Annotated in this window: 49 protein-coding genes and 5 tRNA genes; 34 read left to right on the top strand and 20 right to left on the bottom strand. The window is 63.2% G+C overall.

The annotated features are described in order from the left end of the window. Positions 1–257: 257 nt before the first annotated feature. The 7 genes from CSQ93_RS27080 to CSQ93_RS27050 form a co-directional block, all read right to left on the bottom strand. Positions 258–333, bottom strand: a tRNA-Ala gene (locus tag CSQ93_RS27080). 47 nt (positions 334–380) lie between these two features. Next, positions 381–456, bottom strand: a tRNA-Glu gene (locus CSQ93_RS27075). A gap of 51 nt (positions 457–507) precedes the next feature. Next, positions 508–583: transfer RNA gene (locus CSQ93_RS27070), tRNA-Ala, on the bottom strand. Positions 584–717: 134 nt separating this feature from the next. Beyond that, a tRNA-Glu gene (locus CSQ93_RS27065) sits at positions 718–793 on the bottom strand. 67 nt (positions 794–860) lie between these two features. Then, a tRNA-Ala gene (locus tag CSQ93_RS27060) sits at positions 861–936 on the bottom strand. 124 nt (positions 937–1060) lie between these two features. Then, positions 1061–2467, bottom strand: coding sequence for a glutamate--tRNA ligase (gltX, locus tag CSQ93_RS27055; protein ID WP_099380693.1), 1407 nt, complete (start codon positions 2465–2467; stop codon positions 1061–1063). 70 nt (positions 2468–2537) lie between these two features. Further along, the gene (locus CSQ93_RS27050; protein WP_099380697.1) at positions 2538–3449 is read right to left on the bottom strand and encodes a LysR family transcriptional regulator; all 912 of its coding nucleotides are present in this window, start codon (positions 3447–3449) and stop codon (positions 2538–2540) included. A gap of 101 nt (positions 3450–3550) precedes the next feature. On the opposite strand from CSQ93_RS27050, the gene lysA reads away from it, so the two are divergent. Further along, positions 3551–4789, top strand: coding sequence for a diaminopimelate decarboxylase (gene lysA / locus CSQ93_RS27045; protein ID WP_099380692.1), 1239 nt, complete (start codon positions 3551–3553; stop codon positions 4787–4789). 63 nt (positions 4790–4852) lie between these two features. Next, positions 4853–6424: a phospholipase D family protein gene (locus CSQ93_RS27040; RefSeq protein WP_099380691.1), complete on the top strand. Its 1572-nt coding sequence runs from the start codon at positions 4853–4855 to the stop codon at positions 6422–6424. A gap of 5 nt (positions 6425–6429) precedes the next feature. Here the strand turns inward: CSQ93_RS27040 and CSQ93_RS27035 are convergent, their stop codons facing one another. From CSQ93_RS27035 to apbC, 3 genes are all read right to left on the bottom strand, one after another. Further along, positions 6430–8106 (bottom strand): alkaline phosphatase family protein, encoded by a 1677-nt coding sequence (locus CSQ93_RS27035; RefSeq protein ID WP_233516366.1) that lies wholly within the window; start codon positions 8104–8106, stop codon positions 6430–6432. Positions 8107–8244: 138 nt separating this feature from the next. Next, the gene (locus tag CSQ93_RS27030) at positions 8245–8667 is read right to left on the bottom strand and encodes a DUF4399 domain-containing protein (RefSeq protein WP_099380690.1); all 423 of its coding nucleotides are present in this window, start codon (positions 8665–8667) and stop codon (positions 8245–8247) included. Between the two features lie 231 nt (positions 8668–8898). Next, entirely contained in the window at positions 8899–9987 is a 1089-nt protein-coding gene (gene apbC / locus CSQ93_RS27025; RefSeq protein ID WP_034758315.1) for an iron-sulfur cluster carrier protein ApbC, read from the bottom strand. A 160-nt stretch (positions 9988–10147) separates the two neighbouring features. Between apbC and metG the strand changes: the two genes are divergently transcribed. The 5 genes from metG to panC all read left to right on the top strand — a co-directional run bounded on the left by metG (position 10148) and on the right by panC (position 14964). After that, positions 10148–12304: a methionine--tRNA ligase gene (metG, locus tag CSQ93_RS27020; RefSeq protein WP_099380689.1), complete on the top strand. Its 2157-nt coding sequence runs from the start codon at positions 10148–10150 to the stop codon at positions 12302–12304. A gap of 19 nt (positions 12305–12323) precedes the next feature. Next, the gene (locus CSQ93_RS27015; RefSeq protein WP_034778216.1) at positions 12324–12803 is read left to right on the top strand and encodes a GNAT family N-acetyltransferase; all 480 of its coding nucleotides are present in this window, start codon (positions 12324–12326) and stop codon (positions 12801–12803) included. A gap of 107 nt (positions 12804–12910) precedes the next feature. Beyond that, on the top strand, positions 12911–13120 hold the full coding sequence (locus CSQ93_RS27010; RefSeq protein WP_034778041.1) for a DUF3460 family protein: 210 nt from the start codon (positions 12911–12913) through the stop codon (positions 13118–13120). 17 nt (positions 13121–13137) lie between these two features. Then, positions 13138–14070, top strand: coding sequence for a segregation and condensation protein A (locus CSQ93_RS27005; RefSeq protein WP_099380688.1), 933 nt, complete (start codon positions 13138–13140; stop codon positions 14068–14070). 54 nt (positions 14071–14124) lie between these two features. Then, positions 14125–14964, top strand: a complete 840-nt coding sequence (gene panC / locus CSQ93_RS27000) for a pantoate--beta-alanine ligase (protein WP_099380687.1) — start codon at positions 14125–14127, stop codon at positions 14962–14964. A gap of 41 nt (positions 14965–15005) precedes the next feature. Here the strand turns inward: panC and CSQ93_RS26995 are convergent, their stop codons facing one another. Continuing rightward, positions 15006–15974, bottom strand: coding sequence for an IS1595 family transposase (locus CSQ93_RS26995; RefSeq protein WP_099380686.1), 969 nt, complete (start codon positions 15972–15974; stop codon positions 15006–15008). A 167-nt stretch (positions 15975–16141) separates the two neighbouring features. Between CSQ93_RS26995 and CSQ93_RS26990 the strand changes: the two genes are divergently transcribed. The 4 genes from CSQ93_RS26990 to CSQ93_RS26975 all read left to right on the top strand — a co-directional run bounded on the left by CSQ93_RS26990 (position 16142) and on the right by CSQ93_RS26975 (position 20117). Next, entirely contained in the window at positions 16142–16642 is a 501-nt protein-coding gene (locus tag CSQ93_RS26990) for a Fur family transcriptional regulator (RefSeq protein ID WP_099380685.1), read from the top strand. A gap of 95 nt (positions 16643–16737) precedes the next feature. Next, complete coding sequence (locus CSQ93_RS26985) at positions 16738–17838, top strand: branched-chain amino acid aminotransferase (RefSeq protein WP_099380684.1); 1101 nt, start codon at positions 16738–16740, stop codon at positions 17836–17838. Between the two features lie 69 nt (positions 17839–17907). Beyond that, positions 17908–18624, top strand: a complete 717-nt coding sequence (locus tag CSQ93_RS26980) for a ribonuclease T2 family protein (RefSeq protein ID WP_199534529.1) — start codon at positions 17908–17910, stop codon at positions 18622–18624. A gap of 77 nt (positions 18625–18701) precedes the next feature. Further along, complete coding sequence (locus tag CSQ93_RS26975) at positions 18702–20117, top strand: MFS transporter (protein ID WP_099380683.1); 1416 nt, start codon at positions 18702–18704, stop codon at positions 20115–20117. Positions 20118–20127: 10 nt separating this feature from the next. Here the strand turns inward: CSQ93_RS26975 and CSQ93_RS26970 are convergent, their stop codons facing one another. After that, complete coding sequence (locus CSQ93_RS26970) at positions 20128–21762, bottom strand: acyl-CoA synthetase (protein WP_099380682.1); 1635 nt, start codon at positions 21760–21762, stop codon at positions 20128–20130. Between the two features lie 156 nt (positions 21763–21918). Between CSQ93_RS26970 and CSQ93_RS26965 the strand changes: the two genes are divergently transcribed. From CSQ93_RS26965 to bla, 12 genes are all read left to right on the top strand, one after another. Beyond that, positions 21919–22590: a Crp/Fnr family transcriptional regulator gene (locus tag CSQ93_RS26965; RefSeq protein ID WP_099380681.1), complete on the top strand. Its 672-nt coding sequence runs from the start codon at positions 21919–21921 to the stop codon at positions 22588–22590. A gap of 62 nt (positions 22591–22652) precedes the next feature. Then, on the top strand, positions 22653–23246 hold the full coding sequence (locus CSQ93_RS29600) for an AraC family transcriptional regulator (RefSeq protein ID WP_233516365.1): 594 nt from the start codon (positions 22653–22655) through the stop codon (positions 23244–23246). A gap of 36 nt (positions 23247–23282) precedes the next feature. Next, on the top strand, positions 23283–23669 hold the full coding sequence (locus CSQ93_RS26955; protein WP_158301384.1) for a DUF2946 domain-containing protein: 387 nt from the start codon (positions 23283–23285) through the stop codon (positions 23667–23669). 61 nt (positions 23670–23730) lie between these two features. Then, positions 23731–24327: an SCO family protein gene (locus CSQ93_RS26950; protein WP_035817840.1), complete on the top strand. Its 597-nt coding sequence runs from the start codon at positions 23731–23733 to the stop codon at positions 24325–24327. A 19-nt stretch (positions 24328–24346) separates the two neighbouring features. After that, positions 24347–24817: a copper chaperone PCu(A)C gene (locus tag CSQ93_RS26945; protein ID WP_099380679.1), complete on the top strand. Its 471-nt coding sequence runs from the start codon at positions 24347–24349 to the stop codon at positions 24815–24817. 124 nt (positions 24818–24941) lie between these two features. Beyond that, entirely contained in the window at positions 24942–25616 is a 675-nt protein-coding gene (locus CSQ93_RS26940; RefSeq protein ID WP_099380678.1) for a CerR family C-terminal domain-containing protein, read from the top strand. Then, positions 25613–26821 (top strand): multidrug effflux MFS transporter, encoded by a 1209-nt coding sequence (locus CSQ93_RS26935; protein ID WP_099380677.1) that lies wholly within the window; start codon positions 25613–25615, stop codon positions 26819–26821. Before CSQ93_RS26940 ends, CSQ93_RS26935 begins: the two co-directional genes overlap by 4 nt. 121 nt (positions 26822–26942) lie before the next feature. Then, a complete protein-coding gene (locus CSQ93_RS26930; protein WP_099380676.1) occupies positions 26943–28289 on the top strand; it encodes a DUF3422 family protein in 1347 nt (448 codons plus the stop codon). Between the two features lie 73 nt (positions 28290–28362). Then, positions 28363–29883 carry a hypothetical protein gene (locus tag CSQ93_RS26925; RefSeq protein WP_099380675.1) on the top strand — a complete coding sequence of 507 codons (1521 nt, stop codon included), beginning with the start codon at positions 28363–28365 and terminating at the stop codon, positions 29881–29883. 64 nt (positions 29884–29947) lie between these two features. After that, positions 29948–30340 carry a BlaI/MecI/CopY family transcriptional regulator gene (locus CSQ93_RS26920; RefSeq protein WP_034757543.1) on the top strand — a complete coding sequence of 131 codons (393 nt, stop codon included), beginning with the start codon at positions 29948–29950 and terminating at the stop codon, positions 30338–30340. Continuing rightward, positions 30337–32100 carry a M56 family metallopeptidase gene (locus tag CSQ93_RS26915; RefSeq protein ID WP_099380674.1) on the top strand — a complete coding sequence of 588 codons (1764 nt, stop codon included), beginning with the start codon at positions 30337–30339 and terminating at the stop codon, positions 32098–32100. The genes CSQ93_RS26920 and CSQ93_RS26915 overlap by 4 nt, the downstream gene beginning before the upstream one ends. Before the next feature lie 58 nt (positions 32101–32158). After that, positions 32159–33109 (top strand): subclass B3 metallo-beta-lactamase, encoded by a 951-nt coding sequence (gene bla / locus CSQ93_RS26910; protein ID WP_233516364.1) that lies wholly within the window; start codon positions 32159–32161, stop codon positions 33107–33109. Between the two features lie 5 nt (positions 33110–33114). Here bla and CSQ93_RS26905 read toward each other — a convergent pair whose 3' ends face one another. Next, entirely contained in the window at positions 33115–33438 is a 324-nt protein-coding gene (locus tag CSQ93_RS26905) for a tetratricopeptide repeat protein (protein ID WP_099380673.1), read from the bottom strand. A gap of 70 nt (positions 33439–33508) precedes the next feature. Further along, positions 33509–34495: a zinc-dependent alcohol dehydrogenase family protein gene (locus CSQ93_RS26900; protein ID WP_099380672.1), complete on the bottom strand. Its 987-nt coding sequence runs from the start codon at positions 34493–34495 to the stop codon at positions 33509–33511. Positions 34496–34615: 120 nt separating this feature from the next. Between CSQ93_RS26900 and CSQ93_RS26895 the strand changes: the two genes are divergently transcribed. From CSQ93_RS26895 to CSQ93_RS26885, 3 genes are read left to right on the top strand one after another with little or no spacing between them, the layout of a single operon-like run. Further along, on the top strand, positions 34616–35536 hold the full coding sequence (locus tag CSQ93_RS26895) for a LysR family transcriptional regulator (RefSeq protein WP_099380671.1): 921 nt from the start codon (positions 34616–34618) through the stop codon (positions 35534–35536). Positions 35537–35590: 54 nt separating this feature from the next. Next, on the top strand, positions 35591–37693 hold the full coding sequence (locus CSQ93_RS26890) for a TonB-dependent siderophore receptor (RefSeq protein WP_199534528.1): 2103 nt from the start codon (positions 35591–35593) through the stop codon (positions 37691–37693). A gap of 3 nt (positions 37694–37696) precedes the next feature. Beyond that, positions 37697–38860 (top strand): DUF1624 domain-containing protein, encoded by a 1164-nt coding sequence (locus CSQ93_RS26885; RefSeq protein ID WP_099380670.1) that lies wholly within the window; start codon positions 37697–37699, stop codon positions 38858–38860. A gap of 8 nt (positions 38861–38868) precedes the next feature. Here the strand turns inward: CSQ93_RS26885 and CSQ93_RS26880 are convergent, their stop codons facing one another. From CSQ93_RS26880 to CSQ93_RS26870, 3 genes are all read right to left on the bottom strand, one after another. Next, positions 38869–40740: a hypothetical protein gene (locus tag CSQ93_RS26880; protein ID WP_099380669.1), complete on the bottom strand. Its 1872-nt coding sequence runs from the start codon at positions 40738–40740 to the stop codon at positions 38869–38871. A gap of 108 nt (positions 40741–40848) precedes the next feature. Continuing rightward, entirely contained in the window at positions 40849–41379 is a 531-nt protein-coding gene (locus CSQ93_RS26875) for an isochorismatase family protein (RefSeq protein WP_099380668.1), read from the bottom strand. 50 nt (positions 41380–41429) lie between these two features. Next, a complete protein-coding gene (locus CSQ93_RS26870; protein ID WP_099380667.1) occupies positions 41430–42347 on the bottom strand; it encodes a LysR family transcriptional regulator in 918 nt (305 codons plus the stop codon). A gap of 124 nt (positions 42348–42471) precedes the next feature. Here CSQ93_RS26870 and CSQ93_RS26865 point away from each other — a divergent pair, with 124 nt between their 5' ends. The 3 genes from CSQ93_RS26865 to mmsB are packed head-to-tail and all read left to right on the top strand — an operon-like array spanning position 42472 to position 46146. Further along, positions 42472–43689: an ABC transporter substrate-binding protein gene (locus CSQ93_RS26865; protein WP_099380666.1), complete on the top strand. Its 1218-nt coding sequence runs from the start codon at positions 42472–42474 to the stop codon at positions 43687–43689. A gap of 26 nt (positions 43690–43715) precedes the next feature. Then, positions 43716–45230, top strand: a complete 1515-nt coding sequence (locus tag CSQ93_RS26860; protein ID WP_099380665.1) for a CoA-acylating methylmalonate-semialdehyde dehydrogenase — start codon at positions 43716–43718, stop codon at positions 45228–45230. A 10-nt stretch (positions 45231–45240) separates the two neighbouring features. Next, positions 45241–46146, top strand: coding sequence for a 3-hydroxyisobutyrate dehydrogenase (gene mmsB / locus CSQ93_RS26855; RefSeq protein ID WP_099380664.1), 906 nt, complete (start codon positions 45241–45243; stop codon positions 46144–46146). On the opposite strand, the gene CSQ93_RS26850 is transcribed toward mmsB, so the two are convergent. Continuing rightward, positions 46143–46532 carry a DUF1090 family protein gene (locus tag CSQ93_RS26850; protein ID WP_158301383.1) on the bottom strand — a complete coding sequence of 130 codons (390 nt, stop codon included), beginning with the start codon at positions 46530–46532 and terminating at the stop codon, positions 46143–46145. The two genes, mmsB and CSQ93_RS26850, sit on opposite strands and share 4 nt — an antisense overlap. A 134-nt stretch (positions 46533–46666) precedes the next feature. On the opposite strand from CSQ93_RS26850, the gene CSQ93_RS26845 reads away from it, so the two are divergent. The 4 genes from CSQ93_RS26845 (at position 46667) to CSQ93_RS26830 (ending at position 50710) form a co-directional block, all read left to right on the top strand. Continuing rightward, on the top strand, positions 46667–47509 hold the full coding sequence (locus CSQ93_RS26845; RefSeq protein ID WP_099380662.1) for a tetratricopeptide repeat protein: 843 nt from the start codon (positions 46667–46669) through the stop codon (positions 47507–47509). Next, on the top strand, positions 47506–48507 hold the full coding sequence (locus CSQ93_RS26840; protein WP_099380661.1) for a tetratricopeptide repeat protein: 1002 nt from the start codon (positions 47506–47508) through the stop codon (positions 48505–48507). The genes CSQ93_RS26845 and CSQ93_RS26840 overlap by 4 nt, the downstream gene beginning before the upstream one ends. Positions 48508–48575: 68 nt before the next feature. Further along, positions 48576–49790: an AGE family epimerase/isomerase gene (locus CSQ93_RS26835; RefSeq protein ID WP_099380660.1), complete on the top strand. Its 1215-nt coding sequence runs from the start codon at positions 48576–48578 to the stop codon at positions 49788–49790. Beyond that, complete coding sequence (locus CSQ93_RS26830; RefSeq protein WP_099380659.1) at positions 49787–50710, top strand: carbohydrate kinase family protein; 924 nt, start codon at positions 49787–49789, stop codon at positions 50708–50710. The genes CSQ93_RS26835 and CSQ93_RS26830 overlap by 4 nt, the downstream gene beginning before the upstream one ends. A gap of 7 nt (positions 50711–50717) precedes the next feature. On the opposite strand, the gene CSQ93_RS26825 is transcribed toward CSQ93_RS26830, so the two are convergent. Beyond that, positions 50718–51782, bottom strand: a complete 1065-nt coding sequence (locus CSQ93_RS26825) for a LacI family DNA-binding transcriptional regulator (RefSeq protein WP_099380658.1) — start codon at positions 51780–51782, stop codon at positions 50718–50720. Continuing rightward, positions 51766–53679: a glucokinase gene (locus CSQ93_RS26820; RefSeq protein ID WP_099380657.1), complete on the bottom strand. Its 1914-nt coding sequence runs from the start codon at positions 53677–53679 to the stop codon at positions 51766–51768. Before CSQ93_RS26820 ends, CSQ93_RS26825 begins: the two co-directional genes overlap by 17 nt. A gap of 345 nt (positions 53680–54024) precedes the next feature. Between CSQ93_RS26820 and CSQ93_RS26815 the strand changes: the two genes are divergently transcribed. After that, positions 54025–54260 (top strand): carbohydrate porin (locus CSQ93_RS26815; RefSeq protein WP_199534527.1); only part of this gene is annotated, 236 nt, incomplete at its 3' end.

The raw sequence follows: 54260 nt of genomic DNA, 5'->3' as shown, positions 1-54260 counted from the left end.
TTTACCTTGGCGATCCTGTCCGTGGACATGAAAGCTGTGTTTGCCGAGATCGATGCCGATGAGCGTAACGTTTTCCATGATGGCCTCCTTCAGAAATGAAAACACCCTATAAGTTTAGTAACTTATATGGTGGAGGGTGACCATCTCATTAGCCGCCGAGGCGACTTTGAATATCTTGTGACTTATATGCTATTTCCGGAAATAAAAAAAGCCGCTCAAGGCGACTTTGATTTATTCACTACCTGTTTCTGCGCTGTTGGTGGAGGTAAGCGGGATCGAACCGCTGACCTCTTGCATGCCATGCAAGCGCTCTCCCAGCTGAGCTATACCCCCCGGGCGCAGAAACACTGCTACTTCTTCACTACAACACCAGACTGAACTGGCGTCCCCAAGGGGATTCGAACCCCTGTACTCACCGTGAAAGGGTGATGTCCTAGGCCTCTAGACGATGGGGACCTCGGTACTACATTTTTACCTCTACAGTTTGCCGCTTTATCTCTGCGCTGTTGGTGGAGGTAAGCGGGATCGAACCGCTGACCTCTTGCATGCCATGCAAGCGCTCTCCCAGCTGAGCTATACCCCCCGGGCGCAGAAATAATAAAAGCCGCACTTGGCGACTTTGTTCCACTACTTGCTTTCCATCCAGATTCCGCTTTTTACGGCTCTGAACTTACAACAATCAGTACAAACAACTGCCACTACTATATCACAACTACCTGGCGTCCCCAAGGGGATTCGAACCCCTGTACTCACCGTGAAAGGGTGATGTCCTAGGCCTCTAGACGATGGGGACCGCGGAACTTCCAAACATCATCTGCACCACTTCAACGACTAACAAAACCTGACTGCGATTTTGCTGCTGGTGGAGGTAAGCGGGATCGAACCGCTGACCTCTTGCATGCCATGCAAGCGCTCTCCCAGCTGAGCTATACCCCCGTTGGTGCAGAAACAAGAGTATAGCAAAGAAGTTTCACTCTGCAAATACCCTTTTTCGTCTATGAGCAACTTTTCATAGGGGCGGTTTCCGCACCGTATTTTTACGCGTATTTCATCGCGGCGATTACAGCCACTTTGCCAGGCGCGCCAGCACGGTGTCGCGGCCGAAGATCACCACCACCTGGTCAATGGCCGGGGTCTGCAACTGGCCCGTCAGAATCAAACGCAAAGGCATGGCCAGCAACGGCATCTTGATGGTATTGGCGGCCAGCACTTCCTTGATCATGGCGGCGACGGCTTCCTTGCTCCACTCCACCGTGGCGATACGCTCGGCAAACTGCGCCAGCACGGGCTTGATGGCATCCGTGATGTGCTGCGCTGCCAGTTCCGCTTCCGGCTGCGGCTCGCGGAAGAACAGCATCGAGGCGGCAGCCAGTTCATTGATGGTATTGGCGCGCTCCTTCATCATGCCCAGCACTTGCGCCAGATCCGGCGCGCCTTCGAAGACGGCGCCGGCGGCGACCATTTGCGGACGCGCCAGGTCGGCCAGGCGCGTGTTGTCTGCCTGCTTGATATAGTGGTTATTCAGCCAGGCCAATTTTTCATTGTTGAACTGGGCCGCCGATTTCGACAGGTGGTTCAGGTTGAACCATTCGCAGAATTGCTCGGTCGAGAACACTTCATCGTCGCCATGGCTCCAGCCCAGGCGCGCCAGGTAGTTCAGCATCGCTTCAGGCAGGAAGCCTTGCGCCGGGTAATCCATCACGCTGACGGCGCCATGGCGCTTCGACAGCTTCTCGCCATCCGCACCCAGGATCATCGGCAGGTGGCCGTACAGCGGCAGCGGAGCGCCGATGGCGCGCAGGATGTTGATCTGGCGCGGGGTGTTGTTGACATGGTCGTCGCCGCGGATCACGTGGGTGATCTGCATGTCCCAGTCATCGACTGCCACGCAGAAGTTGTACGTTGGCGTGCCATCCGGGCGCGCGATCACCAGGTCGTCCAGCTCGCGATTCGAGATCGTGATCGTGCCCTTGACCACATCGTCCCACGTCACGTCGCCATCGAGCGGGTTCTTGAAGCGCACGACGGGCTTGCGGTCGGCTGGCACTGCCGGCAGGGTCTTGCCCGGCTCCGGGCGCCAGGTGCCGTCGTAACGCGGCTTTTCGCCGGCGGCGCGCATGCGCTCGCGCATCGCCTCGACTTCTTCCGGCGACGAGTAGCAGTGGTATGCCGTACCTTCGGCCAGCATCTGCGCCACCACTTCGCGGTAGCGGTCCATGCGCTGCATCTGGTAGAACGGGCCTTCGTCGTGGTCCAGGCCCAGCCACTTCATGCCTTCGATGATGGCTTGCACGGCTTCCGGCGTGGAGCGCTCCACGTCCGTGTCTTCGATGCGCAGCACGAAGGTGCCACCAAAGTGACGGGCATACGCCCAGCTATATAAAGCGGTGCGGGCGCCGCCCAGGTGCAGATAGCCGGTCGGGCTGGGAGCGAATCGGGTACGGACGGGAGTAGCGGTTGTGGTCATCGAAGTAGTCAGGCTTGAATAAGTAAAGCGCCATTTTACTCTGTTGACCGCCGCCGCTCCACAAGCGTCGTCACAGCTGCAGCAAGCGCCTTTTCACCTCGTCCGCCTGCGCATGCAGCGCCCGCTCGAACAGGGCGACCAGTTGCGACAGGGGCCGGTGCAGGGGCTTGACCAGATTCACCGTGAACGGCAAGGACACGGCAAAACGGCGAATCTGCAAGCCCTGCCCCGCATAATCGAGGGCCGTGAGCGGATTGACGATGGCCAGCCCCACGCCTTCGCGCACCATGGCGCAGACGGAAGCGGCGCTGTGCGTGTCGAGCGCCATGCGCCGCTCCACGCCCGCCTGCGCGAAGATGGCGTCGATCTGCTGGCGGTAGGGGTCGACGGCGGCCAGGCTGATGAAAGGCTGGCCTGCGAAGTCCGCCGGCTGCAACACGGCCTTGCCGGCGAGCGCATGGCCATCGGGCAGCACGCACACTTCATCGACAGACATCAAGGTATCAAGCACTGTGCCCGGCGGCGCATTGCCCACTTCCGTCAGGCCGATATCGTGGCGCTGCGCCGACAGCCATTCTTCCAGCAGCGGCGACTCCTGCGGCGTGATGCTGATGCTCACCTTGGGGAAATCGGCGACGAAGCGCTTGCACGCCTGCGGCAGCAGGGATTGGGAAAACACGGGCAGGCAGGCGATCGACAGCTGCCCCTGGTCAAACTGGCGCAGGGCCGCCGCCGTGCTGACGATGCGCTCCAGGCCGAAATACGCGCGCTGCACTTCCTCGAACAGCTGCAGCGCCTGGGCCGTCGGGCGCAGCCGCCCCCGCTCGCGCTCGAACAGGGTGAGGCCCGTCAAGTGCTCGAGGCGCGCCAGCTCGCGGCTGACGGTGGGCTGCGATGTGTGCAGCATGGCGGCGGCGGCCGTCACGCTGCCCGTCGTCATGATGGCTCGGAAGACCTCGATATGGCGCAAGGAGATAGTCATGGCCATATCATAAATGAATAAGGTAGCCCTAAATAGATATTTTATAGTCGAAGCACAATCGGCCATCATGCGCTATCTCCTCATTCCACCGAAAGCACACGATGAAGCCCGTCACCGACCAGACCCTTGTCCAACTCGCCCAGCAACACGGCACGCCATTGTGGGTGTACGACGCAGCCACCATCCGCGCGCGCGTGGCGCAGCTGGCGCAGTTCGACACCGTGCGCTTCGCGCAAAAGGCCAATTCGAACATCCACCTGCTCACCCTGATGCGCGAAGCGGGCGTGCACGTGGACGCCGTCTCGCTGGGCGAGATCGAGCGCGCGCTGCAGGCAGGCTTTACGCCGGCGCAAACGAACGGCGCCGCCGGCGTGGTGTTCACCTGCGACCTGTTCGACCGCCCTACCCTGGCGCGCGTGGCGGCAGCAAAGATCGAAGTCAATTGCGGCTCCGTCGACATGCTGCGCCAGCTGGGCCCTGTGTCGCCCGGCCACCGCGTCTGGCTGCGCATCAATCCCGGCTATGGCCATGGCCATAGCAACAAGACCAATACGGGCGGCGAAAACAGCAAGCACGGTATCTGGCATGAAGAGCTGCCAGAGGCGCTGGCCGTCATCCGCGCGCATGGCCTGCACCTGGTCGGCCTGCACATGCACATCGGCTCGGGCGTCGACTACAGCCACCTGGAAACCGTCTGCGGCACCATGGTCGACCTGGTCAAGAACATGGGCCACGACATCGAAGCCATTTCCACCGGCGGCGGCCTGTCCGTGCCTTACCGCGAAGGCGAGCAGCCCGTCGATACGGACCACTACTTCCAGCTGTGGGATGCGGCGCGCAAGCAGATCGAGGCACACCTGGGCCATCGCGTGCACCTGGAAATCGAACCGGGCCGCTTCCTCGTGGCCGACGCGGGCTTGCTGGTGGCCGAAGTGCGCGCCACCAAGCAAATGGGCGGCAACCATTTCACCTTGCTCGATACGGGCTTCAATGAACTGATGCGCCCCGCCATGTACGGCAGCTACCATGAAATGTCGGTCATCGCGCATGACGGCCGGGCACTGGACACGCAGTACGCCACCGTGGTCGGCGGCCCCCTGTGCGAATCGGGCGACGTGTTTACCCAGCGCGATGGCGGCGTGGTGGAAACCCGTTTACTGCCAGCAGCGCAGGTGGGCGACTACGTCGTCTTCGAAGGCGCGGGCGCGTATGGCGCGTCGATGTCGTCGAACTACAACAGCCGTCCGCATGCGGCGGAATACCTGGTCGATGGGGAACAGTCCCGCTTGATCCGCCGCCGCCAGACGGTGGCCGAGCTGATCGCGCTGGAACAACTCTAAAACCGCGCCCGCGTGCGGGCATGCGCATCTGCTAACATCGGGGCAACTCGATGAAAGCCCGCCATGCCCGCCACCACCCTTGCCCGCCGCAGCGGCGTTTTTCTACTGCCTCTGCTGCCCCTGCTGCTGTCCGCCATCCTTGCCGGCTGCGCCTCGCTGCCCTCGCTGGACGGGCGCAGCCCCTCCAGCGTCATCACCGATACGGCCGACACCCGGCTGGCCACGGCCATTGCGCCCATGGTGGCGCAGCATCCCGGCGTGTCCGGCATTTATCCACTGGTCGACGGACGCGATGCGTTTGCCGCGCGCGCCCTGCTGGCCGCCGCCGCCCAACGCAGCCTCGATGTGCAGTACTACATCTGGCACAAGGACATCACCGGCACCCTGCTGTTTGACGCCCTGCGCCAGGCGGCCGAACGGGGCGTGCGCGTGCGCCTGCTGCTCGACGATAACAACACGGCGGGCCTGGACCAGACCCTGAGCATGCTGGGCAAGCAGGCGAATATCGAAATCCGCCTGTTCAATCCCTTCGTGCCCCGCTCTCCGCGCGCGCTGGCCTTTGCCACGGATTTTTCCCGCCTCAACCGGCGCATGCACAATAAATCGTTCACGGCCGATAACCAGGCCACCATCGTTGGCGGGCGCAACGTGGGCGATGAATATTTTGGCGCGGCCGGCGACGTGCTGTTCGCCGACCTGGACGTGCTGGCCGTCGGCCCCGTCGTCGACGACGTCTCGCAGGATTTCGACCGCTACTGGAACAGCGCCTCGGCCTACCCGGCCAGGCTGCTGCTGACCACCCCTGTCGAGGGTGACGCGGCCACCATCGCCTCCGAGGCGGATCGCATCGACGATACCAAGGCGGCCGAGGAATACGTGCAGGCGCTGCGCACCTCGCCCTTCGTCAGGCAAATGATGGAGCGCACCCTGCCCTTCGAATGGGCCCAGACGCGCATGGTCAGCGACGACCCGGCCAAGGTGCTGGACAAGGCCCGACCAGGCACGGGCGTGGCGGACAAGCTGCAAAACCTGCTGGGCGTGCCGGAAAAGGAAGTGGATCTGGTGTCGCCGTATTTCGTGCCCGGCAAATCGGGCACGCAAGCCTTTGCCGACCTGGCGAAAAAGGGCGTGGGCGTGCGCATCCTGACGAATGCGCTGGAAGCAACCGACGTGGCGGCCGTGCATGCCGGCTATGCGAAGTGGAGGAAACCGCTGCTGGAAGCGGGCGTGCTGCTGTACGAGTCGCGCCGCTCGTGGGAAGCCGGCGACGCGCGCGAACAGCCGGGCCACTTCGGCAGCTCCGCATCGAGCCTGCATGCCAAGACCTTTGCCGTCGACGACCGGCGCATCTTTGTCGGCTCGTTCAATTTCGATCCGCGCTCGATCGAGTTGAACACGGAAATGGGCCTCGTCATAGACAGCCCCGCGCTGGCCAGCCAGCTGGGTCTAGCCATGCGCACCACGATCCCGCAGCGCGCCTACCAGGTGCTGCTTGGCGACGACGGCGCCCTGTACTGGCTCGCCCGCGACGCCAGCGGCGCCACCACGCGCTACGACACGGAACCGGGCACCAGCGTGTGGAAGCGCATGGGAGTGGCGATTCTGTCCGTGCTGCCGATCGACTGGCTGCTGTAAGCGGCCTAGCGCACCGCTTCCGTCAACACCCGCCCTTCCGACGCCGACGGCTGGCGTATGCGCAGCAAATGGGCCAGCGTAGGTGCGATATCGACCACTTCCGCATACTGGCCATACGCGCCCGGCTTGATCCAGCGGGGGCCGAAGACCATCAGCGGCACGTTGGTGTCATACGTGTACGGCGTGCCGTGCGACGTGCCGCCGCTGCCCTTGCCGAAGTACCAGGCCGGTTTTGTCACCAGCATCAGGTCGCCCGACAGCTGGCGGTTCCAGGCGCGGCGCATCAGGGTGTCCATGCGTGTGGCGACGGCCCCCGTTTCCATCTGCGTGCGCGTATAGACTTGGGCCAGGCCGTCCTGCTGCATCAGAAAGCGGGCCGCCGCGTCTTCCAGGGCGGCGCGATGGATGCCGCTCTTTTCCGCCAGCGCGTAATCGAGATAGATATTCGGCAGCGATGACGTCGTCACCAGCTTGTCGATGCCCAGGCTTGTCGCCAGGTGCTGGTTCAAGGCATCGACCAGTTTGGCGCCATCGATGCGCTTGGCGGAGAAGCCGCGCGTCTCGGCAAATTCCGGCACGTTGGCAAAACCATGGTCGGCCGTCAGCACCACCAGCACGTTATCCATGCCGACTTTTTTATCGAGGTCGGCAAAGAAACCGGCCAGCATGCGGTCCAGGCGCTGCAGGTGGTCGTGCGACATCTTGCTTTCCGGGCCGTACGCATGGTTCACGTAGTCGTGCGCGGACAAGCTCACGCCGAGGATATCGGGCACGCCGGCCGGGTTGCGGCCCAAGTTTTCGCCATCGATGGCGGCACGGGCGAATTCCAGGGTCAGCTCGTCGAGGAAGGGGCCGGATTTCAGGCGGCTGTAGTACTCGCCATCGAGCTTGCCGCTGTCGCTGTAATAGGCAAACGGGAAGGTGTTGCGCGTGCCCGGCTTGGCCGCCACGATGTCATCGCGGGCATCATTGACATAGGCCGCATCGGACAGCAGCGGCGTCCAGCTCTTGCCGTAATAACGGTCCTGCGGCTTGGCCGCCTGGTAGCGCTGCACCCATTGCGGATGCTGCTGCATATAGTAGGTGCTGCTGGCGAAATTGCCCGTCTTTTCCATGTACATGTACGCCGTGCCCGTTTTCCCGGCCAGCAGGATGGCGCCGCGGTCCTTGCCCGACACCGTGACGACCTTGGACTTGTCGCCCGTGGAATAGCGCAGCTCGTCGCCCAGGGTGCTCACGCGCAGCTTGGTCGGCGCCGTGCCGTCGTCGGGTTGCGTTTCTTCGCCGATGTAATGGAAATTGCCATCCTCGGTGCAGTACACGGATTTTTTCGTGACGGGGTCGATCCAGTTATTGCCGATCACGCCATGCTGGTAAGGATAGGCGCCCGACAGCACGGCCGAATGGCCGATGGCCGTGACCGTGATGCCATGCGCCTGATGCGCATCGCTGAACCACGCGCCCTGCTCCAGCAGGCGGCGGAAACCGCCCTGGCCGAACTGGTCGCGGTAGCGCGTCACCTGTTCCTGCGGCAAGCCGTCCACCACCAGCACGACCACCAGCTTCGGCTGCGCCGCAGAGGCAGGAAGCGCCTTGGCCGCATGCGCCTGGCACGCCGCCACGCCAGCGACCAGCAGCAGCACCTGCGCCAGTTGCCGGGAAAGGGAGAAATGTTTCGTCATATCCGCTCATCAAAAGTTAGGCCACCGGCCAGCATACGCCGACTATATGACACAATAGTGACAAGAGGCAACAATATAAAAAAGTCCAGGCTCCATCGCTGGAACCCGGCCTTTGCCGCAACAGACAATATATCTGACTTACTTGACCGTCACCTTGATGCTTTTGCTTAACTCCGGCCCATACGACTGGTGCGCGCCATTGGCGAACTGCATCGTCAAGGTGTACTGACCAGGCGGCAAGGTGACGTCCGTTTCCGTTTGTCCTTTGCCGAAATGCAAATGCTTGTCATCCATGGGGATCATGTCGCCCACCTTCATCGGCCCCATATCAATGAGCAAATGATGGTGGCCCGTCTTGACCGTCATGTCGCCGGCCGGCTTGACGTCCATGCCGCTGACGGCAAACTTGACCTTGAACGGGCTCGTCACTGTCGCGCCATCGACGGGCTCGACGAACGAGACGGATTGCGCAAACGCGCTGGCGGCCATCAGGCTGCCGGCAATCAGGCTGCCGGCAATCAGGACTGCGGCCTGGCGCAGGAATACGGTGGTCAATTGCATGATGTCTCCTCTTGTTTAATAACAACACGGACTGCATGAAACCATATTCCTGGCGAGCATGGCGCCGGGGAAGAATTATCCTAATGGATAATCCAATGGCACCACGGCGGCCTTGAAAACCGTAGCGAGCAAGCTCAATGTCGGGTTGAGTAACGCAACCGTACTTTAGTACGGTGAGTAACGCCGACCCGAAAGTGAGCTGCGCAGTAGGTTTGCAAGGTCGCCCGACGTTTAATCGTTTTTAATGACGATGCTCGGGAACTTGCTGGTCATATCCTTCGCCTTTTCCGCCACCTTGATGGCGATGGTGCGGGCGATCTGCTTGTAGATCACGGCGACAGGGCCTTCCGGCTCGGCCACGACGGTCGGCGTGCCCGAATCCGTCTGCTGGCGAATCGCCATGGTCAGCGGCAAGGCGCCGAGGAATTCCACGCCAAAGTCCGCGCACATCTTCGCGCCGCCGCCGGCGCCGAAGATTTCTTCCGCATGGCCGCAGTTCGAGCAGATGTGCGTGCTCATGTTTTCCACCACGCCCAGAATCGGGATGCCGACTTTCTCGAACATTTTCAAACCCTTGCGCGCGTCCAGCAGGGCGATGTCCTGCGGCGTCGTGACGATGACGGCGCCCGTGACGGGCACTTTCTGCGACAGGGTCAGCTGGATGTCGCCCGTGCCTGGCGGCATGTCGACGATCAGGTAATCGAGGTCGCGCCAGTTGGTCTGGTCCAGCAATTGCTGCAAGGCTTGCGTAACCATCGGGCCGCGCCACACCATCGGCTCGTCCGGATCGATCATGAAGCCGATCGACGACACTTGCAGGCCGTGGTTTTCCATCGGCTCCATGCTCTTGCCATCCAGCGTTTTTGGCTGGCCGCTGATGCCCAGCATCATCGGTTGCGACGGGCCATAGATGTCGGCGTCGAGCATGCCGACGGTGGCGCCTTCGGCCGCCAGGGCCAGGGCCAGGTTGACAGCCGTGGTCGATTTACCAACACCACCCTTGCCGGAAGCAACGGCGATGATGTTTTTCACGTTGCTCATCGGCTTCAAGCCGCGCTGCACCGTGTGCGAAATGATTTTCGACGACACGCCCACGCTGACATTGCCCACGCCCGGCAGCACGCGCAGGGCGGCCAGCACGGATTTGCGGATCAGGTCGATCTGGCTCTTGGCGGGATAACCGAGTTCGATGTCGAGCGAAATGTCATCGCCATCGACTTTCAGATTCTTGACGGTTTTGCTGGAAACGAAATCTTTATGTGTATTTGGATCAATAACCTGGGCCAGCGCGGCCTTGACGTCTTCTACTGTGATGCTCATGTAAATCTCCGTGTGTACTACATATGTGCAATACGCGCAGTCTAGCGCAAATTTGCATGGCGCGATGGCGGCAAAAGCATCACTTGCCGGCGCTGCATCTGCTCATATTGCCTTTCCGCTGTTAAAATGTCCTATTATCCATCCCAAAAGTGCATCAATCATGACTCGCAAGCTGTTCGTCACCACTGCCCTGCCTTACGCAAACGCCGCTTTTCACATTGGCCACATCATGGAATACATCCAGGCTGATATCTGGGTCCGGTTCCAGCGAATGCAACGCGATGGCGCAGCCGGCCGTGAAGTGCACTTTGTGGGCGCCGACGATACGCATGGCACGCCCATCATGATTGCCGCCGAAAAGGAAGGCATCACGCCGCAGCAATTCGTCGCCAACATCGCTGCCGGCCGCGCCCAGTACCTCGATGGCTTCCATATCGCCTTCGACAACTGGTATTCGACGGATTCGCCGGAAAACGTCGACCTGTCGCAATCGATCTACCGCAAGCTGCGTGATACGGGCCTGATCGTCACGAAAACCGTCGACCGCTTCTTCGACCCGGTCAAGGGCATGTTCCTAGCCGACCGCAACATCAAGGGCGAATGCCCGAAATGCGGCGCCAAGAACCAGTACGGCGACAATTGCGAAGTGTGCGGCGCGGCCTACCAGCCGACCGACCTGGTCAATCCATTCTCCGTGTTTACCAACGCGACGCCCGTGATGAAGCCGTCGGAACAGTATTTCTTCAAGCTGTCCGACCCGCGCTGCTTCGAATTCCTGAAAAGCTGGCTGAACACGCCAGGCCGCTTGCAGCCAGAAATGGTCAACAAGGTCAGCGAATGGCTGGGCGAAGCCGGTGAAAAGCTGGCCGACTGGGATATCTCGCGCGATGCGCCCTACTTCGGCATCCCGATTCCCGATGCACCAGGTAAATTCTTCTACGTGTGGATGGATGCGCCCGTCGGTTACCTGGCCAGCCTGAAAAACTATTGCGACAAGAAAGGCCTCGATTTCGACGCCCTCTTGAACGATCCTGCCACGGAACAAATCCACTTCATCGGCAAGGACATCGTCTCCTTCCATTTGCTGTTCTGGCCCGCCATGCTGAAATTTGCCGGCCACCCGGTGATCGACAAACTGAAAGTCAACGTTCACGGCTTCCTGACGGTCAACAACGAAAAGATGTCGAAGTCGCGCGGCACGGGCATTTCGCCGCTGCGCTACCTGGACCTGGGCATGAACCCGGAATGGCTGCGCTACTACATCGCCTTCAAGCTGAACTCGAAGGTGGAAGACCTGGACTTCAACGGCGAAGATTTTGTCGCCCGCGTGAACAGCGACCTGATCGGCAAGTACGTGAACATCGCCAGCCGCTGCGCCGGCTTCATCGCCAAGCGTTTCGACGGCAAGCTGGCGTCGACGCTGTCGGAAGGCGCGCAAAGCTGGATCAACCGCGCACTGACGGTGGACGTGAACGGCGTCATCGTCGAGCGCCAGGCCAGCATCGCCGCGCACTTCGAGAACCGCGAATTCGGCAAGGCCTTGCGCGAAATCATGGAAATCGCCGACATCACCAACCAGTATGTCGATGAAAACAAGCCATGGATCCTGGCCAAGGATGCGGACAAGACGGCCGAGCTGCACGACGTGTGCACCACGGCCCTGATCCTGTTCCGCCAGTTGACGATTTTGCTGTCGCCGGTCCTGCCGGGCGTGGCCAAGAACGTTGCCTCGTTCCTCAACGACGCGGAATTTACCTGGGCCGACACGCAAGTGTTCGGCGACGCCGTCTCGAACAGCATGCTGGGCCGTACCATCGGCGCCTACAGCCACTTGATGACGCGCATGGATGCGAAGATGATCGAAGCGCTGTTTGACGCACCGCAAGCCGCCGCCATCGCGGCACCGGCTGCCGATGCCGCCAACGACGCCGCAGCGCCTGCAGCTGCCGCCGCTGCCGCCATCGAGGAACTGGCGCCCGAGATCAAGATCGACGATTTCCTCAAGGTCGACCTGCGCATCGCGAAAATCGTCAATTGCGAACTGGTCGAAGGCTCCGACAAGCTGCTGCGCCTGACGCTGGATGCGGGCGAAGGCCGTTTGCGCAACGTGTTCTCCGGAATCCGCTCGGCTTACCAGCCGGAAGAACTGGTCGGCAAGCTGACGGTGCTGGTGGCCAACCTGGCGCCGCGCAAGATGAAGTTCGGCATTTCGGAAGGCATGGTCATGGCGGCATCGAGCGCAGATGAAAAGGCCAATCCAGGCATCTACATCCTGAACCCGTGGCCGGGCGCCGAACCTGGCATGCGCATCCGTTAAGCCAGCACAAGGACCGATGATGAATATCGTGGTGCGCGAAGCAACGAATGCCGATGCACAGCTGATGGCCGAGCTGACCCGCGCCGCGTGGGCCGGCAAGGTGGCAGCCTCGTCCAGTGGACACCACGAGACGGCGCAGCAGGTGGAAGAGCAATTGCGCCATGGTGGCGGTTTTCTGTTGCTGATCGACGACATTCCAGCCGGTTCGCTGCGCTGGATGCCGCTCGACAGCGACCCCGCCATCTGGAAGATTTCACGCATGGGCGTGCTGCCCGCCTACCGGGGCAGCCACGTTTCGCAGCATTTGCTGGAAGCCATCATTCATCACGGTCTGTCGTGCCAGGCCGAGGAATTGCGCTTGGCCGTGCGGCGCGACCAGCGCAAGCTGATCGATTTTTATGCGGCCTTTGAATTCGACCTGGCCGAAGAACTGGAATATTCGCACGCCAACCCCGCCGAACCGGCGCCGATGGTGATGCGGCGTTTGCTGCGTTATTGATTTTTAGCAATTTCGCCCCGGACTTGCCGATACAACAACCCGCCAGGCCACACGGCGCGGTAAAATACGGCCGGCTGACCTTACCCATAAGACACTCAGAAGAGAATATGAAACTGCCTGCAAAACACAACAACTACGTATCCGACCATACCTTGTTCATCGCCGAACTGAAGGCCAAGAATCCTGGCATGGAAGCGGGCCAGCAAGCGGGCCGCGCCCTGCTGTGGGACAAGCCGGCCGTCAGCATCGATGAGCAGGAACGCCAGCTGGCGTCGGCCGTCAAGCAACAGGCTTACGTTTACCAGAACAAGAACTAATATCTGGAACCGGCACGATGTTGCCTGAAGAGTCTGCAGTCACGCCGGAAGCCGATGCTTCCGGTGCCGGCGCAGTCATCGAGTCGCCCGAACCTGTCGCTGAAGGCGACGGCAGCGGCGACCCTGCAGCATCTGCAAGCAAGGTAACGGACGCGGCGCCCGCCGCCGACCCGCTGGGCATCGCCCGCCTGTATGGCGAGCCGATGATGCGCATGCCGACGGATTTGTACATTCCGCCGGACGCGCTGGAAATCTTCCTCGAAGCCTTCGAAGGCCCGCTCGACTTGCTGCTCTACCTGATCCGCAAGCAAAACTTCAACATTCTCGATATTCCGATGGCGCAGGTGACCCTGCAATATCTGAAATATGTCGACCAGATCCGCGTGCGCAACCTGGAACTGGCCGCAGAGTATCTGCTGATGGCGGCCATGTTGATCGAGATCAAGTCGCGCATGCTCTTGCCTTCGCGCAAGAGCGACGTCGAGGAAGATGGCGGCGACCCCCGTGCCGAACTGGTGCGCCGCCTGCTCGAGTACGAGCAGATCAAGCTGGCCGCCTACGACCTGAACGCCATCCCGCAGTTCGAGCGCGATTTCGTGCGCACGCAGATTTTCATCGAGCAAAGCCTGACACCCACCTGGCCCGACGTGGAACCGGTGGACTTGCAGCAGGCGTGGCTCGACGTGCTGAAACGCGCCAAACTGACCCAGCACCATCGCATCAGCCGCCAGGAACTGTCCGTGCGCGAGCACATGTCGAGCATCCTGCGCCATTTGCAATCGTCGCGCTTCGTCGAGTTCAGCGAACTGTTCGACATTGCCGGCGGCGTGCCCGTAGTGGTGGTCAACTTCGTGGCCCTGCTGGAACTGGCCAAGGAAACCCTGATCGAAATCACGCAGGCAGAACCGTTTGCACCCATCTACGTCCGGCTGGCCTATTCGCCCGCCTGACCCCTTCCCTTTGTCACTGACCACCGTACAACGGGGTTTTAGCGAAAGCAATCCATGAAAATTATTTCCGACATCGAAGAATTGCGCGACCAGCTCAGCGGACAGCTGCGCACGGCGTTCGTCCCCACCATGGGCAACCTGCACGAAGGCCATCTGTCGCTGATGCGCCTGGCGCGCAAGCATGGCGACCCCGTCGTCGCCTCGATCTTCGTGAACCGCCTGCAATTCGGCCCGAACGAAGACTTCGAAAAATATCCGCGCACCATGGCGGCCGACATCGCCAAGCTGGAAAAGGAAGGCGTGTACGTGCTGTTCGCGCCGACGGAAAAAGAACTGTATCCGGAACCGCAGGAATACCGCGTGCGCCCGCCCGATGACCTGGGCAATACCCTGGAAGGCGAGTTCCGTCCCGGCTTCTTCGAAGGCGTGTGCACCGTCGTCACCAAACTGTTCTCGTGCGTGGGTCCGCGCGTGGCCGTGTTCGGCAAGAAGGATTACCAGCAACTGATGATCATCCGCAACATGGCGCGCCAGTTCGCGCTGCCGACGGAAATCATTGCCGCGGAAACCTACCGCGCAGACGATGGCCTGGCCTTATCGTCGCGCAATATGTACCTGTCGGAAAGCGAACGGGCGGAAGCGCCGGAACTGTACAAGGGCCTCAACTTCGTCGCCGAGGAAGTGCGCAAGGGCAACCTGGCCGTCGGCGAACTGGAACAGGCGGCCATGCAATTGCTGGACAACCGCGGCTGGAAATCGGACTACATCGCCGTGCGCAAGCGCGCCAACCTGCAAGCGCCAAACGCTGCGGAACTGGCCGCCGGTGAACCGCTGGTGGTGCTGGCCGCCGCCAAGCTGGGGCAAACCAGACTCATCGACAACCTCGAAATATAAGCATTGTCACAACGGGGCCATTCGGCCCCGTTTCTTTTTGGCTATGTCACCGCCAGATGTGGGAATACTCCCAGCGTTGCTTTCAATAACGTTTCTGGTGAACGGATGCGTCCGGCGTCGAGTATCCAGCGCCAGCCCAGGTAATTTGGCAGGTAGCGCGTGGCCACGCCATGAAACGGACCGAGCCATTGTCTCAGGCGGCTGTGATACGCATTGACGTTCTGCACATGCGCGGCGCCCTGCACGCGGATGCCGGCGCGCAAGTTGACGGCCTCGTGGCTGATGCCCGCTTCCCTCGCAAACGCCCGGTAGGCCGCATGACCATCCGTTACCAGCAGAACATCCTTGTCGATAACGGGCAACAAACATCGGTGCAGCTGCGCCTTCGTCAACGCGCCTTTGCCCGTGACGAAATCGAGAGTCTGGCCCGTGCGGTCGCGTGCCACCAGGATGCAGACTTGCTCATTCGATATACCGCGTTTAAAGGCATGGCCGCCACGACGGCGGGCCGGACGCGTCATCTGCCTCGACCCCTTTTCCGATTCCAGCACGTAGAGTTCATCGGCCTCGGCGATGCCATGCAGGCCATGCGGCCGGTCCGTCTTCGCCACGCTGAGAAAGCGGTGGCGCCAGCGAAACGTGGTGTTGCGGTGTAATCCCAGCTGCTGAGCGGCCTGGCGCACCGACCTGGAATCAAGCAGGCAATCGGCATACGCGATCCATAGCGCCTTGTGACGCAAGCGGGCCAGCGGTGTGCCCGTCAAGGCATTGAAAGTGCGCCCGCAAGGCACGCAGCGGTAGCGCTGCAAGCCGTGCGCATGGCCATGCCGGTGCAGGTGAGGCGAGCGGCAGGCGGGACAGACCAATCGCGGCTGCGCCACGCTTTCCAGCAACGCGATGGTCGCGTCGTGCGGTGCGTTGCCACGCAGCAGGGCGATGCCTGTCTGCCGCTGGCGTCGGTTCAGGTGAGCAAACTGGGCGATAAAACGGATCCATTCGGCTGGCTGCATGATCTGCTCCCTGTCTGGTAAGTATGCAGAGTCAGACAGCAATGCCAAGGGAAGATTCCGGCAGTTCCCCTATTTATCGATGACAGAGCCTTTTTCATTTCCCGGTTCCCTTTTGACGTTTTCGCTTGGCAAGGTAGGGAGAGCAGAACGCACAAGCGGAGAATCCCATGCAAGACATTCAAACCCAGGGCGATGGCCGCGTGTTCGAGCGCTTGCGCGCCGTACGCCTGCGCCCGACCAGCGCGCGCATCTGCATCCTGCAAGTGCTGGCCGGCACGCAGCGGCAAGCGATGAATGCGGAAAGCATTTATCAGCAACTGCTGCATATCGGCAATACCGTCAGCCTGGGCACGATTTACCGCGTGCTCAAGGAGATGGAAGGGGCCGGCTTGCTGCTGCGCGAGCGTGAGGCGAGTGCCAGCGGCAACAAGGCGCGCTACCTGATCAAGCCGGATCAGGTGGAGACGGATAGTTGCTACCTCGTGTGCCGCGTCTGCGAACGCAGCGTGCTGGTGCAGGATATGCCGCTGGTGGAGCAATTGCGCCAGACGGCGGCGGCGCACGGCATGGAAATCGGCGCGAACGTGATTTCCGTGCAGATGCGCTGCAGCCAGTGCGCCGACGAAGCGCAGGCAGGGCAGGGCCGGCCGGCGCGGGCAGCCGTTTGATTGATGCGGCGCAACAAGAACGGCTGGCCCATCTGCCTCCTCGCCGCGCGCATTAGGCGCTACAATAGGGAACCTCTTATTTGTTTCCTGCTGCCATGACCACTTCCACACAGAATCTCGTCGTCACCCCATCCGCCCACCCCCTGTCCGACGCCGAGCGCGCCGCGCGCATGGTCAACCCGGCGTTTGGCCGCATCTTTACCGACCACATGGTGGTGATTCCTTACCGCGACGGCAAGTGGCAGCAGGGTGAACTGAAGGCTTACGGCCCGTTGATGCTGGACCCGTCCGCGTCGTCGCTGCATTACGGCCAGGCCATCTTCGAAGGCTACAAGGCCTTCGCCCAGCCGGATGGCAGCATCAAGACTTTCCGTCCGGAACAGAATGCGGAGCGCTTCAACCGCAGCGCCGCGCGCCTGGCCATGCCGGCCATTCCTGTCGAGCTGTTCCTGGAAGCGGGCGATGCGCTCATTTCGCAAGACCGCAACTGGGTGCCGAAGAACACGGGCGAGAGCCTGTACATGCGTCCGCTGATGATCGCCACCGACCCGTACCTGGGCGTGCGTCCATCGGAAGAATACCTGTTCGTGCTGTTCGCTTCGCCTGCCGGCGCCTATTTCCCGAAAGGCGTGAAACCCGTCACCGTGTGGATCAGCGAAGACTTCGTGCGCGCCGCGCCGGGCGGCACCGGTGAAGCCAAGTGCGCGGGCAACTACGCGGCCAGCCTGATGGCCCAGTCGCAAGCGCAAGAGAAGGGCTGCGACCAGGTCGTGTGGCTGGACGCCGTGCACCGGGAATTCATCGAGGAAATGGGCGGCATGAATTTGTTCTTCGTGTATAAAGATGGCGAGAAAGTCACCGTTGTGACGCCGGAACTGACGGGCACCTTGTTGCCAGGCATCACCCGCCGCAGCCTGCTGGAAATGGCAAAAGACCTCGGCTATGCGACGGAAGAGCGTAAATTGTCCGTCCAGCAATGGCGCGACGACATCGCCTCGGGCCGCATGACCGAAGTGTTCGCCTGCGGCACGGCCGCCGTCATCACGCCCGTGGGCGTGGCCAAGGCCAACGGCTTTGAAATGACCATCAACAACAATGAAAACGGCGCCGTTACCCTGGCCCTGCGCGAAGCGTTGCTGGGTCTGCAGCATGGCACGGCACCGGATACGCATGGCTGGATGCACAAGGTTTGCTAATCAGCTTGCTTGATTGATACCGCGCCGGCACTGTGTTGCCGGCGTTTTATATTCTGAAAGGGAAACCTGATGCAATTTCGAACTGTACTGCCCGCGCTGGCGGCCGTTTTCCTCAGCCTGTCCTTTGGTGCCGTCCACGCGGCCGACGCCACGTGCGCCATTCCCCGCAACGTCAGTTACTACGATTACGACGTCAAGCCGTCGGACGAGAAAAACACGTGCTACAAGCAAAGCACCAACGTGCCCACCGATTACTTCATGCTGGCGCTGTCGTGGTCGCCAGGTTTTTGCGACAGCCAGCGCCGTCGTGGCGCAGTGTCGAAAAAGGCCGCCTTCCAGTGCGCCGAGAGCAACCAGTTCGGCTGGATCGTGCATGGCCTGTGGGCGCAGTCGGCCAATCCGGCCACCTGCGAAGACATTTCCGTGACGCCGCCGCGCAAGACGGACATGCACCCGCGCTATTGCAAGGGCAATCTGCCGAAGCTGGCGCCGTCCGACATCCTGCCCTATATGTGCATGCAGCCGGGCGAAGCCTTGTTGCAGGGCGAGTGGGAAAAGCATGGCGCCTGCGATTTCGATACGGCCAAGCAGTATTTCGAGAAGGAACGTGAACTGTTCCAGGCCTTGAAGTTGCCAGACTCCACCATGCCGAAGAACGAGCTGTTCCAGTGGATGAAGCAGCACAACCCGCAATTGAAAGGCCGCTGGCTCGGCTATGAAAAGCACTCGGGCGAGTTGCGTATCTGTTATTCGAAAGATTTTAAAGTGATCGATTGCCAGAAGTAAGCTTGCCTGTCCTGCAGGTTTTTTGCATACATGCTAGTGTATTGCCCGGATCAGCAAGATGAACAGGTAGTGTATTTATGCAGCAGTCTATGCAGCGGCAAACGCAAGCCGTGATGGTGGGCGAGGACGGCTTGCCGCCCGGCGCCCGTTTATGGGCCATGCTGGCGCTGGCCATCGGCGTGGGCATGGCCTCGCTCGATACGGCCATTGCCAACACGGCCTTGCCGGCCATCGCCAGCGAGCTGCACACGACGCCGGCCGCCTCCGTATGGATCGTGAACGTCTACCAACTGGCCATGGTGGCGACCCTGCTGCCGTTTTCCGCCCTCGGCGAAATCGCCGGCTACCGACGCGTGTTTATCTCCGGCATGCTCCTGTTTACTTTGGCCTCGCTCGCCTGCGCGCTGGCCTGGTCCCTGCCGTCGCTGGTGGTGGCACGGCTGTTCCAGGGCGTCGGCGCCAGCGCCATGATGAGCGTCAATACGGCGCTGCTGCGCGCCCTGTACCCTAAACATTTGCTGGGACGCGCGTTTGGCAATAACGCGCTGGTGGTGGCCGTCGCGTTCGCCATCGGCCCCACGGCTGCCTCGCTGATCCTGGCGACGGCCTCGTGGCCGTGGCTGTTCGCCATCAACGTGCCGCTGGGCGTGGCGGGCTTTTTCCTCGCCAGCCGCATGCTGCCGGCCACCAAATTGTCCGGCCACACCCTCGATGCGCGCACGGCGCTGTACAACGTGGGCGCCTTCGGCTTGCTCATTTTGCTGTTTGGCGACGCGGCCCATCACGCGGCCCTGTCGACCTTGCTGCCGGAACTGGCGGCGGTGGTGATTTTCTTTGTCTTGCTGTTGCGCCGCCAGGCGGGGCACGCGGCACCGATGCTGCCGATCGACCTGTTCCGCCGTCCATTATTCCTGCTGTCGTCGCTGACGGCCATCTGCACGTTTGCCGCGCAGGGCCTGGCCTTTGTTTCTTTGCCCTTTTATTTTGAGGTGACACTGGGCCGCTCACCCGTCGAGACGGGTTTTTTGATGACGCCGTGGGCCGCGCTGGTCGCCGTGATGGCGCCCGTGGCCGGCCGCCTGAGCGACCGCTATTCTCCGGGCGTGCTGGGCGGTATTGGCCTGGCGGCGCTGGCCGGCGGTTTGCTGACCCTGGTGTGGATCCCGGCGCATCCGAGCGCGGTTGACATCGGCTGGCGCATGGCCTTGTGCGGCATCGGTTTCGGTTTCTTCCAGGCGCCGAACCTGAAAGCCATCATGGGCAGCGCGCCGCCCGAGCGGGCCGGCGGCGCCAGCGGCGTGGTGGCCACGTCCCGCCTGATCGGGCAAGCGACAGGCGCGGCACTGGTCGCGTATTGCTTCACGGTTTCCGCCAGCCGGGGCACGACGTATGCGCTGTGCCTGGCGGCAGGGTTCGCCGCCGTGGCCAGCATCGCCAGCTTCTCGCGCCTGGTGGTGGCGCAGCCGGCGTGGCTGCAAGGCAAGCGCGACTGACGGGAACAAATCAGACGTCGATGGCCTTGTCCGACTGCATGCGCTTGCGCAATTCGAACTTCTGGATCTTGCCTGTCGACGTGCGGGGCAGGGGGCCGAAATAAATGGCTTTCGGTACCTTGAAGCCCGCCAGGTTGTTCTTGCAAAAGGCGATCAATTCCGCTTCCGTCACCGTGCCGCCCTCGCGCAGTTCGACGAACGCGCACGGCGTTTCGCCCCATTTTTCATCGGGCTGGGCGATGACGGCGGCGGCCAGCACTTGCGGATGGTGGTATAGCGCGTCTTCCACTTCCACGCTGGAAATGTTTTCTCCGCCGGAAATGATGATGTCCTTGCTGCGGTCCTTCAGCTTGATATAGCCGTCCGGATACATGACACCGAGGTCGCCCGTGTGGAACCAGCCGCCGGCGAACGCTTCCTGCGTCGCCTTTTCATTTTTCAGATAGCCCTTCATGCAGATGTTGCCACGGAACATGATCTCGCCGATCTGTTCGCCGTCGGCCGCCACCGGCTGCATGGTGTCCGGGTCGATCACGGCCACGGCGCTTTGCAAGTGGTAGCGCACGCCCTGGCGCGACTTCAACACGGCGCGTTCTTCCTGGCTCAAGGCCGCCCACTCGTCCTGCTCGGCGCAGATGGCGGCCGGACCGTACACTTCCGTCAAGCCATACGAGTGGATCAAGTCAAAGCCCATGGCTTCGATCTTTGCCACCATGGCCGCTGGAGGCGGCGCACCGGCCACCATGCCGCGCACGGTCCAGTTGATGCCGTCGCGCCAGTTGGCGGGCGCGTTGGCCAGGGCCGCGTGCACGATGGGCGCGGCGCAATAGTGGGTGATGCGCAACTCGCGCATCAGGTCGAACACGAGTTTCGGCTCGAACTTGCGCAGGCATACGTTGACGCCGGCGCGGGCGGCGACGGTCCACGGGAAGCACCAGCCATTGCAGTGGAACATCGGCAAGGTCCATAAATACACGGCATGCTTGGGCATGTCCCACTCCAGTATGTTCGACAGGGCATTCAATGCCGCGCCGCGGTGGTGGTAGACCACGCCTTTCGGGTCGCCCGTGGTGCCGGACGTGTAGTTGAGGGCGATGGCATCCCACTCGTCCGCCGGCCCCTGCCAGTCGTACTCGGGGTCGCCGCTGGCCAGCAAGGCTTCGTAGTCGAGGTCGGCAAATGGGTCCACTTCAGGTCCCAGCACGTCATTGACCTGGATCACGCGCAGGCCGGGAATCTGCGCCGCCATCTGGCGCGCCAGTTCGGCAAATTCCGTATCGGCCAGCAAGACTTTCGCCTGGCCATGGCGCAGCATGAAGGTCAGCGAGGCCAGGTCGAGGCGGATATTCAGGGCGTTGAGGACGGCGCCGGCCATCGGGACGCCAAAGCTCGCTTCCACCATGGCGGGCGTGTTTGGCAGCATCACGGCCACCGTGTCGCCCGTACCCACGCCCAGCTTGATGAGGCCGGAGGCCAGGCGGCGCGTGCGCGCATAGGTTTCACCCCACGTCTGGCGCACGGCGCCATGTGCAATTGCCAGGCGATTGCCATATACTGCGGCTGCCCTGGCGATATAGTCGAGCGGGGTGAGGGCGGCGTAATTGGCGCTATTTTTGCCGAGGCCGGTATTGAAATCAGCAGTCATGCTTGTCTCCTGTGAAATAAAATTCTGTAGCTCCCTGTTTCGGGATTGATACCGGTTAGCATAGCACCGGCGCTGGAAAATCACTGTCATCTTAGTGACAGCTGACGTGTGAAATTGAAGGATGGAATGGACAGCAACGATAGTGTAGACCTTGCGATGCCTGAACTCGGCAGCCATGACTGGTTCACGGCCCTCGATGCGCGGCATCAGACCCTGTTGCGCACCGGCAGCGTGATCAGGCATTACGAAGCGGGCGCCTTCATCACGCGGCGCGGCGAACCGTCGGCGCACTGGATCGGCGTGCACACGGGCTTGATCAAGCTGGCCGTCTACAACGCCGATGGGCGCGGCGCCACGTTTTCCGGCGTGCCGGCCGGCGGCTGGTGCGGCGAGGGCAGCGTGCTCAAGCGCGAACTGCGCCGCTACGACGTGGTGGCCGTGCGCGCATCGAGCATCATCCTCGTGCCGGTGGACCTGTTTCACCTGCTGCTGGCCGAAAGCCTTTCCTTCAATGCCTTCGTCATCCGCCAGTTGAACGAGCGCATGGGCCAGTTCATCGCCACCATCCAGAACCAGCGCCTGCTGGCCGTCGATGCGCAAGTGGCGCAAGCCATCGCGCAACTGTTCCACCCCATGTTATACCCGCGCACTTCCAGCGTGCTTGAGCTGTCGCAGGAAGAAATCGGCTTGCTGACGGGCATTTCCCGACAGCGGGTGAACCAGGCGCTGGGCCACCTGGCCGAATTGAACTTGATCAGCATCGCCTACCAATCCATCCGCGTCGTCGACCTGGACGGCTTGCGCCGTTATGGCGTAGCGTCGCTGTGATGACAGACCGGACGCGCGATGTGTGGCATGCTGGCGGCTCGCTCACCATACTGACCTGACGCATGGCCCTCGTTTCCGATTATCCCTTGCACTTGCTGGGCTTGCGCTTTCCGCTCAGGCTGCGCGTCACCGTGCGCCAGGGCTTTGTGACTTTGCACAATGAAATCGCCACCAAGAAACTGGCCAGCGGCGACAGTTTCGTCGTGCCCGCCTTTTTGCGCTTCGCCTGCGACGTGATGCCGGGGCGGGGCAAGCCGGCCGTGTTCACCCTGGCGCTGGAAGACGATGAGGCGGAGGGCGGCCACGGCGGCGGCAAGCGCTGGAGCCAGGCGCTGGCGCAGCACATCTTTGATACGCCGCAAGGCAAATGGACGGCGGCGCGCCTGGCGGCCCTGTGGCAAGTGACGCCGCACAAGGCCAGGGCGCGCCTGTTTTCCGAGGGCGAGGCCTTGCTGAGCCTGGTGCGCGAGCAGCGTCTGGCGCACGCGCTGCACACGGCGGCGCAAGCGGATGCCGATGGCGTGCATGGCGAGCGCGACCTGGCGCAAGTGGCGGCTGGTTCCGGCTTTGCCTCGATCCCCGCGTTTTGCGACGCCTGCGTGGACGTGGCCGGCGTGCGCCCCAGCCTGTTCCTGCGCGGCCAGGCGCCCGGATAGCCAGACTCCGTTATAATCGGGGCCATGGGATCATTATTGAAGCGCAAACAGTGGCATATGTGGTTCGCCTGCCTGGCGATACTGCTCAATGCGCTGTCGCCGTCCCTGTCGTATGCGTTTGCCTCGCTGCATGCGAACGCGAACAATGCCGCCGTCGAGATTTGCTCGGCCAGCGGCGCCGTCTACACGCAGGCGGACCTGGCGCCGACCGCCACATCCGCCACCGATTCCGTGCTGCATCACATCGAGCATTGCCCGTTCTGCATGAGCCATGCGGGCAGCGTGGGCTTGCCGCCGTCGTCAGCATCGCCGCTGGCCGTCATTACGGGCCACGACCTGTATCCGCCCCTGTTTTACCAGGCGCCGCGGGCCCCGTTCGCGTGGCTGGCCGCCAGCCCGCGCGGCCCCCCTCTGGCTGCCTGAACGCCAGTCACGCCTTCCACGTCTTAATTGTATCCACTACGCCCATCGGGCCGGAATTATCATGAAACGTCGTCTTTTCCTTCTCGCCGGTACGGCGGGATTGCTTACGCTTGCCGCTTGCGAACCAGCGCCGAAACCCCATTACAACGGCCTCGACTTGACGGGAGGCGATTACAAGCCCGACTTCAAGTTGAGCGGCCCCGATGGCAAGGTCTACACCCTGGCCGATTTCAAGGGCAAATATGTGATGGTCTTCTTTGGCTTCACGCAATGCCCGGACGTGTGCCCGACAGCCCTGTCGCGCGCGCTGGAAATCCGCCAGAAACTGGGCGCCGATGGCGATAAATTGCAGGTAATCTTTATCAGCATCGACCCCGAGCGCGATACGCCCGAGTTGCTGGGCGAATACATGCGCGCCTTCGATCCGAGTTTCCTCGGCTTGCGCACGGACCCGAAGAACACGGCGCAGACGGCCTTCAACTACAAGGTCTTCTACCGCCGCGTACCGAGCGGCAGTTCGTACACGATGGACCACACGGCCATCAGCTATGTGCTCGACGCCGAGGGACGCATGCGCCTGGGCTTGAAACACCAGTTGACGGGCGACGAATGCGTGCAGGACATCAAGACCCTGATGAAATCGAAATACACCTTATAACCATCGCGAGGAAATAATCATGACCCATCTGAAAACCCTGCTGGCCACGGCCCTGACCGTGCTGTCCTTCTCTGCCGTCGCACAAACCAGCGTGCAAATTACCGACCCGTGGGTGCGCGCCACCGTGCCGCAGCAAAAAGCCACGGGCGCCTTCATGCAGATCACGGCGCCGAAAGCCATGCGCCTGCTGGAAGTGCGTTCGCCCGTGGCCGGCGTGGCGGAAATCCATGAAATGAGCATGACGGACAATATGATGCGCATGCGCCAGGTCAAGGAAATCGCCTTGCCGGCCGGCAAGGCCGTCGAACTGAAACCGGGCGGTTACCACGTGATGCTACTGGAACTCAAAGGGCAGGTGAAGGCGGGCGACAAGATTCCGCTGACCCTCGTCGTCGAAGGCGAAGACAAGCGCCGCGAAACCATCGAAGTCAATGCCGTGGCCCGTCCGCTGGGCGCCACCTCGGCGCCGATGCCGGCGATGAAGCACTAAGCCTGCCGCCAGTCCCTTGAAAAGCCCGGTTCGCCGGGCTTTTTTTGTGTTCGCCTGAAAGTTAAACGACTGTTTGATATAATTCCCTGCAATATTAAACGGCTGTTTAAATGATGGGAATGGCATGACGGAAGAAACGAGAAGTGACAGGGAAGCGGAGCCGGCGCGCGCGCGCATCCTGCAAGTGGCGGCCCAGCTGTTTGCCGACGACGGCTACAAGGTCGCGTCCGTGCGCAAGATTTGCGAGGCGGCCCACGTGAATGTGGCGATGGTGAATTATTACTTTCATAGCAAGGAAGAGCTGCACCTGGCCGCTTTTGACTATGCGCGCGAGCTGGCGCGGGCCTCGGCCGCCGATGTGGCGGCGGCAAGTGCGCAGGCGCAATTGCCGCCAGTGGAACAGTTGCGCCTGGCCATAGAAGCGCTCGTCTCCGACATGTTGCGCTCGGGTCCGGCTTCGCTGTTCAGCCGCCTGGTGGCGCGCGAACTGATCGAGCCGACGGCCGCCATCCACAAGCTGGCCGAGCGCAATGTGCGCCCGCAGCACGCTTTGTTCACTAGCCTGATCCGTGGCGTGGTGGGGCCGGCCATGCCCGACGACGTGGTACAGAAATGCGTGTTCAGCGTGATCGGGCAGGCCGTGTTCTATGCCCGTTCGCGCATCGTGCATGAACTGGTGGCGCCGGAAATTACCTATGACGAAGCGGGTATCGCCGATATCGCCCGGCATATTGCCGCCTTCTCGCTGGCGGCCCTCGACGGCTTGCGTCGCCAGCATGTTGCGCAGGAGCTTGCATGAAAACCAGAAACTTGACCCTGGTGCTGGCCGGGCTGGCCATGCTGGGCCCGTTCGCCACGGACACCTTCCTGCCGTCGTTTCCCGCGATCGGCACGCATTTCGACGTCAGCAGCGTGCTGGTGCAGCAGACCCTGAGCGTCTACCTGGCTGCCTATGCCTTCATGACCTTGTTCTACGGCACCTTGTCCGACTCGTTTGGCCGCCGCCCCGTGATCCTCGCCTCGCTGCTGATCTTCGCCGTGGGCTCCATCGGCGCCGCATTTGCGCCCAGCTTTGGCTGGCTGCTGTTTTTCCGCGGCATGCAGGGCGCCTCGGCGGGAGCGGGCAGGGTCATCGGGCAAGCCATCGTGCGCGACACCCTGTCTGGCGCGGCTGCGCAAAAGATGCTGGCCAATATCATGATGGTGTTCGGCATCGCGCCCGCCATAGCGCCCATCATCGGCGGCTGGCTGCACGTGGCCTACGGCTGGCAATCGACGTTCGTCTTCACGTTTTCCGTCACCGTGCTGCTGGCGCTCGCCTGCCTGAAAGGCTTGCCGGAAAGTTTAGCCGTCGAGCAACGCCAACCCTTCCACCCAGGCAATATCGCGCGCAATTACTGGCTGGCCTTGCGCCACCGGGCGTTCCTGCTGCGTTCGCTGGCCGTGGCCTTCGCCTTTGGCGGCTTCGCCCTGTACATCGCCTCGGCCCCGCGTTTCATCCTGGAGCTGCTGCGTCTTCCGGAAACGGCGTTTGGCTGGATGTTCATCCCCATGGTGGCTGGCCTGGTGGGCGGCTCGGCGCTGTCGGGCAAGCTGGCGCATGCGGTGAAAAGCACCGTGCTGGTGCGCTGGGGCTTGCTGGCCATGGCGGCCACGGGGGCGCTCAATATCGCTTACAACCACTGGTTTGCGGCCAGCATCCCGTTCGCTGTCGTGCCCGTGATGCTGTATGCGTTCGGCATGTCGCTGGCCTTGCCGGGCATGACCATGTCGACGCTGGACATTTTCCCGCAGATGCGGGGCCTGGCCGCGTCCCTGCAAAATTTCGTGCAAATGCTGGTGTTTGCCCTGGTGTCCGGTTTTGTCGCACCGTTGCTGTTCGACAGCGCATTTAAATTGGCGCTGGGACAGGCTTCGGCCGTCGTGCTGGCCGGCGCGTTCTGGTGGCTGGGCAGCCGCCAGGAGGCGGAGCAGGGTGCGATAGGCGTTGCTAAAACGGCATGAACGAAGTTTGAAAAGGTAGGCATGCTTCCTGCTTTGTTACACTGTGACAATCAGACCCCGCCGCGGGCATAGCAGCACGCGCGCGGGTCTAAGCAGTTTTGCAACTTTACCTTTGGCTATCATGCACTTGATTAACTCCAGTTTGAACCACGCCTTGCGCGTGCCGCTGGCGGCGGAAATCCACTCGCGGCCGTTTTTGCAGCTCGACGCTCCCGAGCTGATCACCCATCTGGCCGTCTACAAGGATGACAGCGCGGCGCCCGGTGCGTCGAATATGGCGGCCCAGCACGCCACCCTGGCGGCCCTGTGCACGCATTTCGGCGTCACGCCGCCCGCCGCCGAAGCCAAGTATTTTTATTATGACTTTGGCCGCTTCCGCCTGAAATGGGAATGCCACACGGAATTTGCCACGTTTACCTTTGCCGAGCATCCAGGGCAGGCCTTGCCTCTGGCGCAGGCGTTCGAGCGCATGCCCCTGGAACAGTTGCCGCAGCAGTGGCTGGTGGGTTTGAAGGGCAAGCTGATGGTGGCCGCGCACGTGGTGCTGGAGCAGGCGACAGAGCCTGCCGAGATCTTCATGCAGGGCTTGTCGCGCGTGTTCGAGGGCAATACCCTGGCTGGCAGCAAAGTGTTGCAGGGCGGCGAATTGTGGACCGATTTCACGATACAGTCCGACGGCTTCAGCCGTTTCGTCATCCGCGACGCGGGCATGCGCTCGCAGCAGTCGGGCCGATTGGTGCAGCGCGTGCTGGAAATCGAAACCTACCGCATGATGGCCTTGCTGGGCTTGCCCTACGCCATGCAGGCGGCGCCATCCTTGAATGCCATCGAAAACGAACTGGCCACCCTGGCCGCCGCCATGGTCGACACGGACGATGCGCCGGGAGCCAGCAAGACGGACGACGGCGTCTCCGAGCAAGCCTTGCTCGACCGCATCACGCGCCTGGCGGCCCGCATTGAAAAGCTGTCGCTCGACAATAGCTACCGTTTTTCCGCCTCGAAAGCCTACATGGGCCTCGTGAAAGCGCGCATCGACGAGTTGCGCGAAGTGCGTATCGAAGGCATTCCCACGGTCGAGGAATTCATGGACCGCCGCCTGACGCCCGCCATGAACACCTGCGAAGCGATGGCTAGCCGCCAGGAAGCGATGGCGCAGCGCATTGCCAACACGAATGACTTGCTGCGCACGCGCGTGGGCATCGTGCAGGAATTGCAGAACCGGCAAATCCTGCAATCGATGAACGCCCGCGCGGCGCAGCAGTTGCAACTGCAGCAAGCGGTGGAAGGCTTGTCCGTGGCGGCGATCTCGTATTACGTGATTGGCCTGTTCAGCTACACGGGCAAGGCGGCCAAGGTGATGGGCTTGCCCGTGAATCCGGAAATCCTCGTCGGCGCCCTGGTGCCGTTCGTGGCAGCGGCCGTCTGGTTGGGACTGCGGCGCATGCATCACAAGCTGCACGCTGACTGAACAGGACGACGCTGCGCTGTCATTTTTGCTATCTTTCAACATTCGACCGTCAGGTGTTTTGAAAGGAAGTTGCGTGCTACCGAATGTTGGCGATGTTTACAGTGTGTTTTCGTCCGAGCTGCAGCAATATGTGGCTTGCCAGGTCACCCGCATCAAGGATGTATCCTCGTCCAGGCCGGTAGCTGCCGTGCTGGAGTTGGACTGGACCGGCGACGCTTTGCCCGATGCGGCGGCCGTGCAAGCCATGCGGCCGCTGCTGTGCGACTATTTCTTCTGGAATAATCGCCACGATCACTGCTATGCCACGGCGAACGTGCCGCCTGGCCATACTCTCGTTGGCAATATCGCGCCGCTGGTGGATGTGGAAGTCAACAGTTACCGCAGCGGCTGGAACGTGGGCGACAGCGTGCTGCGCCAGCGTAACTGGGAGCGCATCGATCCGCTGCGGCGCCAGCAATTCAAGGCCGCGTCGGACGAGCGCGAAGTGACGCTCGGCGGCCACGTCTTCCGCCAGGATGCGACGAAAATCAATGACAGCGTCTTGCAGGCGTTGGACGACATATCCGAGCTGGAGCAACTGCCTTGCCTGATGTCCATCGAGACGGCCGATGGCACGCAGGCCTTGATGGCGTTTATCCAAGGCAATCCCTTCATCAATGAGCTGGACTGGCAGTCATCGACGGTGCATGCGCTCGATTTCAGCGGCAGTGGCTTGAGCCGTTTGATCCTGCAGCCCGATGGCGTCACCAGCCTGGTCTTGAACGAAGGCCTGGGCCTGCTCGCGCTGCGCGGCGCGCCATCGCCGGCGCTGCGCATCGACGATGGCGCCGATGGCCGCCATCTGACACTGCAGTGCAAGCACACGCTGCCGCCGTTCCACGGTCTCGGCCAGCTGGGCGGCCTGTCGCTGGTCAGCATGAAAGACGTTGATCTGGCGCAAGTGGCGCAGCGCTTTCCCCATCTGACGGCCTTGCGCATCTGGGGCAAGCCGGGGCTGGCGTCGCAGATGGCCAGCCTTGCGCAATTGGCCCAACTGCGGATGTTTACCGCCTATGATCTGTTCGGTTACACGGCGGAAGAGTTTCCATCAGCCACGCAATTGCCGCAGCTGTCGGCCTTGTGGCTGACCAGCTTGCCCGGCGATGTGGCCAAGGCCATCAAGGCCGGCTACAAGAAAGCGGCGGCGCTGGGACTGGATTTGTCGGTGAGCAAGGCGCGCAAGCCGGAATGGCTGGCTGACAACCTGCTCAATCCGTTCCGCGACTGGGATGGCCGCGAGCATATTTCCCCCGCGTATGCGAAAAAGGCGGCGCTGGCCTACAAGAATATGCTGGCCGTGACGCGCGGCATCGATGCCGCCATGGAGGCGACGGCGGCCGCCGCCGCGCTGGAAGCGATGGTCACCGCCTATGTGGCTGAATTCAACAAGATCGAGCGGCGTGCGAGCATCATCGAGACGGTCGAGCGCGAGGAAATCTACACGGTGCTGGCTGAGTTGCTGGTGCAGCTGCGGCAGCAACTGGGCGGGCAGGGCACTGCGCTCGTCGACGAGGCGGCCTTGCTGGACCTGTTCGACCGCTTGCGCGAATTCTAGTCTTGCCAGGGACTCTAGAAAAAAAGTTCTAGACAGGGCGTTCTAGACTGGGTATTCTAGCGGCATGTTAAAAAATACCTCCACTCCCCATCCCACGGCAGCCGAGCTGGACCTGCTGCGCATCCTGTGGCAGCGCGGTCCGTCCGACGCGCGCGCCGTGTATGACGCCCTGGCCGCGGAGCGTGCCGACGCCAGTTACGCCACCGTGCTGCGCCAGTTGCAGCTGATGCATGGCAAGGGCTTGCTGAGCCGCGATGAAAGCCAGCGGCCGCAACTGTATGCGGCCGTCGAAGCGCAGGAAAAGTTACAGACCAGCTTGCTCAAGGATTTGATCGGCAAGGTGTTTTCCGGTTCCGGCAAGGCGCTCGTGCTGACGGCGCTGCGCGAGCACGTGAGCGACGCGGAACGCCTGGAAATTGAAAAAATACTGCGCAGCAAGGATGGCGGTGCGCCATGAACCTGGACATGGGTTTGGGCATTGAGTTGGGCAAGCTTGTTCCTGCGCTGGGCTGGGTGCTGCTGTATTTTGTCTGGCAGGGCGTGATCGTCGGCGCCGTGTCTGCCGTATTGCTGTGGTTGCTGCGCCACGCCAGCGCGCGCTGGCGCTACGCCGTCTGCGCGCTGGCGCTGCTGCTGTGCCTGTGCATTCCCACCGTCCACCTGCTCTCGCTCCTGTCCGGCACATCGCTGGCCCAGCTGCCGGTGGACGCGCCGCCCGCCTGGCGCGCCGCGCTGCAAGCGTGGATGCCGGCCCTGGTGCTGGCCTGGAGCGCCGGCGTTGGCTTGATGAGCTTGCGGCTGTGCCTGGGCCTGGCCTGGGTTGGCAAGCTGCGCCGCCAGGCAGTGGCGGCGCCCGCCATCTGGCAGGCGCGCCTCGATGCGCTGGCTTTGCGCATGGGCTTGCGCAGCAGTGGGCCAGTGCCGCTGAAGCTGCATGCGGGCTTGTCCAGTCCCGTGACCGTGGGCTTCTGGCGCCCCGTCATCCTGCTGCCGGCCGCCTTGCTGAGCGGCATGCCGGTGGCCTTGCTCGAAGCGCTGCTGGCGCATGAACTGGCGCACGTACGGCGCTGGGATTACCTGGTCAACCTGTTGCAAAGCGTGGCCGAGGCGTTGCTGTTTTTTCACCCCGTCGTCTGGTGGCTGTCGGCGCGCATGCGGGCCGAGCGCGAACAGGTGGCCGACGCGCTGGCTGCGCAAGCGCTGCAAGACCCGCAGCAGCTGGCCTCGGCGCTGCATGCGCTGTCCCTGCATGCAGCCGCGCCGCAGCATTCCCGCTTGCTGATGTCGGCACGGGGCGGGGCGTTGCTGACGCGAATCGAACGCCTGATGGCGCCCGGCCCCGACACTGGCGGCTGGAAGCTGGCCGTGCCCGCCTTGCTGCTGGCTTGCGCCACCTTGCTGCTGCAGGCGCCGGGCAAGCCTGCCGTCAACGGGGCGGCCCTGGCCGAGGCCGCCGCCGCGATGCTGGACTTGCCCGTCAGCGCGAAACACATGCTGGTATTCGATGACGCCAGCGGCAAGGTGCTGATGGCAAAAGACGCGGACGCCGTCGTACCGATCGCCTCGATCACCAAGTTGATGACGGCCATGGTGGTGCTGGACGCGGGCCTCGACCCGGACGAACAGCTGCGTATCGTGCGCGCCGATGCCGACGCTTCAATGCAGCGCCACAGCCTGCTGGCCGAGGGCGTGGCCGTATCGCGCGGCGCGCTGTTGCAACTGGCGCTGTTGCCGTCCGAAAACCGCGCCGCCGCCGCACTGGCGCGCACCTATCCGGGCGGCAGCGCGGCGTTTCAGCAGGCCTTGCAAGCGAAGATCCGCCACCTGGGGCTGACGCGCACCACCTTGCTGGACCCCGTCGGCAGCTCGCCGGCGAACACCTCCACGGCCAGCGAGGTGGCGAAGATCGTCGCGGCGGCCGCGCGCTATCCGGACATCGCGCGCATCACCAGCCACCCGCAAGCGAGCGTGGCCGTCAATGGCAAGGTCCGTACCTTGCACAATACCAACCCATTGGTCGGTGGCAAGGGCTGGGACATTGTGCTGTCGAAAACTGGCAGCAGCAACGAAGCGGGCAGCTGCCTGACGATGCGCATGCGCAGCGGCGGCAAGCACGTCACTGTGGTGCTGCTGGACGCCGCCGGCGCGCAGCGGCGCTCGCTTGACGCCGGACACATCCGCGACACCCTGGCCGACAGGACCGGTCGCATGCATTGATACCCCCCCCGGGCGCGCCAGTGCGGGCGCCCATCTTTTTTACACTCTGGAGATGAAGATGACACTATTGGCGAAGTTGATGCTGGCTACGGTTGCGACCATGGCGGCTGGCACGGTGCAGGCGAAGACCCCCGCACCGGTGCAGGATAAACCGGTAAATTGCGACAATTGCAAGGAATGGAACGCGCCCGTCAAGCCGTTCAATGTCTTTGGCAATACCTGGTATGTGGGCACGGCCGGCCTGTCGGCCGTGCTGGTGACGAGTCCGCAGGGTCATATCCTGCTCGACGGCGCGCTGCCGCAATCGGCGCCCCTGATCGTGGCGAACATCAAGGCGCTGGGCTTTCGCATCGAGGATGTGAAATACATCCTCAATTCGCACGCCCATTGGGACCATGCGGGCGGCATCGCCGCGCTGCAGCGGGCCAGCGGCGCCATCGTGATGGCCAGCGCGGCCGCCGCCCCGGTGCTGCAAAGCGGCACCAACGGCAAGGACGATCCGCAGTACCAGGCCGATCCCGTCGTGCATGTGGCCAAGGTGCGCAAGGTCAGCCTGGTGGGCGAGGGCGATACCGTCAAGGTAGGACCGTTGTCCTTGACGGCCCACATGACGCCGGGCCACACCCCCGGCGGCACGACATGGACGTGGACATCGTGCGAAGGCCAGCGCTGCCTGGACGTCGTGTATGCGGATAGCCTGAACCCGTATTCGAGCGGCGATTTCCGCTATACGGGCAAAGGCGGCACGCCCGATATTTCGGCCTCGTTCGAAGCGAGCATCGCCAAGGTGGCCGCCTTGCCATGCGACATCATCATCCCCGTGCATCCGGGCACGACGGACGTGCTGGGCAAGGCAGCCAGGCGCAGCGGTCAAGATAATCCCCTGATCGACGCCGGCGCCTGCCGCGCCTATGCGGCCGAAGCGGGCGGCTTGCTGGCCAAGAAGCTGGCGAAAGAACGGGGCGTCGCGTTACCAACCGAAGCCAAAGGCGCGGCGCACGCGCATTAAGCCTTTTACTCTGCCGCCTGCAGCTGTTTTTGCAGGCGTTTCAGAAACACCGTCATTTCCTTGACGGCTTGCAAGTCGCCTTGCTGCTGGGCCACGGTCACGCCCGTGGTCCAGGCGGCTTGCGCTTCGTCCGGGCGGCCCAGCTGGTGCAGGGCCTTGCCCAGCAGTTTCCAGGCGGCGGAATAGCCGGGCTGCTGTACGGTGGCTTGCGCCAGGTGCAGGGCCGCTTGCTCGGCGTCTTGGTCTTTCAGGTAGGCATCGCCCAGGCCAAAGCGCAGCAGCGCGTTGTCGCGCCCCTGCGCCAGCAGTTTTTCCAGATTTTCACGCATGCCCGGTTCCTTAATATGCAAGTTAATGCTTGTATATTAACGCTTGAGCGCGCGGGAAACAAGCCCGCGTTCAATCCTGCACATCCACCACCAGCTTGCCGCGCGCGCTGCCGTCCATCTGCGCCACATGCGCATCGTGCGCCGTGTGCAGGGTAAAGCGGCGTGGATCGAGCCGCACCTGCAGCTTGCCCGCCTCGATCAGCTTGTTGGCTTCGCGCAGGATGGTGCCATGGCGCGCATGATTCTCACCGCTCAACAGGGGCAGCAGCGTGAACACGCCCGAGTAAGTCGCCGCGCGCGCCGTCAGCGGGCTCAGGGCGAACGTGCCCCAGCCCAGGCAACTGACGACGTGGCCGCCGTATATGCGTGCCGCCCGGAAGCTGGCATCGAGGGTGGCGCCGCCCACCGTGTCGTAGACGATGTCGAAACCGGCGCCGTCCGTATGTTCGGCCACGTAGTCGTCCACCGTGCTGGTGCGGTAATCGATGAAGCGGGCGCCCAGCGTCTCGATGGCATCGCGGCTGGCCGCGCTGCCCGTGGCATACACTGTGGCGCCAAGGGCGACGGCGAGCTGCACGGCCATGTGGCCCACGCCGCCTGCGCCTCCATGCACGAGCACGCTGTCGCCCGCCTTCACGTGGGCACGATCCACTAAACCTTCCCAGGCCGTGATGAAGACGAGGGGCAGGGCGGCTGCTTCGCGCATGCTCAGCGCTGGCGGCACGGGCGCCAGCAGCGCGGCGTCGAAAACGCCGTACTCGGCCAGCGAGCCCTGGATGCCGGCTATGCCGCCCGCCATGCCATAGACTGTTGCGCCAACGTGAAAAGTCGTCACGCCGTCGCCCACGGCCGCCACCGTGCCGGCCACGTCGATGCCGAGGATGGCGGGCAGGCGGGGCCGGGCGTGTGGGGCGGCGCCGGCAGCGATTTTCGTGTCGAGCGGATTGACGCCGCTGGCGGCGACGCGGACGAGGACTTGCCCGGGGCCGGGCTGCGGCACGGGCAGGTGCTCGATGCTCATGGGGCTGGCAAAGCTGGTGAGGACGAGGGCTTGCATGAGGTTCTCCTGTGGTTGATGCCCCAGTCTAGGCGGGAATCACGCAAAGAAAAACAGGGCGCGCCCCGATGCACTATTTCGAAATCGTGGATAATCGCTTGCAAAACAGGAGGGAAAAGCATGGACAGGCTGGAAGCAATGCACGTGTTTTGCTCCGTGGTCGAGGCGGGCGGCTTCAGCAAGGCGGCGCAGCGCCTGGGTATCTCGACCTCGTCCGTGACGAACCAGGTGGCGGCGCTGGAAAAACACTTTGGCATACGCCTCTTGCAGCGCACCACGCGCAGCATGTCGCTCACGGCCGAAGGCCGGCAATGCCATGTGCAGGCGCGCCAGCTGCTGGCCGACATGGCGGTGCTGGAGTCCAGTCTTGAACAGGCGGCCGGGAAACCTTCAGGCAGCTTGCGCGTGGATATGCCCAGCAGCATCAGCCGCAACCTGGTGGCGCCCGCCTTGCCCTGCTTTATCGCCGCCTACCCGGACATTTCCCTGCGCCTGACGGTCAGCGACCGCCTGGTTGACATGGTGGAAGAGGGCATCGACGTGATGCTGCGCATCGGCGAGCCGCAGGATTCATCGCTGGTGGCGCGCAGCCTGCTGAAGATGGATTATCTGTGCTGCGCCTCGCCCGCCTTTGTTGCCCGGCATGGCCTGCCGCGCACGCCGCAGGAGCTGGACCAGTTTGCCTGCCTGCATTTCCTGTATCCGAAATCGCGCCAGGTGCGGCCCTGGCTGTTCCAGGCCGGGGAGGGAGAGGGGGGCGACGCGGCGTATGCGCACACGCCGCCGGCCGCCTTGGCCTTCGACCATATCGAATCGATGATCGCCGCCGCTCAGGCCGGATGCGGCATCGTCCAGGCGCTGTCCGTTTCCGTGTTGCAGCCGCTGCGTGAAGGCAGCCTCGTGCCCGTGCTGCAACCGTTCCGCACGCGGGGACCGGACTTGTGGGCGCTGTTCCACCCGCGCCAGCTGCGCGCGGCCAAGGTGCAGGTGTTCGTGGAGTTTTTGGCGCAGATTTTCCGGGAAGGCTTTAATGAGAATTGATTATCAATTATAATGCAAGCCTATTGCATTGAATTGCCCCTTGTCAGGAATCCCATGTCCGTGTTTTACCGCCGCCCCGTGGCGCTTTTGCTGGCCGCCGCCAGTCCCCTGGTGCTGGCCGCCGACCCTGCCGTCGATAGCTTTGATGCGCAGGACGTCGTCACCGTCAAGGCCGAGCGCCAGCATTACCGCAGCCTGTCCGCCACGGGCGCCACCAAGACGGATGCCTTGCTGATGGACTTGCCGCAAAGCGTGCGCGTGTTGACCGGCGACCTGCTGCGCGACGCCGGCTTGACGACTTTGGCCGGCGCGCTGGACCTGGCCAGCGGTATTTCAAAACAAAGTCCGCTGGGCGGCCTGTGGGACAGCTACGCCATGCGCGGCTTCACGGGCGACCCGAATTTCGGCTCCGACTACATGGTCAACGGTTTCAGTTCCAGCCGCGGTTACAACGGCATGCGCGACGGCGGCAATACGCAGAATGTGGAAGTGCTGAAAGGCCCCGCTTCGGCCCTGTACGGCCGTGGCGAGCCGGGTGGCACGGTGAACATCACGACGAAAAAGCCGAAGTTTGCGCCCGAATACAGTGCCGATATGTCACTCGGCAGCTTTAGCACGCGCCGCGCCGCGCTGGATTTGACGGGACCGTTGAGCGACACCATCGCCTACCGCCTGAACGCGGCGCATGAAGAAGGGCACAGCTTCCGCGATACGGTGAAAGTCGAACGCAGCCTGTTTTCGCCGTCCTTCCTCTGGCTGGCGGGCGAGCACACGACCGTGTCGTATGAAATCGAAGCGGTGCGGCAGCGCGCGCCGTTCGACCGGGGCGTGGTTGCCGTGAACGGCAAGCTGGGTCTTGTCCCCGTCTCGCGCTTCCTGGGCGAACCGGGCGACGGCCCGATGACGGTCAAGTCGCTGGGACAGCAGCTGTTTATCCATCACGCGCTGTCCGACGACTGGACGGTGCAGGCGGGTGCGTCCTACCGCGACAGCGCATTGAGCGGTTATTCGACCGAAGCGAACAGGCTGCTGGCCGATGGCCGCACGCTGAACCGCCAGCGCCGCCACCGCGATTTCTCGGCCACCGACGTCTCTGCCCGCGTCGAGTTGCTGGGCAAATTCAAAACTGGCGCGCTGGCGCATGAGGTGCTGGCCGGTGTCGACGCCTATCACTTCGATGACCACCGGGTGCAGCTACGCCGTAATCCCTCGGCCGCCAACGCCTATGCCATCGACATTTTCAATCCCGTGTATGGCGGCAAGGCCGCTCCGCTGGCCCTGTCCATCGATACGCAGGAAGGGCAAAGGGCGCGTGGCCTGTATGCGCAGGACCAGGTCGACCTGGGCGCGCAATGGAAGGCGCTGGTCGGTGTGCGCCATGATACGTACACGCAGGATGTGACGAATAATCGCCTGAACGTGAGCAATCGCCAGTCGCTGTCGGCCACCAGCCCCCGCGCAGGCCTCGTGTACCAGCCGTCGCAGGCGTGGTCGCTGTATGCAAGCGCGGCCAAGGGCTTCCGGCCCAACAGCGGCATCAGCATTGCCAATCAGGCTTTCCCGGCCGAGCGCAGCCGCTCGTATGAACTGGGCGCGAAGCTGGAAACGGGCAAGCTGACGGGCACGGTGGCCGTGTACGACATCCGCAAGAGCAATGTGTTGACGACCAATCCCGCCAACACGGACTTCGCCATCGCGGCGGGCGAGGTGGGCAGCCGTGGCATGGAACTCGACGTGTCGGGCGAAGTGGCGCGCGGCTTGCGCGTCTCGGGCGCCTATGCCTACACCAACGCCACCGTTACGCGCGGCGACAATACGATCGTGACGGGCAGCCGCTTCGCCAACGTGCCGCGCCACAGCGCCAACCTGCTGGCCACGCAGCAATTCGCGCTGGCTACGGGCACGGCCAGCGTGGGTGGCGGCCTGCAATACGTGGGCGAGCGCCTGGGCGACGTGGCCGTCAGCAGCAAGTTCACCCTGCCAGCCTACACGACGGCCAAATTGCTGGCGTCTTATTCTCCCAACGCCAAACTGCGCCTGGCTTTGAACGTGGAAAACCTGTTCAACCGCAGCTATTATGCGAGTTCGTATAGCCAGCTGTGGGTGGCGCCGGGGGCCGAGCGTACGGTGACCCTGAATGCCCATTACCGTTTCTAAGCGATGACGATGACATTGATTACATCTTCCACCCTGCGTACCCGCATCGCCGTTATCGACGTGCTGCGCGGCCTCGTCATGCTGATCATGCTGTTCGACCATGTGCGCGAAACGGTCTTTTTACACCACCAGGTCAGCGACCCGATGGATGTGGCCAGCGTCGATCCTGCCCTGTTCTTCACGCGCCTGGCCGCCCATGTCTGCGCGCCCATGTTCGTTTTCCTGACAGGCTTGTCTGCCTGGCTGTATGCGCATCCGGCTGCCGGACCGCGCAGCGCCAGCGGTTTCCTGTTCAAGCGGGGCTTGCTGCTGGTCGTGCTGGAACTGGTGTTCGTCAACTTCGCCTGGAGCGGGGCGTTTCCGCCGGCCGTGCTGTATCTGCAGGTGATCTGGGTCATCGGCCTGGCCATGATGGCGCTGGCCGTGCTGCACAAATTTCCATTGAAAATATTGGTGCTGCTCGGTGTGGCGATTGTTGCGGGACAGCATCTGTTGACAGGCTTGCGCGCGGAAGAGGGCAGCTTTGCCTATTACGTTCTGACGGTATTGCTGCAGCGCGGTTACCTGGTGGCGGACGGCGCCATGAAGATCAAGGTCAGCTATCCGCTGCTGCCGTGGATAGGCGTGATCGTGCTCGGCTATGCGGCCGGCCCCCTGTATGCGCGCAGCCGTTCGCCGGAGAACCGTCGTCGCCGGCTGCTGGCGCTGGGCGCGGGCAGTTTGCTGCTGCTGGCCGTGTTGCGCGGCTTCAATATCTATGGCGAAACCCTGCCGTGGGTGGCGGGCGACACGGCCGTGCGTACGGTCATGAGCGTGCTCAACTTCACCAAGTACCCGCCATCGCTGGATTTCCTGCTGTTCACCCTGGGCCTGGGTATGCTGGGCCTGGCCTGGCTGGAAAGCGTCGATAACTGGTTCACGCGGGCGTGCGCCACCTTTGGCGGCGCGCCCATGTTCTACTATCTGCTGCATTTATACCTGCTGCTGGCTATTGGCCTCACCTTGACGGCCGTGCTGGGCGCCAACCACGGTGCCCGTTATGGCGTCGAGCACATCTGGCAAGTCTGGCTGCTGGCCTTGCTGCTGATGCCCGTGCTGTACTTCCCTTGCCGCGCGTTTGCCAATTACAAGCGAACCTCAACGCAGGCCTGGGTGCGCTATTTCTGATGCAGCCCCTACTTGCAGTACAGCCTGTCGATGCTGTGCGCCGACGCCAGGTAATGCCGCGTCTGCCAACCGATCGCCACCCTGTAGGCGCACGGTGGATCGAGCGCCACGTTGACGGGGAAGCCGCCATTGTTGCCTGATAAATGCGGCCCGCCCGCGTCGCCACGGAACAGATAATTACTCGGTGGCGGTGGCGGGGTGAAGCTGGCGGCCGGCAGCGGTGGCGGCGGGTGCGTGATGCCGTTGTTGTTGGAAATCGTGATATTGAAGAAGCGCAGATGCGGATGGTCGATCGTGTACAGGATATGTACGAGGCCGCCCGCGATGGGGTTGCAGGCATTGCTGCGCAGCTCTTCCAGGTCCAGCGCCACGATCACGGGCGAGTTGTCGAAGACGATGGAGTCGAGCCCGTCCGTGGCCACGAGCGCCAGGCTGACGCCGTCGCGTACCTCGAAGCCCAGGCGGTAGCGGCGTATCGGTTCGCTCTCGGCCGCGCTCAGGCTGCGGCCAGCGTCGAGGATGGGCAAGCCGCCCGGCAGCTTGGCCGGGTGCAGGCTGGTGATGGCCGGTGTATTCACGGTCAGCAAGTCAAACGTGCGCAGGAAGATGTTGGGCGCCACGTTGACGATGGCCGTCGTGCCGTCGCGCATGTCCACGGTGACGGGCTTGCCGTCCACCCGTATCCAGCCACCCGGTTTCAAGTCGCCCGCGTCGATGATGACGGGCGCCGAATCGCCAAGACCCAGTCCGTTCGTGTAAAACACATAGCCGACGTGCGTGCCGAGCACTTGCGTCAACGGCGCCAGGCTGGCGGGCGCCACCGAAGGGATGGCTGCCGGGTCGTCGCTGCCGCCGGGCCAGGACCATTCGCCGATCAGGAAACGGTATTCGAGCGGGTTGGCGGGGATGGCGTTGTTGCGCAGCGGGCAATTGCCCTTCAGGGTGACGCCGCCGGCGAACACGTACGAGGCGCCGGCGCCGCCTGCATAGCCTTGCGCGGAAAAGCCGGCCAGCGAGGGGAACGGGTGGATGTCGAAGATTTCCACCTGCTGCCAGTGGGGGACGCCTTCCACGTCGGGCGGCAAGACTTCTTTCGAGCAGAGTTCCACGCAGAAGCAGTGGCCCACGTTTTCGCGCCCCGGCTGGCGGCCGTTCGCTTGCGTTTCCGACAGGATCGTCACGCTGCCCAGCTGCGCCGTGAAATACACGTCGGGTCCGCTGGCGAATTCCACGTTGATGAACGGAGAGAAGGGCGTCAAGGTGAAGTCCGACGTCAGGTAATCGATGCGGAAGCGCCCGCTGGCGTCCGTGACGGCCTGGCCCAGCGCGTCGTCCTGCAGCCAGTCGGCGTCGAAGGCCCGCACCGTGGCGCCGGCGATCGGCGCGTGGGGAGCGTCGCACGTGCGCAATCGGCCGCAGATGGTCCAGGCGCCGAAGCGGGCGCGCACCAGGCACCAGAAACGTTGCGGCAGGCAATAGTCCCAGACGGCGAGAAAATCATTGTCGACCTGGCGCCAGCGGGGCTGGATGGTGGTGAGGGAGAACTGCAACGGCACGGGATCTTTCGGCCCCGGTTTCAAATGCGGCACGGCAGGGCACAGGATGTCGACTTCGACGGCCTCGCCCTGGTAAGCGTCTTCCAGGGTAAAGCTGAAGTTGCCATCGTCATCCGTGCGCGTTTCGGCCAGTAGGAAGGGCGCTTTCGCCTGCACTTCCTCGTCCGTGAGGATGGCGAAGGTTTCCTTGGCGCTGGCCACAGCCAGGGCCGTGACGTTTTGCGACTCGCGCGGCCGGTACAGGCGCACGATGACGTGGGATAAGGCTTCAGGACACTCGGCACAGATCAAGCCGCACAGCTTGCCCCGCAGGATGTAGGCCATGATGGCTCCCTTGCTGATGTGGACGGCGCGCCGCTCGGAATGGCGGCGCTGTTACCAAGCTAGCAAATGAATGGCCGATGGACTTGATCTGGATTAAAGGCGGGCCAGCTATTTAATCAGTGCCAGCACTTCGCGGAAACGCGGGTGCTTGCAATCGCGCAGCCATTCGAAGGCCAGCATCTCCACCGTCACCAGATGGGCGCCGAGCTTGTCCAGGCGGGCCAGCGCCGCATCGCGGCTGGCCCCCTGGCGCGACCCGACGGCATCGATGGCGATGATCACGTCGTAATCGCGTTCCAGCAGGCCAACGGCCGTCTGCAGCATGCATACATGGGCTTCGCACCCCGTGACGACGATCTGTTTGCGCCCGGGCGGCAAGATATTATGCAAGCCATCAAAACAGGCGCCGAAATGCGTCTTGTGCAGGGTCCGTTCGCACAGGGCGGCGATCTCTTCCACGTTCGGCCCCAGTCCCTGGCGGTTTTGTTCCGTGCCCAGCACGGGCACGTCAAGCAGGCGGGCGATCCTGGCCAGGCGCAGGTTTTGCGCCAGCACGAGGCCGGCCTCGTGGATGGCCGGCATCAAGCGGCCTTGCAGGTCGACAATGACCAAAACAGCCTGGCTCGCATCCATCAGCATGGCGTTCTCCTAATTAGTATGTGGCGACAGTGTAGCGCGCCGCGGCTTGCTCAAGCAGGCCAACTGGGCATGGCTGTTTCGCCCATCAGGTAGGCGTGATTCAAATCGATGGCGCTGCGCAGGTAGTTCCACAGGGCGCTGACCCGGGCGATATTGCGCCGCTCACTGGGCGAGACCATCCAGAAGGCGCGCAGCAGGTCGATCTCGCCGTCGAGCACGGGCACCAGTTCGTTCGACTGCTGCGCCACGAAGCAGGGCAGGATCGCCAGCGCCTGGCCCGCGCGCGCCGCGTGATACTGGGCGATCACGCTGGTGCTGCGAAAGGCGCGCAGGGAGTCGGGCGCCACGTTGTCCATGTAGCGCAGTTCCGAACTGAAGACCAGATCGTCCACATAGCCGATGATGGGGTGCTGCGCCAGTTGCGCCACGCTGGTGATGGGTGCGTGGCGCCCCAGGTAGGCGGGTGTGGCATACAGTTTCAGGCGGTAGTCGGACAGCTTCGTCACCACATACGGGCCGGACAGGGGGCGCTCGATGGAAATGGCCACGTCCGCCTCGCGCTTGGACAGGCTGACGAAACGGGGTACGGCGATCAGGTCCACGCTGATGTGCGGGTAGCGTCCGCAAAACTGCGCCAGGTGGGGCGCCAGCACGATGGCGCCGAAGCCCTCGGTGGCGCCCAGGCGCACCTGGCCCGACAGCAGCCGGTTATGTTCGCCCAGTTCTTCGGTGGCGGCAAACACCGTGCTTTCCATGGTTTCCGCATATTCCATCAGGCGGTGGCCTTCGGGCGTCAGCTGGTAGCCCACGTAGTTGCGGTCGAACAGCTGCGTGCCCACCTGCTCCTCGAACTTGCGCATGCGCCGCGACACGGTGGAATGGTCGATGCCCAGCTTTTTCGCCGCATCGACGAGGCCGGCGCTGCGCGTCAGTTCCAGGAAGACCCGTACATTGTCCCAATCGAGCATGGCTGATCCTCTCTGTGCATTTTTGCAAAGGAATTATGCATGAATTTCACTTGAATGCTTATTTTTACACATGCAGAATGCAGATATACATATAAGAAAAACCCTCACCCCTCAGGAGACACGCATGAAAAAAACCGTTCTGGCCATGGGCGCGCTGGCGCTCACCCTTTCCTTTGGCGGCGCGCACGCTCAAATTTCCGATGGCGTCGTCAAGGTCGGCATCCTGACCGACATGTCCGGGCCGTATTCGGCCATGGGCGGGCGCGGCTCCGTCGTCGCCAGCCAGATGGCCGTCGAGGATTGCCTGAAAGCCGAATGCAAGGGCATGAAGATCGAGATCCTCTCGGCTGACCATTTGAACAAGGCTGATATCGCCGCCTCCAAGGCGCGCGAATGGATAGACCGCGACAAGGTCGACGCCATCGCCGACCTGACCAATTCCTCGGTGGCCCTGTCCGTGCAAAAACTGATGAAAGAGAAAGGCGGCATCGCCATGTTCAGCGGCCCGGCCACGGGGCGGTTGACGAATGAAGACTGCTCGCCGAACGGCTTCCACTGGATGTTCGATACCTATTCGCAGGCGGCCGGCACGGCGGCGGCGCTGACGAAACTGGGTCAGAAATCCTGGTACTTCGTCACCGTCGATTACGCGTTCGGCCACTCGCTGGAAAAAGACGCCAGTGAAGTCGTCAAGCGCAATGGCGGCACGGTGCTGGGCGCCGTGCGCCATCCGCTCAACGCGTCCGATTTCTCGTCCTTCCTGGTGCAGGCGCAAGGCTCCAAGGCACAGGTGATCGGTCTGGCCAACGGCGGCGCAGACGTGGTCTCGGCCATCAAGCAGGCGCGCGAGTTCCGCATCGGCAGCGGCAAGGACCAGCGCCTGGCCGCCTTGCTCGTTTTCCTCTCGGACGTGCACGCGCTGGGCCTGGAAACGGCCCAAGGCCTCGTCTACGCGGATGGTTTTTACTGGGATTTCGATGACCGCAGCCGCGCCTTCGCGAAACGCTTCGAGGCACTCAACAAGGGCGCCAAGCCGACCATGGTGCAGGCGGGCGTGTATTCGAGCGTCTACCACTACCTGAAATCGGTGGCGGCCGCGAAGAGCGACGATTCGAAAATCGTCGCCCAGAAAATGCGCGAGCTGCCGATCAAGGACGCCGTCATGAACAACGCCTCGATCCGCCCCGACGGCCGCGTGATCCACGATATGTACCTGGTGCAGGTGAAAACCCCGGCCGAATCGAAAGGCGCATGGGATTACCTGAAAGTGCTGTCCACCATCCCCGCCGACCAGGCGTTCAAGACTATGGATGCGGCGGCGTGCAACCTGGTCAAGAAATAACCATCGAATACCTTACGGAGCCTTACATGAACCAAGCCCTCACCTCAGTTCCCGCCGTCCCCCTGCACATCGGCGGCAAGCACCACGCCTCGACCAGCACCGAATGGCGCGACGTCATCAACCCGGCCACACAGGAAATCGTCGCCAAGGTGCCGTTTTCCACGCCGGACGAAGTCAACCTGGCCGTCGCCACGGCCAAGGAGGCATTCAAGAGCTGGCGGAATACCCCGCTGGCGGCGCGCATGCGCATCATGCTCAAGTGCCAGCACCTGATCCGCGAAAACATCGCCACTCTGGCTGAACTGATCACGCGCGAACACGGCAAGACTTTGCCCGACGCGGAAGGGGAGGTGATGCGCGGCCTGGAAGTGGTGGAGCACGCGTGCTCGATCGCCACCCTGCAGCTGGGCGAGATCGCGGAAAACGCGGCGACCGGCGTCGATGTCTACAATATCTACCAGCCGCTGGGCGTAGGCGCCGGCATCACGGCCTTCAATTTCCCCGTCATGCTGCCGTGCTTCATGTTCCCCATCGCTATCGCCTGCGGCAATACGTTTGTCTTGAAACCGTCGGAGCAGGATCCGTCCTCGTCGATGTATCTGGTCGAACTGATGTATCAGGCGGGCTTGCCGGCCGGCGTGCTGAACGTCGTGCATGGCGGCGCCGACGTCGTCAACATGCTGTGCGACCATCCCGACATCAAGGCCGTCTCCTTCATCGGCTCTACCCACGTGGGCACGCATGTGTACCGTCGCGCCAGCGAATCGGGCAAGCGTGCGCAATCGATGATGGGCGCGAAAAACCATTGCGTGGTGCTGGCCGACGCCAACAAGGAGCAGGCGATCAATAACCTGATCGGCGCGGCCTTCGGTGCGGCTGGCCAGCGCTGCATGGCCAATTCCGTCGTCGTGCTGGTGGGCGAGGCGCGCTCCTGGCTGCCGGAAATCGTCGCCCGCTCGCAGGCGTTGAAAGTGGGGCCGGGCAGCGACCGCGATGCCGACCTGGGGCCGATGGTCTCGAAAGCGGCCATGCAGCGCGCGGAAAAGCTGATCCAGGCGGGCGTGGACGAAGGCGCGCAGCTGCTGCTCGACGGTCGCGGCCACAAGGTGGCCGGCTACGAGGGCGGCAACTTCATGGGGCCGACGATTTTCTCGAAGGTGGCAGCCTCGAACTCCGTCTACACGCAGGAAATCTTCGGGCCCGCCATGTGCGTGGTCGAGACGGAGACGCTGGACCAGGCCATCGCCTTCATCAACGCCAACCCGAACGGCAACGGCACCTCGATCTTCACCTCGTCCGGCTGGGCGGGGCGCAAGTTCCAGAACGAGATCGACGTGGGCCAGGTGGGCATCAACGTGGCCATACCCGTGCCTGTCGCCTATTTCAGCTTCACAGGTTCGCGCGCGTCGAAGCTGGGCGATCTGGGCCCGAACGGCAAGCAAGCCTTGTACTTCTGGACGCAGACCAAGACCGTCACGGCGCGCTGGTTCGCCCCGGACGACGGCGGCAGCGGCGTCAATACCACCATCTCGATGAAATAAGGAGGCGGCGATGAGCACCAATATCGTTTTCATCGGCCTGGGCAACATGGGGCTGCCCATGGCGCAAAACCTCGTGCGGGCCGGCCATGCCGTCACGGGCTTCGATTTGGTACCGGCCAGCGTGCGGCAGTTTGCCGATGGCGGCGGCCTCGTGTCCGATGATCAGGGCGCGGCGATCCAGGCGGCCGACATCGTCATCACCATGCTGCCGGCCAGCCGCCACGTGCTGGGTGCTTATTTGGGTAACCCTTTGGGCGAGACTGGCATCCTGGCGCAGGCGCGGCCCGGCACCCTGCTGATCGACTGTTCGACGATTTCCACCGAGGCGGCGCGCCAGGTGGGCCGCGCGGCCGAAGAAAAGGGCATGCCCATGCTGGACGCGCCCGTCTCAGGCGGTACGGCGGGCGCCACCAACGGTACGTTGACCTTCATGGTGGGCGGCGAAGAATCCGCGCTGGCGGCGGCGCGGCCTTACCTGGACGTCATGGGCAAGGCCATCTTCCATGCGGGCGGTTCGGGCTGCGGCCAGACGGTCAAGATCTGCAACAACATGCTGCTGGGGATACTGATGATCGGCACCAGCGAAGCGATACGCCTGGGCGTGGCCAATGGCCTGGACCCAAAGGTGGTGTCGGACGTGATGGCGAAAAGCTCGGGCCGCAACTGGACCCTGGACGTGTACAACCCGTGTCCGGGCGTGGCCGAGAACGTGCCCGCGTCGCGTGGCTACACGGGCGGCTTTGGCGTCGATTTGATGCTGAAGGACCTGGGCCTGGCCGTGGAAAGCGCCTTGGCCAGCGGCGCGAGCGTGCCGCTGGGCGCCTTGTCGCGCAATTTATATAGTTTGCACAGCAAGGCGGGATCGGGCGCGCTGGACTTTTCCAGCATTTATCAGTTATTGGGCGATAAAGCTTAAGGCTGTTGCGCCTGCAGGGCGGCCAGTTCCGCCCTGGCTTTTTCCAGCTTGCCTTCCAGCTTGGCGATCTTCTTCGGCTGTTTATTGGCTTCCTGGGCCAGGCGCAGCGAACGCTCCGTCTGGTTTACCTTCGCCTGCGCCTTCAGCACCTTCTTGTTATGGCGTTCGACCAGCACATTGTCGCGGCAGTGGGCGTTGACTTCGTCGAGCGCGCGCGTGAGGCCCGCGACCTTGTCGGACAGGCCCTGTTCCTGCGCCTGGTGCAATTCGGTGCGGATGCTTTCGCGCTTGGCGGCGCAGCCGGCCAGCTGGGTGTCTGCGGCGCTGGCGCTCACGGAGGCTGCGGCGAGCAGCAGGGTCAAGGCGGTGGTGGCGAGGCGGTTCATGGCGTTCCTGTATAAGTGGTGAGCCCGTGCAATGTAAGCCCGCCGGCTTGCCCTGTCAAACTTCGCCTGCAGTGCGCGCCTGTCCGGCCGGGCATCGGCTACCATGCGTGTTTTCTTCTTCCCGATACCGCCGCATGCCCAAGAAATTCCTGTTGCTGATTCCTTTTCTGCTGCCGCTGCCCGTCCTGGCGCAAACTTCGCCGACCTTGCTCGATCTGCAGCTGATCGCCATCAAGGCACGGGCCGATGTGACTACCCATAGCCCGGAAAGCATCGCCGAATTTGCCGAGACCCGGCGTGTGGCGGAAACGGGCGACGTCGAGGCGCAGCTGGAACTGGCCCGCATGCTGCAACTGGGCGTCGGCGCGCCGCAAGACACGGCGCTATCGATGGCCTGGCTGCGCAAGTCGGCCGAAAACGGCTATGCGCCGGCGCAATCGGCCTTGGGATTGGCTTATGCCGTGGGCGGCAAGGTGCCGGTCGACCGCGTGCAGGGCGAATACTGGCTGCGCAAGGGCGTGGCACAAGGAGATCAGCTGGCGCAAACCATCCTGGCGCTGGAATTTATCGATGGCGACAGCAGTGCCGAAGAACAGGCGCTGGCCATCACCTGGCTGAAGGCGGCGGCGAACGAACAGCACTTTGTGCCTGCCTACAACGCGCTGGGCGAGCACCTGATGCGCGCAGCCGCCGATGAACAGGATCGCGGCGAGGCTTTCCACTGGTATGACAGATCGGCGCGTGAAAAGCAGCCGGCCGGCATGCGCAACCTGGCTCGCGCACATGAACTGGGCCTGGGCGTGAAACAGTCCGACAAGCTGGCCCTGGTCTGGTATGAACGGGCGGGATGGAGCGGCGACGTGCCCGCCATGCGGCGCATGATTGACGTGTATGCCAAGGGCGGACTGGGACAGCAGGCGGATGCCGAAGACGCGGCCGAGTGGCGCGCAAAACTGGCCGAGAAGGAAAAGCAATGAAGACCATCCTGTTCATATTCAGCCTGGCGCTGGCGCAGAGCGTGCCGGCCCAGCCAGCCGCCGAAGCGGCGGCGCGCCAGCATCCGGCGCTGGCCGAATTCGATATGTCCGGCCTGGATGCCATGCGCGCAAGGGTGCGGGCCGTGATCAACCGGCCGGTCGACCTGTCGCCGGACAAGGTCGCCGCCTTCGACAAGACGCGCGCCGCTGCGGAACGGGGGGACACGGCAGCCCAGCTGGAGCTGGCGCAGATGCTGCACCAAGGCGAAGGCACGTCGCGCGACTATGACGCCGGCCTGGCGTGGATGCGGAAATCGGCCGAAGGCGGCTATGGTTCGGCGCAGGCTTTCCTGGGCGTGGCTTATACGCTGGGACAGGGCAGGAGCATCGACCGCAAGCTGGGCGAATACTGGTCGCGCAAGGGTGCCGCGCAAGGCGTGGAACTGGCCAACTTCACCGTGGCCATGCACTTTGAAAATATCCACAGCAGCCCGGAAGAACAGGCGCATGCGCTGCACTGGCTGAAGTTCTATGCCGGGAACGGCTTTATTTACGCCTACAATGAGATCGGCTACCGCCTGATGATGACGGCGCAGGACGACGCGCAGCGCAAGGAAGCGTTCGGCTGGTACATGCAGGCGGCCAAGGCGCTCGATCCGCCCGGCTTGAACAATGTCGCCTACTCGTACGAGGTGGGACAGGGCGTGCCGCAGAGCGACGAGGCGGCCCTGGGCTGGTACGAGATGGCGGCCATCGCCAAAAGCCCGCCGGGCCAGACGGGTTTCGCGCGGCTGCTGGAACAAGGGCGCGGCGGGCCGACCCGGCAAGGGCCGGCGCCCAAGCCCTTTGCCCTGTACCTGCTGGCGGCGCAGCAGGGCGACCGGGAAGCCATCGAACGGCTGATCAAGGTGTACGATAAGGGCGAGCTGGAACAGGCAGCCGACCCCGCGCAGGCGGCGCTGTGGCGCGAAAAGCTCAGACTGGCGAAGACTCCCTGACCAGGCATGACGGAGCAGGGACGGCATGCTATCATCATTGTTATCGATAACAATATCATGAGAGACCGATGAATCCCGACTTCCGCTCCAGGGCGACGCTTGAAAAGCATATCCTGCACACGATGCACTTTTATCACCCGCGCGCTTTTGACCCGAGCGGCGGCTTTTACCACTTCTTCCTCGATGATGGCACGGTGTACGACGCCAGCACGCGCCACCTGGTCAGCAGCACGCGCTTCATCTTCAATTACGCCATGGCTTATCGCCACTTCGGCGATGACGCTTACCAGGCGGCCCTGCGCCACGGCGTGGCCTTCCTGCGCGACGTGCACCGCGACCCGGCCACGGGCGGCTATGCCTGGCAACTGTCGTGGAAAGACGGCGTCAAGACAGTCGAAGATGGCGCCAACCACTGCTACGGCCTGGCCTTCGTGCTGCTGGCGTATGCCCACGCCTTGCAAGCTGGCGTGACGGAAGCGCGCGCGTATCTCGACGAGACCTTTGAATTGATGGAGCAGCGTTTCTGGCTGCCCGAACACGGTCTGTATGCGGACGTGGCCAGCGCCGACTGGTCCACCCTGGACGGCTACCGGGGCCAGAACGCCAATATGCACGCCTGCGAAGCCATGCTGGCCGCTTTTGAAGCGACAGGCGAGGCGAGATATCTGCACCGCGCCGAAACGCTGGCGCACAACATCACGGTGCGCCAGGCGGGCCTGGCGGACGGCATGATCTGGGAACACTACGCGCCTGACTGGGCTATCGACTGGGATTACAACCTGCACGACAAGAGCAATATCTTCCGTCCGTGGGGCTACCAGCCCGGCCACTTCACGGAATGGGCCAAGCTGCTGCTGATCATGGAGCGCCACGCCAAGTTCATGGCCGGCCCGTCCGACTGGCTGCTGCCGCGCGCGCGCGAACTGTACGACACGGCCCTGGCCAAGGCCTGGGATGGCGCGCATGGCGGTATCCACTACGGTTTCGGCCCGCAAGATGAGATCTGCGATGGCGACAAATACTTCTGGGTGCAGGCGGAAAGCTTCGCCGCCGCCGCCGTGCTGGCCGCACGCACGGGCGACGACGCCTACTGGCACAGCTACGACAAAATCTGGGACTACAGCTGGACGCACTTCGTCGACCATGAACACGGCGCCTGGTACCGCATTTTGACGCCGGAAAACGGCAAGATCAGCAAGGAGAAAAGCCCGGCCGGCAAGACCGATTATCACACCATGGGCGCCTGCTATGAAGTGCTGAACGTGATCGGCGGTGCCGCATGAACGTCACCTCTTTCCCTGCTTTCGTGTCGGCAGGCGAAGCGCTGACGGACATGCTGCGCACGGGCGCCGACTCCTGGAACAGCCAGGTGGGCGGCTCGACCTGGAACGTGGCGCGCGTGATGGCGCGCCTGGGCGTGCCCAGCGCCTTTGCGGGCGGCGTCAGCCTCGACGTCTTCGGCGACGCGCTGGCCGCTGCCACCGGGGCGGCGGGCCTGGACATGCGTTTTTTGCAGCGCCATGCGAAGTCGCCGCTGCTGGCCATCGTGCACGAACTGCATCCGCCCACGTATTACTTCATCGGCGACGACAGCGCCGACCTGCATTTCGACTCTTCCCTCCTGCCGGCCGGCTGGATGCGGGGTGCGCAATGGGTGCATTTCGGCGGCATCAGCCTGGCGCGCGAACCGCTGGCGGGCAAGTTGCTGGCGCTGGCGCAGGAACTCAAGGCGGCTGGCGTGAAAATCAGCTACGACCCGAATTTCCGCATCATGATGGATGAACGCTACGACGCCACCTTGCGCCGCATGACGCAGCTGGCTGACGTGATCAAGGTGTCGGACGAAGACCTGGCGGGCCTGTTCCGCCATGAAGATATCGATGGCGCGTTTGCCATGCTGCGCAGCTGGAATCCGCAAGCCACCTATTTATATACGCGCGGTGCGCAGGGCGCGGCGCTGTATCAGGGCGAGCAAACCTGGCAGGCGGCGCCGCCCGTCATCGAGGTGGTCGACTCCGTGGGGGCGGGCGACGCCAGCATCGGCGGCTTGCTGTACAGCCTGATGTACCGTCCCGAGGCCGACGGCGGCCAGCATTTGCGCTTTGCCGTCGCGGCGGGCGCGGGCGCCTGCCTGGCGGCCGGTGGCGCGCCCCCTTCGGTGGAGCTGGTGGAGTCGCTGGTGCAGCGCACGGTGGTGCGCTAGGCGTCGGCTAGCGGGGACGGTAGATTCCCGTCGACGCCCGGTCCATCAGGGTGAACGCCATCAGATGATGCGTGGCGGGCGCTGTTTCGCCGGCGCGGCGCTGGCGGATTTCGTCGATGACGAGATTGACGGCGGCGCGCGCCATGTCGGCGATGGGCTGGTGGATGGTGGTCAGCTCGGGCCAGACGGTGGTGGCGACGGGCGTGTCGTCAAAGCCGCACACGCACAATTCCGCCGGCACCTGCAAGCCCATGCCGTGCGCCACGGCCAGCGTGGCGGCGGCCATGTCGTCATTGCTGGCGAAGATGGCGCTCGGGTGCGGTGCTTGCGCCAGCAGCTGGCGCGCCGCGTCGAGGCCCGAACGATACGTAAAGTAGCCTTGCGCCACTCTGTGCGGCGGCACTTGCAAGCCCGCTTCCCGCATGGCGTCCTCGAATGCCTGGCGGCGCAGCAGGGCCGGCGTGTGCGCCGGATCGCCTTCGATGAAGCCGATGTCGCGGTGGCCCAGTGCGATCAAATGGCGCGTCATGGCCAGCGCGCCTTCGTAGTCGTCGATGCGCACGGCCGAGACGCCGGGCGAGGGGCGTGCCGTGGCCACGGCGATGGCGGGGATGCCCATCTGGTTCAGCTGCGCCAGCACTTCCGGTGAATCGCACAGGGGCGGCGGCACGAGGATGCCATCCACGCCGGCCGCCACCAGGCAATCGATGCCGGCGCGCTGGCTGTCCAGATCTTCGCAGCGTTCGAGCAGCAACTGGCCGCCCCCCTGGCGGCATTGATCCATGGCGCCGACGAGGAATTCGCTGAGGAAGGCGGCGCTCGGATTGCTGTACAACAGGCCGATGCGCAAGGTACCCGTACGGGCCGCCCTGGCCGCCAGGTTGGGCTGGTAATGCAGGCTGGCGATCGCCGCCTCGACCTTGTCGCGCGTGGCCGTGCTGACGCTGGCGCGCCCGTTGATCACGCGCGATACCGTCATGGCCGACACGCCTGCCACGCGCGCCACGTCGTGCACGGTGGCGCCGCTGGCGGTATCAAGGGCGGCGTGCGCCGCCTTATTCGAGGTGGCCACCGAATTTCAGCTTGCCGCTGATGCGCATGCCGTGCAATTGACCTTCTTCCAGTTCGGCGGCGCTGGTTCGCTGCGCCGTGTCGCGCCGCGCCAGTCCCACGGACAGGATATCGAGCATCATCAGTTGCAGCAGGCGCACGATCATGGGCACGAAATTGAGATTGCCTTCCGGGTGGTTCAAGGTCAGCAGCACGTCGGCCAGCTTGGCCAGCGGCGAGCCGCTGGCCGTAATGGCCAGCACGCGCGCGCCGCAGCCTTGCGCCACCTTGACGGTGCGCAGCAGGTCGGGCAGGGCGCCCGAGCGGGAAATGACCAGCGCCACGTCGCCCGGTTTGAGCATGGCGGCGCTCATTTCCTGCGCCTGCGGGTCGGCAAAGAAGCTGCTGACGATACCCAGGTTGAGCAGCTTGTGCTGCATGTCGTCCGCCACCACGCGGGCGCTGCCCACGGCCAGCAATTCCACGCGCTGTGCGCCGCGCAGCAGTTCGATGGCGGCCGTCAGCGCTTTCACGTCGAGCATGTCGCGCAGGGCCAGCGCGGCCGAGGCGTTATTGCCCAGCACCTTGCGCGCCAGTTCCGCGTCGGAATCCGAGATCTCCACGTGGCAGTGGGCCACCGTGATGGCGCCGCCCGTCAGGCCGGAGGCCAGCTTCAGCTTGAAGTCGGCCAGGCCCTGCACGCCGATGGAGCGGCAAAAGCGCATCACGGTCGGCTGGCTGACGCCGACCCGCTGGGCGATTTCGGCGATCGGCAGGGTCAGCATGGCGTTCGGCTCTTTCAGGACCCAGTCGGCGACCTTGCATTCCGAGGGGCTCATGCGTCCGCGCGCCTGGCGCACGGATTCGAGCACGGGTGCGCCGGAATGGGCGCGCTTGAGCTTTTGCGCGAGGATGGCGGCGATGCCGAGGAAGGTGGGCAGTTCGGCCGTGATCAGGAAGGTGGGAATCTGCGCCAGGTATTCGTTCAGGCGGCCCTTTTGCTCGAAGCGGGCGCGGAACTGCGACTGTTCGAACAGGGGACCCAGGCGCGGCACGATGCCCCCGCCTATATAGATGCCGCCCAGCGCGCCCAGGGTCATGGCCACGTTGCCGGCGATGGAGCCGAGAATGGCGCAGAAGCAGTCCACTGCTTCGAGGCATACGTCGCATTCATTGTTCAGGGCGCGGCTGGTGATTTCGGCTGCCAGCAGCGGCAGCGCATCGGGCTTGCCGGCGCGCTCGGACAGGGCGCGGTAGATCAGTTCCAGCCCGCGCCCGGAGGCGAGGCGTTCGGCCGAGACGTGCGACAGCTCGCGCCAGGCGAAGGACAGCACGTCCATCTCGCGCTGGTCGCACGGGGCGAAGCTGACGTGGCCCCCCTCGCTGCCCAGCGCGATCCAGCGGTCTTCGGCGGGAATCATGCCCGACACGCCCAGGCCCGTGCCCGAACCGAGCAGGCCGATGACGCTGTCGGCGCGCGCCATGCCACCGCCGATCTGCAGGCGCTGGTCGGGCCGCAGGTAGGGCAGGGCCATCGCCAGCGCCGTGAAGTCATTCACCACCAGCAGCGTGTCGAGGCCCAGCGTGGCGCGCATGGCTTCGATCGAGAAGAACCAGTGGTGGTTCATCATGCGGATATTGTCGTCGTCGATGGGATTGGCGATGGCGATGGCCGCATGGCGCACGCGCGCCGAACCGGCGGCGCGCGCCTCGCTGCTATCCATATAGGCGGTGATGGCGTCGAGCAGCGACGCGTAGTCGTCGCAGGGCAGCACGGCGACCGCTTCCAGGTGGCCCTGGCGCGTTTCGAGCACGAAGCGGGCATTGGTGCCGCCGATGTCGGCCAGCAGGCGTGGCCCTTCACTGAATCGCTCCGCCGGATCGCTGCCTGCTACTTCCATTTTTTCATCAATTTTCATGGCGGTGCCTAGTCTCGTTTGCGTGCGCTGTCTTGGCGGCGCACTGTCGTTATGGCAAAAACCAAGGATTTTAATTCGTATACGTGCCGCGTGCCGAAAAATGCGGGGCGCCTGCGCAAATGCTTGCCTGCAGTGCCGGAAACGGGTGGCGCCGGCGGAAAAAACAGGGCAGTCAACTCGCCTATTGGTACGCAAATAAAGTGTCGCAGAGTAGTCGTAGGATTACAACATAATATGTTGATATTTGTTCGTAGTATAGTTACTATGTCCCTGCTGGAAAGAATTCTGGCCAGTACATTCGGCCACGAATGACTAGATAAAAAATAACTACTGAGGAGACTTACCATGCTGCATCGCACCATGTTGAAGGCCGTGTTGAAGACACTGCCAGCTGCCATCGTCTTAGCCATCGCCAGCGGTTCCGCTGCCGCCGACCCAATGTACCCATCCGATTCCGAAGGCTTCCACGGCTACCTGCGCGCTGGCGCCGGCAGCAATACTTCGGGCGGTGGCGGTTCGCAAGGCTGCTTCGGCCTGGGTGGCAACACCATGAAATACCGTCTGGGCAATGAGTGCGACGC

It is taken from the genome of Janthinobacterium sp. BJB426 (genome assembly GCF_002735705.1).
Taxonomy (GTDB): domain Bacteria; phylum Pseudomonadota; class Gammaproteobacteria; order Burkholderiales; family Burkholderiaceae_D; genus Janthinobacterium.
Note: the sequence above shows the minus strand (reverse complement) of the source record. Positions and strands in the feature narration are given on the sequence as shown.

What these genes read in the sequence shown, in the direction of transcription:
- CSQ93_RS26920 (WP_034757543.1), top strand. Translation starts at nt 29,948, where the DNA reads ATGTTAAAAAATACCTCCACTCCCCATCCCACGGCAGCCGAGCTGGAC.
- CSQ93_RS26985 (WP_099380684.1), top strand. Translation starts at nt 16,738, where the DNA reads ATGACCACTTCCACACAGAATCTCGTCGTCACCCCATCCGCCCACCCC.
- CSQ93_RS27005 (WP_099380688.1), top strand. Translation starts at nt 13,138, where the DNA reads ATGTTGCCTGAAGAGTCTGCAGTCACGCCGGAAGCCGATGCTTCCGGT.
- CSQ93_RS26975 (WP_099380683.1), top strand. Translation starts at nt 18,702, where the DNA reads ATGCAGCAGTCTATGCAGCGGCAAACGCAAGCCGTGATGGTGGGCGAG.
- metG (WP_099380689.1), top strand. Translation starts at nt 10,148, where the DNA reads ATGACTCGCAAGCTGTTCGTCACCACTGCCCTGCCTTACGCAAACGCC.
- CSQ93_RS26965 (WP_099380681.1), top strand. Translation starts at nt 21,919, where the DNA reads ATGCCTGAACTCGGCAGCCATGACTGGTTCACGGCCCTCGATGCGCGG.
- CSQ93_RS26990 (WP_099380685.1), top strand. Translation starts at nt 16,142, where the DNA reads ATGCAAGACATTCAAACCCAGGGCGATGGCCGCGTGTTCGAGCGCTTG.
- CSQ93_RS27010 (WP_034778041.1), top strand. Translation starts at nt 12,911, where the DNA reads ATGAAACTGCCTGCAAAACACAACAACTACGTATCCGACCATACCTTG.
- CSQ93_RS26970 (WP_099380682.1), bottom strand. Translation starts at nt 21,762, where the DNA reads ATGACTGCTGATTTCAATACCGGCCTCGGCAAAAATAGCGCCAATTAC.
- CSQ93_RS26860 (WP_099380665.1), top strand. Translation starts at nt 43,716, where the DNA reads ATGAACCAAGCCCTCACCTCAGTTCCCGCCGTCCCCCTGCACATCGGC.
- CSQ93_RS26820 (WP_099380657.1), bottom strand. Translation starts at nt 53,679, where the DNA reads ATGAAAATTGATGAAAAAATGGAAGTAGCAGGCAGCGATCCGGCGGAG.
- CSQ93_RS27015 (WP_034778216.1), top strand. Translation starts at nt 12,324, where the DNA reads ATGAATATCGTGGTGCGCGAAGCAACGAATGCCGATGCACAGCTGATG.
- CSQ93_RS26865 (WP_099380666.1), top strand. Translation starts at nt 42,472, where the DNA reads ATGAAAAAAACCGTTCTGGCCATGGGCGCGCTGGCGCTCACCCTTTCC.
- CSQ93_RS26830 (WP_099380659.1), top strand. Translation starts at nt 49,787, where the DNA reads ATGAACGTCACCTCTTTCCCTGCTTTCGTGTCGGCAGGCGAAGCGCTG.
- CSQ93_RS29600 (WP_233516365.1), top strand. Translation starts at nt 22,653, where the DNA reads ATGGCCCTCGTTTCCGATTATCCCTTGCACTTGCTGGGCTTGCGCTTT.
- CSQ93_RS27030 (WP_099380690.1), bottom strand. Translation starts at nt 8,667, where the DNA reads ATGCAATTGACCACCGTATTCCTGCGCCAGGCCGCAGTCCTGATTGCC.
- CSQ93_RS26930 (WP_099380676.1), top strand. Translation starts at nt 26,943, where the DNA reads ATGCACTTGATTAACTCCAGTTTGAACCACGCCTTGCGCGTGCCGCTG.
- apbC (WP_034758315.1), bottom strand. Translation starts at nt 9,987, where the DNA reads ATGAGCATCACAGTAGAAGACGTCAAGGCCGCGCTGGCCCAGGTTATT.
- CSQ93_RS26900 (WP_099380672.1), bottom strand. Translation starts at nt 34,495, where the DNA reads ATGCAAGCCCTCGTCCTCACCAGCTTTGCCAGCCCCATGAGCATCGAG.
- CSQ93_RS26915 (WP_099380674.1), top strand. Translation starts at nt 30,337, where the DNA reads ATGAACCTGGACATGGGTTTGGGCATTGAGTTGGGCAAGCTTGTTCCT.
- CSQ93_RS27040 (WP_099380691.1), top strand. Translation starts at nt 4,853, where the DNA reads ATGCCCGCCACCACCCTTGCCCGCCGCAGCGGCGTTTTTCTACTGCCT.
- CSQ93_RS26945 (WP_099380679.1), top strand. Translation starts at nt 24,347, where the DNA reads ATGACCCATCTGAAAACCCTGCTGGCCACGGCCCTGACCGTGCTGTCC.
- CSQ93_RS26935 (WP_099380677.1), top strand. Translation starts at nt 25,613, where the DNA reads ATGAAAACCAGAAACTTGACCCTGGTGCTGGCCGGGCTGGCCATGCTG.
- CSQ93_RS26880 (WP_099380669.1), bottom strand. Translation starts at nt 40,740, where the DNA reads ATGGCCTACATCCTGCGGGGCAAGCTGTGCGGCTTGATCTGTGCCGAG.
- lysA (WP_099380692.1), top strand. Translation starts at nt 3,551, where the DNA reads ATGAAGCCCGTCACCGACCAGACCCTTGTCCAACTCGCCCAGCAACAC.
- bla (WP_233516364.1), top strand. Translation starts at nt 32,159, where the DNA reads ATGACACTATTGGCGAAGTTGATGCTGGCTACGGTTGCGACCATGGCG.
- CSQ93_RS26895 (WP_099380671.1), top strand. Translation starts at nt 34,616, where the DNA reads ATGGACAGGCTGGAAGCAATGCACGTGTTTTGCTCCGTGGTCGAGGCG.
- CSQ93_RS26875 (WP_099380668.1), bottom strand. Translation starts at nt 41,379, where the DNA reads ATGCTGATGGATGCGAGCCAGGCTGTTTTGGTCATTGTCGACCTGCAA.
- CSQ93_RS26885 (WP_099380670.1), top strand. Translation starts at nt 37,697, where the DNA reads ATGACGATGACATTGATTACATCTTCCACCCTGCGTACCCGCATCGCC.
- CSQ93_RS26980 (WP_199534529.1), top strand. Translation starts at nt 17,908, where the DNA reads ATGCAATTTCGAACTGTACTGCCCGCGCTGGCGGCCGTTTTCCTCAGC.
- CSQ93_RS26845 (WP_099380662.1), top strand. Translation starts at nt 46,667, where the DNA reads ATGCCCAAGAAATTCCTGTTGCTGATTCCTTTTCTGCTGCCGCTGCCC.
- CSQ93_RS26840 (WP_099380661.1), top strand. Translation starts at nt 47,506, where the DNA reads ATGAAGACCATCCTGTTCATATTCAGCCTGGCGCTGGCGCAGAGCGTG.
- panC (WP_099380687.1), top strand. Translation starts at nt 14,125, where the DNA reads ATGAAAATTATTTCCGACATCGAAGAATTGCGCGACCAGCTCAGCGGA.
- CSQ93_RS26995 (WP_099380686.1), bottom strand. Translation starts at nt 15,974, where the DNA reads ATGCAGCCAGCCGAATGGATCCGTTTTATCGCCCAGTTTGCTCACCTG.
- CSQ93_RS26870 (WP_099380667.1), bottom strand. Translation starts at nt 42,347, where the DNA reads ATGCTCGATTGGGACAATGTACGGGTCTTCCTGGAACTGACGCGCAGC.
- CSQ93_RS26905 (WP_099380673.1), bottom strand. Translation starts at nt 33,438, where the DNA reads ATGCGTGAAAATCTGGAAAAACTGCTGGCGCAGGGGCGCGACAACGCG.
- CSQ93_RS26835 (WP_099380660.1), top strand. Translation starts at nt 48,576, where the DNA reads ATGAATCCCGACTTCCGCTCCAGGGCGACGCTTGAAAAGCATATCCTG.
- CSQ93_RS27050 (WP_099380697.1), bottom strand. Translation starts at nt 3,449, where the DNA reads ATGACTATCTCCTTGCGCCATATCGAGGTCTTCCGAGCCATCATGACG.
- CSQ93_RS26940 (WP_099380678.1), top strand. Translation starts at nt 24,942, where the DNA reads ATGACGGAAGAAACGAGAAGTGACAGGGAAGCGGAGCCGGCGCGCGCG.
- CSQ93_RS26850 (WP_158301383.1), bottom strand. Translation starts at nt 46,532, where the DNA reads ATGAACCGCCTCGCCACCACCGCCTTGACCCTGCTGCTCGCCGCAGCC.
- mmsB (WP_099380664.1), top strand. Translation starts at nt 45,241, where the DNA reads ATGAGCACCAATATCGTTTTCATCGGCCTGGGCAACATGGGGCTGCCC.
- CSQ93_RS26890 (WP_199534528.1), top strand. Translation starts at nt 35,591, where the DNA reads ATGTCCGTGTTTTACCGCCGCCCCGTGGCGCTTTTGCTGGCCGCCGCC.
- gltX (WP_099380693.1), bottom strand. Translation starts at nt 2,467, where the DNA reads ATGACCACAACCGCTACTCCCGTCCGTACCCGATTCGCTCCCAGCCCG.
- CSQ93_RS26950 (WP_035817840.1), top strand. Translation starts at nt 23,731, where the DNA reads ATGAAACGTCGTCTTTTCCTTCTCGCCGGTACGGCGGGATTGCTTACG.
- CSQ93_RS27035 (WP_233516366.1), bottom strand. Translation starts at nt 8,106, where the DNA reads ATGACGAAACATTTCTCCCTTTCCCGGCAACTGGCGCAGGTGCTGCTG.